The 55,320-nt window shown below is 47.5% G+C and carries 61 protein-coding genes (1 of these 61 running past the window's edge); 30 read left to right on the forward strand and 31 right to left on the reverse strand.

Translation table 11 applies throughout. The annotated features are described in order from the left end of the window. Positions 1-976 carry the 5' portion of a transglycosylase domain-containing protein gene (locus G9F50_RS13220; RefSeq protein WP_060562103.1) on the reverse strand. 1,166 nt of this gene lie to the left of the window's left edge, so 976 of the gene's 2,142 nt are visible here — the first part of the coding sequence; it begins with the start codon at positions 974-976; the stop codon falls past the left edge of the window. A gap of 122 nt (positions 977-1,098) precedes the next feature. Here G9F50_RS13220 and hmoB point away from each other — a divergent pair, with 122 nt between their 5' ends. The 3 genes from hmoB to G9F50_RS13235 all read left to right on the forward strand — a co-directional run bounded on the left by hmoB (position 1,099) and on the right by G9F50_RS13235 (position 4,358). Next, positions 1,099-1,599, forward strand: coding sequence for a heme-degrading oxygenase HmoB (hmoB, locus tag G9F50_RS13225; protein ID WP_060562102.1), 501 nt, complete (start codon positions 1,099-1,101; stop codon positions 1,597-1,599). Between the two features lie 117 nt (positions 1,600-1,716). Continuing rightward, on the forward strand, positions 1,717-3,102 hold the full coding sequence (locus tag G9F50_RS13230; RefSeq protein ID WP_060562101.1) for a hypothetical protein: 1,386 nt from the start codon (positions 1,717-1,719) through the stop codon (positions 3,100-3,102). A gap of 68 nt (positions 3,103-3,170) precedes the next feature. Then, entirely contained in the window at positions 3,171-4,358 is a 1,188-nt protein-coding gene (locus G9F50_RS13235) for a M20 family metallopeptidase (RefSeq protein ID WP_025284507.1), read from the forward strand. A gap of 22 nt (positions 4,359-4,380) precedes the next feature. Here the strand turns inward: G9F50_RS13235 and G9F50_RS13240 are convergent, their stop codons facing one another. Genes G9F50_RS13240 through ecsA form a run of 3 tightly spaced genes read right to left on the reverse strand, consistent with a single transcriptional unit; the run spans position 4,381 to position 7,090 of the window. Next, entirely contained in the window at positions 4,381-5,085 is a 705-nt protein-coding gene (locus G9F50_RS13240; protein ID WP_014417334.1) for an EcsC family protein, read from the reverse strand. 42 nt (positions 5,086-5,127) lie between these two features. After that, positions 5,128-6,354, reverse strand: coding sequence for an ABC transporter permease (locus G9F50_RS13245; RefSeq protein WP_043021343.1), 1,227 nt, complete (start codon positions 6,352-6,354; stop codon positions 5,128-5,130). After that, on the reverse strand, positions 6,347-7,090 hold the full coding sequence (ecsA, locus tag G9F50_RS13250; protein ID WP_003155231.1) for an ABC transporter ATP-binding protein EcsA: 744 nt from the start codon (positions 7,088-7,090) through the stop codon (positions 6,347-6,349). The genes G9F50_RS13245 and ecsA overlap by 8 nt, the downstream gene beginning before the upstream one ends. Before the next feature lie 491 nt (positions 7,091-7,581). Here ecsA and G9F50_RS13255 point away from each other — a divergent pair, with 491 nt between their 5' ends. The 3 genes from G9F50_RS13255 to G9F50_RS13265 all read left to right on the forward strand — a co-directional run bounded on the left by G9F50_RS13255 (position 7,582) and on the right by G9F50_RS13265 (position 9,874). After that, positions 7,582-8,019, forward strand: a complete 438-nt coding sequence (locus G9F50_RS13255; RefSeq protein ID WP_057080120.1) for an HIT family protein — start codon at positions 7,582-7,584, stop codon at positions 8,017-8,019. Positions 8,020-8,155: 136 nt separating this feature from the next. Beyond that, complete coding sequence (gene serC, locus G9F50_RS13260; protein WP_060562100.1) at positions 8,156-9,235, forward strand: 3-phosphoserine/phosphohydroxythreonine transaminase; 1,080 nt, start codon at positions 8,156-8,158, stop codon at positions 9,233-9,235. A 120-nt stretch (positions 9,236-9,355) separates the two neighbouring features. Further along, positions 9,356-9,874 (forward strand): tryptophan transporter, encoded by a 519-nt coding sequence (locus G9F50_RS13265; RefSeq protein WP_060562099.1) that lies wholly within the window; start codon positions 9,356-9,358, stop codon positions 9,872-9,874. A 57-nt stretch (positions 9,875-9,931) separates the two neighbouring features. On the opposite strand, the gene yhzF is transcribed toward G9F50_RS13265, so the two are convergent. Further along, positions 9,932-10,123 (reverse strand): membrane protein YhzF, encoded by a 192-nt coding sequence (yhzF, locus tag G9F50_RS13270; RefSeq protein ID WP_007409223.1) that lies wholly within the window; start codon positions 10,121-10,123, stop codon positions 9,932-9,934. A gap of 117 nt (positions 10,124-10,240) precedes the next feature. Here yhzF and G9F50_RS13275 point away from each other — a divergent pair, with 117 nt between their 5' ends. Both G9F50_RS13275 and G9F50_RS13280 read left to right on the forward strand, forming a co-directional pair. Continuing rightward, complete coding sequence (locus G9F50_RS13275) at positions 10,241-10,597, forward strand: YtxH domain-containing protein (protein WP_007409224.1); 357 nt, start codon at positions 10,241-10,243, stop codon at positions 10,595-10,597. 180 nt (positions 10,598-10,777) lie between these two features. Next, positions 10,778-11,389 carry an HTH-type transcriptional regulator Hpr gene (locus G9F50_RS13280; protein WP_003155240.1) on the forward strand — a complete coding sequence of 204 codons (612 nt, stop codon included), beginning with the start codon at positions 10,778-10,780 and terminating at the stop codon, positions 11,387-11,389. Here the strand turns inward: G9F50_RS13280 and G9F50_RS13285 are convergent. Further along, positions 11,386-11,727, reverse strand: a complete 342-nt coding sequence (locus tag G9F50_RS13285; protein WP_003155243.1) for a YhaI family protein — start codon at positions 11,725-11,727, stop codon at positions 11,386-11,388. The genes G9F50_RS13280 and G9F50_RS13285 overlap by 4 nt on opposite strands. Before the next feature lie 210 nt (positions 11,728-11,937). On the opposite strand from G9F50_RS13285, the gene G9F50_RS13290 reads away from it, so the two are divergent. Both G9F50_RS13290 and G9F50_RS13295 read left to right on the forward strand, forming a co-directional pair. Continuing rightward, on the forward strand, positions 11,938-12,468 hold the full coding sequence (locus G9F50_RS13290; RefSeq protein WP_007409225.1) for a DUF3267 domain-containing protein: 531 nt from the start codon (positions 11,938-11,940) through the stop codon (positions 12,466-12,468). A 60-nt stretch (positions 12,469-12,528) separates the two neighbouring features. Then, the gene (locus G9F50_RS13295; RefSeq protein WP_003155245.1) at positions 12,529-12,747 is read left to right on the forward strand and encodes a hypothetical protein; all 219 of its coding nucleotides are present in this window, start codon (positions 12,529-12,531) and stop codon (positions 12,745-12,747) included. Positions 12,748-12,803: 56 nt separating this feature from the next. Here G9F50_RS13295 and yhzE2 read toward each other — a convergent pair whose 3' ends face one another. Further along, complete coding sequence (gene yhzE2 / locus G9F50_RS13300) at positions 12,804-12,890, reverse strand: sporulation protein YhzE2 (protein ID WP_003155248.1); 87 nt, start codon at positions 12,888-12,890, stop codon at positions 12,804-12,806. 124 nt (positions 12,891-13,014) lie between these two features. Then, positions 13,015-13,101, reverse strand: a complete 87-nt coding sequence (gene yhzE1 / locus G9F50_RS13305; protein ID WP_017417375.1) for a sporulation protein YhzE1 — start codon at positions 13,099-13,101, stop codon at positions 13,015-13,017. A gap of 158 nt (positions 13,102-13,259) precedes the next feature. On the opposite strand from yhzE1, the gene G9F50_RS13310 reads away from it, so the two are divergent. Further along, entirely contained in the window at positions 13,260-14,111 is an 852-nt protein-coding gene (locus tag G9F50_RS13310) for a peptidylprolyl isomerase (protein WP_060562098.1), read from the forward strand. 38 nt (positions 14,112-14,149) lie between these two features. On the opposite strand, the gene G9F50_RS13315 is transcribed toward G9F50_RS13310, so the two are convergent. The 6 genes from G9F50_RS13315 to G9F50_RS13340 form a co-directional block, all read right to left on the reverse strand. Then, on the reverse strand, positions 14,150-14,377 hold the full coding sequence (locus G9F50_RS13315) for a sporulation YhaL family protein (RefSeq protein WP_007409227.1): 228 nt from the start codon (positions 14,375-14,377) through the stop codon (positions 14,150-14,152). 115 nt (positions 14,378-14,492) lie between these two features. Further along, entirely contained in the window at positions 14,493-15,437 is a 945-nt protein-coding gene (yhaM, locus tag G9F50_RS13320) for a 3'-5' exoribonuclease YhaM (protein WP_012117206.1), read from the reverse strand. A gap of 73 nt (positions 15,438-15,510) precedes the next feature. After that, a complete protein-coding gene (locus G9F50_RS13325; RefSeq protein WP_060562097.1) occupies positions 15,511-18,393 on the reverse strand; it encodes an ATP-binding protein in 2,883 nt (960 codons plus the stop codon). After that, positions 18,390-19,613 carry a metallophosphoesterase family protein gene (locus tag G9F50_RS13330; RefSeq protein WP_060562096.1) on the reverse strand — a complete coding sequence of 408 codons (1,224 nt, stop codon included), beginning with the start codon at positions 19,611-19,613 and terminating at the stop codon, positions 18,390-18,392. The genes G9F50_RS13325 and G9F50_RS13330 overlap by 4 nt, the downstream gene beginning before the upstream one ends. A gap of 110 nt (positions 19,614-19,723) precedes the next feature. After that, entirely contained in the window at positions 19,724-20,983 is a 1,260-nt protein-coding gene (locus G9F50_RS13335; protein ID WP_060562095.1) for an ABC transporter permease, read from the reverse strand. After that, the gene (locus tag G9F50_RS13340) at positions 20,976-21,872 is read right to left on the reverse strand and encodes an ABC transporter ATP-binding protein (RefSeq protein ID WP_007409231.1); all 897 of its coding nucleotides are present in this window, start codon (positions 21,870-21,872) and stop codon (positions 20,976-20,978) included. The genes G9F50_RS13335 and G9F50_RS13340 overlap by 8 nt, the downstream gene beginning before the upstream one ends. Positions 21,873-21,977: 105 nt before the next feature. Between G9F50_RS13340 and G9F50_RS13345 the strand changes: the two genes are divergently transcribed. Next, the gene (locus G9F50_RS13345; protein WP_003155259.1) at positions 21,978-22,163 is read left to right on the forward strand and encodes a YhzD family protein; all 186 of its coding nucleotides are present in this window, start codon (positions 21,978-21,980) and stop codon (positions 22,161-22,163) included. Positions 22,164-22,187: 24 nt separating this feature from the next. On the opposite strand, the gene G9F50_RS13350 is transcribed toward G9F50_RS13345, so the two are convergent. After that, the gene (locus tag G9F50_RS13350) at positions 22,188-22,955 is read right to left on the reverse strand and encodes an enoyl-CoA hydratase (RefSeq protein WP_007409232.1); all 768 of its coding nucleotides are present in this window, start codon (positions 22,953-22,955) and stop codon (positions 22,188-22,190) included. A gap of 184 nt (positions 22,956-23,139) precedes the next feature. Between G9F50_RS13350 and G9F50_RS13355 the strand changes: the two genes are divergently transcribed. Genes G9F50_RS13355 through G9F50_RS13365 form a run of 3 tightly spaced genes read left to right on the forward strand, consistent with a single transcriptional unit; the run spans position 23,140 to position 25,240 of the window. Beyond that, the gene (locus G9F50_RS13355) at positions 23,140-23,493 is read left to right on the forward strand and encodes a hypothetical protein (RefSeq protein ID WP_060562094.1); all 354 of its coding nucleotides are present in this window, start codon (positions 23,140-23,142) and stop codon (positions 23,491-23,493) included. A gap of 27 nt (positions 23,494-23,520) precedes the next feature. Continuing rightward, positions 23,521-24,018, forward strand: a complete 498-nt coding sequence (locus tag G9F50_RS13360) for a cation:proton antiporter regulatory subunit (protein WP_012117200.1) — start codon at positions 23,521-23,523, stop codon at positions 24,016-24,018. A gap of 7 nt (positions 24,019-24,025) precedes the next feature. Then, the gene (locus tag G9F50_RS13365; protein WP_060562093.1) at positions 24,026-25,240 is read left to right on the forward strand and encodes a cation:proton antiporter; all 1,215 of its coding nucleotides are present in this window, start codon (positions 24,026-24,028) and stop codon (positions 25,238-25,240) included. Between the two features lie 25 nt (positions 25,241-25,265). On the opposite strand, the gene G9F50_RS13370 is transcribed toward G9F50_RS13365, so the two are convergent. From G9F50_RS13370 to G9F50_RS13380, 3 genes are all read right to left on the reverse strand, one after another. After that, positions 25,266-26,555, reverse strand: coding sequence for a lysine N(6)-hydroxylase/L-ornithine N(5)-oxygenase family protein (locus G9F50_RS13370; RefSeq protein WP_060562092.1), 1,290 nt, complete (start codon positions 26,553-26,555; stop codon positions 25,266-25,268). Between the two features lie 101 nt (positions 26,556-26,656). Next, complete coding sequence (locus G9F50_RS13375) at positions 26,657-28,159, reverse strand: coproporphyrinogen III oxidase (RefSeq protein ID WP_007409236.1); 1,503 nt, start codon at positions 28,157-28,159, stop codon at positions 26,657-26,659. 112 nt (positions 28,160-28,271) lie between these two features. Continuing rightward, positions 28,272-29,138, reverse strand: coding sequence for a Cof-type HAD-IIB family hydrolase (locus G9F50_RS13380; protein WP_012117197.1), 867 nt, complete (start codon positions 29,136-29,138; stop codon positions 28,272-28,274). A 382-nt stretch (positions 29,139-29,520) separates the two neighbouring features. Between G9F50_RS13380 and G9F50_RS13385 the strand changes: the two genes are divergently transcribed. Next, on the forward strand, positions 29,521-30,660 hold the full coding sequence (locus tag G9F50_RS13385; RefSeq protein ID WP_079891085.1) for a DNA alkylation repair protein: 1,140 nt from the start codon (positions 29,521-29,523) through the stop codon (positions 30,658-30,660). Positions 30,661-30,698: 38 nt separating this feature from the next. Here the strand turns inward: G9F50_RS13385 and G9F50_RS13390 are convergent, their stop codons facing one another. Both G9F50_RS13390 and G9F50_RS13395 read right to left on the reverse strand, forming a co-directional pair. Beyond that, a complete protein-coding gene (locus tag G9F50_RS13390; RefSeq protein ID WP_007409239.1) occupies positions 30,699-31,049 on the reverse strand; it encodes a YlbF/YmcA family competence regulator in 351 nt (116 codons plus the stop codon). Positions 31,050-31,134: 85 nt separating this feature from the next. Continuing rightward, complete coding sequence (locus tag G9F50_RS13395) at positions 31,135-32,268, reverse strand: DUF445 domain-containing protein (RefSeq protein ID WP_060562091.1); 1,134 nt, start codon at positions 32,266-32,268, stop codon at positions 31,135-31,137. 237 nt (positions 32,269-32,505) lie between these two features. Between G9F50_RS13395 and G9F50_RS13400 the strand changes: the two genes are divergently transcribed. The 6 genes from G9F50_RS13400 to G9F50_RS13420 all read left to right on the forward strand — a co-directional run bounded on the left by G9F50_RS13400 (position 32,506) and on the right by G9F50_RS13420 (position 36,549). Next, positions 32,506-33,597 carry a YheC/YheD family endospore coat-associated protein gene (locus tag G9F50_RS13400; RefSeq protein WP_012117192.1) on the forward strand — a complete coding sequence of 364 codons (1,092 nt, stop codon included), beginning with the start codon at positions 32,506-32,508 and terminating at the stop codon, positions 33,595-33,597. Then, positions 33,587-34,945, forward strand: a complete 1,359-nt coding sequence (locus G9F50_RS13405; protein WP_015239497.1) for a YheC/YheD family endospore coat-associated protein — start codon at positions 33,587-33,589, stop codon at positions 34,943-34,945. Before G9F50_RS13400 ends, G9F50_RS13405 begins: the two co-directional genes overlap by 11 nt. An 82-nt stretch (positions 34,946-35,027) precedes the next feature. Continuing rightward, complete coding sequence (locus tag G9F50_RS13410) at positions 35,028-35,243, forward strand: YheE family protein (RefSeq protein WP_012117190.1); 216 nt, start codon at positions 35,028-35,030, stop codon at positions 35,241-35,243. Positions 35,244-35,467: 224 nt separating this feature from the next. Further along, complete coding sequence (locus G9F50_RS13415) at positions 35,468-35,674, forward strand: alpha/beta-type small acid-soluble spore protein (protein WP_003155280.1); 207 nt, start codon at positions 35,468-35,470, stop codon at positions 35,672-35,674. Between the two features lie 100 nt (positions 35,675-35,774). Beyond that, entirely contained in the window at positions 35,775-35,900 is a 126-nt protein-coding gene (locus G9F50_RS20590; RefSeq protein ID WP_003155283.1) for a hypothetical protein, read from the forward strand. 28 nt (positions 35,901-35,928) lie between these two features. Then, positions 35,929-36,549 carry an NAD(P)-dependent oxidoreductase gene (locus G9F50_RS13420; RefSeq protein ID WP_060562090.1) on the forward strand — a complete coding sequence of 207 codons (621 nt, stop codon included), beginning with the start codon at positions 35,929-35,931 and terminating at the stop codon, positions 36,547-36,549. Between the two features lie 40 nt (positions 36,550-36,589). Here the strand turns inward: G9F50_RS13420 and bmrD are convergent, their stop codons facing one another. Then, positions 36,590-38,611, reverse strand: a complete 2,022-nt coding sequence (gene bmrD / locus G9F50_RS13425) for a multidrug resistance ABC transporter ATP-binding protein/permease BmrD (protein WP_060562089.1) — start codon at positions 38,609-38,611, stop codon at positions 36,590-36,592. After that, the gene (gene bmrC, locus G9F50_RS13430) at positions 38,608-40,365 is read right to left on the reverse strand and encodes a multidrug ABC transporter ATP-binding protein BmrC (protein ID WP_060562088.1); all 1,758 of its coding nucleotides are present in this window, start codon (positions 40,363-40,365) and stop codon (positions 38,608-38,610) included. Before bmrC ends, bmrD begins: the two co-directional genes overlap by 4 nt. Before the next feature lie 421 nt (positions 40,366-40,786). On the opposite strand from bmrC, the gene G9F50_RS13435 reads away from it, so the two are divergent. Beyond that, positions 40,787-41,287, forward strand: a complete 501-nt coding sequence (locus tag G9F50_RS13435; RefSeq protein WP_007409250.1) for a universal stress protein — start codon at positions 40,787-40,789, stop codon at positions 41,285-41,287. 38 nt (positions 41,288-41,325) lie between these two features. On the opposite strand, the gene G9F50_RS13440 is transcribed toward G9F50_RS13435, so the two are convergent. Beyond that, entirely contained in the window at positions 41,326-41,877 is a 552-nt protein-coding gene (locus G9F50_RS13440; RefSeq protein WP_007409251.1) for a hypothetical protein, read from the reverse strand. Positions 41,878-41,985: 108 nt separating this feature from the next. On the opposite strand from G9F50_RS13440, the gene G9F50_RS13445 reads away from it, so the two are divergent. Next, on the forward strand, positions 41,986-42,570 hold the full coding sequence (locus tag G9F50_RS13445) for a TetR/AcrR family transcriptional regulator (RefSeq protein ID WP_012117186.1): 585 nt from the start codon (positions 41,986-41,988) through the stop codon (positions 42,568-42,570). A gap of 41 nt (positions 42,571-42,611) precedes the next feature. Here the strand turns inward: G9F50_RS13445 and dat are convergent, their stop codons facing one another. After that, complete coding sequence (gene dat, locus G9F50_RS13450; protein WP_165406552.1) at positions 42,612-43,463, reverse strand: D-amino-acid transaminase; 852 nt, start codon at positions 43,461-43,463, stop codon at positions 42,612-42,614. Between the two features lie 256 nt (positions 43,464-43,719). On the opposite strand from dat, the gene G9F50_RS13455 reads away from it, so the two are divergent. Beyond that, the gene (locus G9F50_RS13455) at positions 43,720-44,568 is read left to right on the forward strand and encodes a polysaccharide deacetylase family protein (RefSeq protein ID WP_060562087.1); all 849 of its coding nucleotides are present in this window, start codon (positions 43,720-43,722) and stop codon (positions 44,566-44,568) included. A 33-nt stretch (positions 44,569-44,601) separates the two neighbouring features. On the opposite strand, the gene G9F50_RS13460 is transcribed toward G9F50_RS13455, so the two are convergent. From G9F50_RS13460 to G9F50_RS13470, 3 genes are all read right to left on the reverse strand, one after another. Next, the gene (locus G9F50_RS13460; protein WP_301294548.1) at positions 44,602-45,333 is read right to left on the reverse strand and encodes an NAD-dependent protein deacylase; all 732 of its coding nucleotides are present in this window, start codon (positions 45,331-45,333) and stop codon (positions 44,602-44,604) included. Between the two features lie 63 nt (positions 45,334-45,396). Next, positions 45,397-46,512 (reverse strand): mechanosensitive ion channel family protein, encoded by a 1,116-nt coding sequence (locus tag G9F50_RS13465; RefSeq protein ID WP_007409256.1) that lies wholly within the window; start codon positions 46,510-46,512, stop codon positions 45,397-45,399. Positions 46,513-46,675: 163 nt separating this feature from the next. After that, positions 46,676-46,780: a YhdX family protein gene (locus G9F50_RS13470; protein WP_003155299.1), complete on the reverse strand. Its 105-nt coding sequence runs from the start codon at positions 46,778-46,780 to the stop codon at positions 46,676-46,678. 169 nt (positions 46,781-46,949) lie between these two features. On the opposite strand from G9F50_RS13470, the gene G9F50_RS13475 reads away from it, so the two are divergent. From G9F50_RS13475 to crcB, 3 genes are read left to right on the forward strand one after another with little or no spacing between them, the layout of a single operon-like run. Continuing rightward, positions 46,950-47,666, forward strand: a complete 717-nt coding sequence (locus G9F50_RS13475) for a glycerophosphodiester phosphodiesterase (RefSeq protein WP_063095820.1) — start codon at positions 46,950-46,952, stop codon at positions 47,664-47,666. Between the two features lies 1 nt (position 47,667). Continuing rightward, positions 47,668-48,063 (forward strand): fluoride efflux transporter FluC, encoded by a 396-nt coding sequence (locus tag G9F50_RS13480; RefSeq protein WP_060562086.1) that lies wholly within the window; start codon positions 47,668-47,670, stop codon positions 48,061-48,063. Then, entirely contained in the window at positions 48,060-48,419 is a 360-nt protein-coding gene (crcB, locus tag G9F50_RS13485; RefSeq protein ID WP_012117180.1) for a fluoride efflux transporter CrcB, read from the forward strand. The genes G9F50_RS13480 and crcB overlap by 4 nt, the downstream gene beginning before the upstream one ends. Positions 48,420-48,432: 13 nt before the next feature. On the opposite strand, the gene G9F50_RS13490 is transcribed toward crcB, so the two are convergent. The 3 genes from G9F50_RS13490 to G9F50_RS13500 all read right to left on the reverse strand — a co-directional run bounded on the left by G9F50_RS13490 (position 48,433) and on the right by G9F50_RS13500 (position 52,513). After that, positions 48,433-49,821: a hemolysin family protein gene (locus tag G9F50_RS13490; RefSeq protein ID WP_165406551.1), complete on the reverse strand. Its 1,389-nt coding sequence runs from the start codon at positions 49,819-49,821 to the stop codon at positions 48,433-48,435. A gap of 230 nt (positions 49,822-50,051) precedes the next feature. Then, positions 50,052-51,296 (reverse strand): beta-ketoacyl synthase N-terminal-like domain-containing protein, encoded by a 1,245-nt coding sequence (locus G9F50_RS13495; protein WP_165406550.1) that lies wholly within the window; start codon positions 51,294-51,296, stop codon positions 50,052-50,054. Between the two features lie 32 nt (positions 51,297-51,328). Beyond that, complete coding sequence (locus G9F50_RS13500; RefSeq protein ID WP_063095845.1) at positions 51,329-52,513, reverse strand: pyridoxal phosphate-dependent aminotransferase; 1,185 nt, start codon at positions 52,511-52,513, stop codon at positions 51,329-51,331. Between the two features lie 179 nt (positions 52,514-52,692). Here G9F50_RS13500 and cueR point away from each other — a divergent pair, with 179 nt between their 5' ends. After that, on the forward strand, positions 52,693-53,118 hold the full coding sequence (cueR, locus tag G9F50_RS13505; RefSeq protein ID WP_007409263.1) for a Cu(I)-responsive transcriptional regulator: 426 nt from the start codon (positions 52,693-52,695) through the stop codon (positions 53,116-53,118). A 61-nt stretch (positions 53,119-53,179) separates the two neighbouring features. Next, a complete protein-coding gene (locus G9F50_RS13510) occupies positions 53,180-54,514 on the forward strand; it encodes a hemolysin family protein (protein WP_007409264.1) in 1,335 nt (444 codons plus the stop codon). 45 nt (positions 54,515-54,559) lie between these two features. Here G9F50_RS13510 and G9F50_RS13515 read toward each other — a convergent pair whose 3' ends face one another. Further along, positions 54,560-55,159: a lysophospholipid acyltransferase family protein gene (locus G9F50_RS13515; protein WP_060562084.1), complete on the reverse strand. Its 600-nt coding sequence runs from the start codon at positions 55,157-55,159 to the stop codon at positions 54,560-54,562. Between the last annotated feature and the right edge of the window lie 161 nt (positions 55,160-55,320).

The following is a 55,320-nucleotide window of genomic DNA, read 5'->3' on the forward strand; positions in this document are numbered from 1 at the left end:
TAAAGACGGCGCTTCCCTCTGCCGCCTGATCCGTCCCCGGGAAATAGCCGCTTTCCTTCATGAGGGTGTATGCCGTTTTCTGCAGCTTGGAATCAAGTGACGTCCGGATCGTATAACCGCCTTGAAGCAGCTGTTCACCTGACATCGAATAACGGTCTTCCGCCTCCTTGATGACAAGATCAATATAACTGTCAAACCAAGGCGTTTCTGATGTTTTCTTGACATGAAGCCCCAATGTCCGGCCCTGGGCTCTGACGGCTTCCTTGGCGCTGATATAGCCTTGGTCGTTCATCATTGCAAGAATCGTATCGCGGCGTTCTTTATTTTTATCCGGATGCTGAATCGGCGAATAAAGAGATGGCGCCTTCGGAATCGCTGCCAGAACGGCTCCTTCCGCAACGGTTAAATCTTTTACTTCTTTATTAAAGTAGTAGTGGGACGCGGCTTGAATGCCGTAAACGCCATGGCCGAAATAAAGCTGGTTCAGGTACATTTCAAGCAGCTTGTCCTTGCTGTAATCACGCTCAAGATTGATGGCGATAATGACTTCCTTCGTCTTGCGCAAAAATGTTTTATCATGAGTCAGAAAAATGTTTTTCGCCAGCTGCTGGGTGATCGTGCTGCCGCCCTCCACCTTGCCGCCTGCTAAAACATCCCGGAACACCGCCCGGCCGACAGACTTCACATCAATGCCGTGATGTTCGTAAAACCGTTTATCTTCAACGGCGATAAAGGCATCTCTCACATCTTCCGGAACCTGCTGAATGGATACCGGCTCGCGATTTTCCGTATAGAGGCTCGCGATTTCATCACCGTTTTGATCGACGATTTTTGAAGATGCGTGCAGTATTAATTTCTTTTCATCGATGACATAATGGCCGAGAAATATAATGATAATGTATCCGATTAACGCGAGAAAAGCGGTTGCCGCCGCAATTACAGCCGGAATAAAGAATCTTTTTTTCTTTTTCAGCATAAGTCACCTCGCCTTTCTTAACTTGTAGTATGGGAAATATTGTTTCGAATTATGTCAGAATGAGTCGCCAATAGAAACTTATACCACTCTTTTGATATACTAGCAAGCAGGAGGTGGCTGATATGAAGGTTTATATTACATACGGGACAGCCGATTTTTTAAAGACGATTGCAAAGAAACACCCGAGTGAGAATATGGTGCTGATGCAAGGGGAGGATAATGCGGTTTTAATTCATGAAACAAATGGAGAAACCGTTTTTCAGGCGCCCCATTCCTATGAAAGCATCGACAGCGTCGGGGAAATCAAAAAGCCGGGCTACGCCGTCCTCAACAACATCGCCGTTACCCAGGAAGGCCGTCCGCTGTTTGAAAACCGGTTTAAAAACCGCGCCGGAAAGGTGGAAAATGAACCCGGTTTTCAAGCCATCCGCGTATTAAGACCGCTCGAAGGCGATACGTATGTCATTTTGACCCTGTGGGAAGAGGAAAAAGCCTTTCAGGATTGGCAGCAGTCAAACTCTTATCAGGAAGCTCATAAAAAACGCGGAACATCTGCAGGCATCGACACGACGTCTATTTTCTCCCGCCCGTCTTATGTAACCGCTTATTACGCAATAGACTGAAAACCGCCGGAGATTCTCCGGCTTTTTTGATGTCCCGATTTTACGCATCCTTCTTTGCACCTTCCGCCCGCCTATGAATAACCTGTAGCAATCCTATTTATAAACGGAGTGGTTCAATTGGGGATCGGCGTCTACTCGGTACATCTGCTTTATGTTGCTTTTATCGCGGCCATTATCGTTTTTATGCTTCTCAGAAAAGATACAACCTTTATTTCACTCGCCGGCATTTTTGTGATTGCGCTATGGACTACGCATTCATTCTCCGCTTCGGTCAGCAGTCTGTTTCACAGCTTCACGTATGCCGCCGGAGAATTGCTGCCGACGATTTTTATTATTTGTTTTATCGTGGCGATGAGCGGCCTTTTGACCAAAACCGGTATTAATGAAGCGATGATTTCTCCGTTTGCAAAGGTGATGAAAGGGCCGGCTGTCGCGTATTGGGTTATCGGCTGTCTGATGTTTGCCATCTCTCTTTTTTTCTGGCCGTCACCAGGGGTGGCGCTGATCGGCGCTGTGCTGCTTCCCGCAGCGATCCGGGCGGGCCTTTCTCCGATCGCCGCGGCAATGGCGATGAACCTGTTCGGCCACGGATTCGCTTTATCGGGGGATTACGTCATTCAGGCGGCCCCGAAATTAACGGCCGATGCCGCGGGCATTCCCGTGAGCGATGTCATGCAGGCAAGTATTCCGCTCGTTTTGATCATGGGGTTCACGACGACAATCACCGCCTTCTTCCTCATCATGCGGGATCGAAAAAAAACGAAGGCCCCCCTCTCCTTGGACAGCTCCGGTTCTTTGGACACAAGTATGTATCTGCCGAAAAAACTCAGGGTGGTCCTGGCGGTTTTCATTCCGCTTGTTTTTCTCGCCGATATTATCTGTATGATCGTATACCGCCTGCAAGGAAACGATGCGACGGCACTCGTCGGAGGAACCGCGATCGGCATTCTCCTGATCATTCATTTCATTGTATATAAAGAGCGGCATTTAGAAAAGATCACCGAGTATTTTATCGGCGGTTTTCAATTCGGCTTTAAAGTATTCGGCCCCGTCATTCCGATCGCGGCCTTCTTTTATCTCGGTGACGCGGGGTTTAAAAGTATTTTGAACACCCCGCTGCCGAAAGGATCTGCGGGGATCGTCAATGATCTCGGATTGGCCCTGTCCCATTCTTTTCCGATGTCCGGAGAATTCGCCGGCATCGCCCTGGCCGCAGTCGGTGCGATTACCGGGCTCGACGGGTCAGGGTTTTCCGGTATATCTCTTGCAGGCTCGATGGCAAAGCTGTTTTCCGCCGCGCTTCATACGGACCCGGCCGTTTTAACGGCGCTGGGCCAGATTTCAGCGATCTGGGTCGGGGGCGGAACATTGGTCCCTTGGGCACTGATCCCCGCTGCGGCTATTTGTAAAGTTGACCCGTTTGAGCTTGCCAGGAAAAACTTTATCCCGGTTGCGGCCGGGCTAGTCGTCACAACGATCGCCGCCATCATCATTCTCCCGTAGCAAAAGGATTGAAATCTTCTGACATTTTCTATACAATCATGGGAAAAGCAGACGAGGGGGCATCGCTTTTGACGTTAACGACACTTCAAAAAAGCTTAAACGCTCAGCTTGACGGGCTGTATGAGGAAATGGTTGAAATCAGGCGTCACCTTCACATGAATCCCGAGCCATCGTTTAAGGAGAAAAAAACACCGGCGTTCATCGCCTCATTTTATGAAAAGCTCGGCGTTCCCATCCGGACGAATGTCGGGGGCAACGGTGTCACAGCCTATATTGAAGGGAGTGAACCGGGACCGGTCGTGGCACTCAGAGCTGATTTTGACGCTTTGCCGATACAGGATGAAAAAGATGTGCCCTATGCTTCACAAATTCCCGGCGTCATGCACGCCTGCGGGCACGACGGCCATACGGCGGCTTTGCTAGCGGTCGGAAAAGTGCTGTACCGCAACCGGGAAAAACTGAAAGGGTCATTTGTGATGATCCATCAGCACGCCGAGGAATTATCTCCCGGCGGAGCAAAAGCAATGATTGAGGATGGCTGCCTCGAGCATGTCGATGCCATTTTCGGCACTCACCTTTGGGCGACTGAACCCGTCGGGACGGTCTTATGCCGCCCGGGCGCAGTGATGGCCGCCGCTGACGGCTTTACGATTAAAGTCATCGGGAAAGGCGGCCACGGCGCGATTCCTCACGATACGAAGGACGCCGTTTTAATCGGCTCACAAATCGTCACGGCTCTTCAGCATATCGTCAGCCGGCGGGTAAATCCGGTGCAGCCGGCCGTCATCTCAGCCGGCTCGTTCACCGCTGAAAATCCGTTTAATGCGATTGCCGATCAGGCAGTCATATCAGGCACCGTCCGCTCGTTTGACGAAAGTGTGCGCAGCCTGCTCGAAGCAGAAATAGAAGCCGTCGTAAAAGGAATCTGTTCCATGCACTCCGCTTCCTATGAATATCGTTTCAAGCGCGGTTATCCCGCCGTCGTTAATCATCCTGAGGAAGCGGCGCACGCGGCGGCAGCCGCAGCGGAAACAGACGGCGTCACGAAGGTCATTGAAGGAGAGCCGCAGATGGCCGGAGAGGATTTTTCCTATTATCTGCAGCATACAAAAGGCGCATTTTTCTTTACGGGCGCCGCTTTAGAAAATGCGGAAACCATTTATCCCCATCACCACCCGAAATTTGATTTTAATGAAAAAGCGATGCTGACGGCCGCCAAGGTGCTTATCGGCGCCGCGGTAAGCTACCCCCGATAGGGCATAAAAAACAGCCGGTACATTACGTACCGGCTGCTGTGATTCTTAAATGAAAAACGTGCCTTGCCGTCTCACCGAGCTGTGACAGCAGTTTATAATTGGCCGCTCCGCCCACGGCGGCTCCGACGACCGGCAAAAGCTGAAACAATTTCACTACGTCCAGATAATCGCGGTATTCCTGCTGAAAAACTCTCCAATCGACATCATGCTTTTTCGAATCCCATTGTTCAATCATTGAGTATATGCGTTTCCGCTGTTCACCGCTTGAGAAAGCCAGCTGAAAAATAAACAGCAAAAACAATCGCTCATCCCTGTCTTTCACATCATAGCCGTAAATGGAGGCAAGATCGAACAGACATTTCATTTTAATGGATAACAGCAAAGGGAAATCAGCCATCCCTAAAAAAATTCCGCCGGCCCCCGTACCGATACCTTCGGCTGCCGCGACCTTTTGGTACGATGCGACGGTTTGTCTGGCGAGGGCATCTTTTTCAGCAAGCGTCATACCGTTTGTATCCCGCTTGCTTTTCACCAGATTTGAACCCGCCATTGTTGCTTCGGTCATTTTTTTAATGCTTTCTGTGATGACGGCATGAATTTTATCGGGAATCCGCTCATTTATTTTCGCCTGCATTCCTTTAGAAAAACGTTCAAGCATAGAATCTTTGCGCAAAAAACGCGCTTTCCATTGCAGTGCTTCCTGTATCAGCTGCTGATCGTCGGTCATCTGTGTCTCCTTCTTTCATTGAGGTTTCAAAAACCCGATTGATTACAGCTTGCCGTACTTTTTCAATCTTCCGCCCATATACGAAGGCATGATCACAAAAATCAGAACGGCTGAAGCAACGGCCGCATACAGCGCCCCGCTGACTCCCGCGGCATAGGCTGACGCTGCGCAGAACAGCAGCGCCTGCACGGTTAATGCCGATTTCATCAGCGAAAAGAAACTTTGCAGCTTCGCTTTCTGATTGACCGGGTAAAGCTCCTGCAGAGAAAGATGATGAAAATGCCCGAACAGCGGCAGAAGCTGTATTCCCGTAATAAAGACGGTAAATACGGTTAACGCCGCCGTTATCCACGGATTGGCGGAAACGAGCATAATAATCAGGATAAAAATAATCGTGAGCCTGACCTGAATCCCGAGATAATCATTTGAACGCAGAAAGGCCCGCGCATACATATAGGAGAACGTTTTCCGCTGTTCAAACGGAATCATTCTGAGCAAAAAGTCGAGATACGCCCGGCGTTTTGCCTGTTTTTTCAGGTGAGGCACATCGGTAAACAGATTGGCGATTCTGTAAAAACGCTGTTTCCTTCTTAATTCATATTCAATATGAGCTTCCCATTTTAATGATTTATGTTTTGCGGCCGATGTGAAATACACATAAAGGCCGGCCATCACAACATAGACGGCGGCAGCGTACACATAAAACGACTGTAAGACGAAGTATAAAAGCAGCATATTGCAGATAAAGCGTATGACCGCATCCATCATTTTCATGCTTCTGTCATTCATAAACGTCATCCGCCACTCCATGGCCTGATTCCACGCTTTTACCGCCAGCATCTGAATAAATACGGCGGCATACGACGCAAGCGACGCCCCCGGACTTACAGCGAAAAACAGAGGCATGCATACAAGCGACAGAGCAAGAAGCGGAAACAGCTGTGACAGATAGCTGTACTTAAATGAATGCTTAAAGTATGTCCCCATTTTCGGTTCAAGCGGCAGCAGAAACACGAGGTCCGCTTCCTTTAGCAGCGTCCGGACGTATGAACCGGTCAGCACAAATGAAAAGAGCACCGCCATCACCCAAAATGACGGAAAATGAACGGGAATGTCTTTGACCCACTTGCTGTACCAGCTTGCCGCGCCGGCAATAAAAAAGATCAGCACAATGACGAGATGATCATTGAGCATATATTTCATATACATTCTGGTTTCCTTTATATGCTCTTCAAGCCGGGACTGCCAAATCGTAGACATATTATTCATGGCCGGCGTCTTCCTTCGTCAGTTCAATATACAAGTCATCAAGAGCTGCGTCTTTCATGCCGAACTGCTCTCTCAGTTCTTCCAGTGTGCCGCTTGCCCGCACTTCGCCGTTATGTAAAATAATGAAAGCGTCACAGTAGCGCTCTGCCGTAGCCAGGATATGCGTTGACATCAGCACGCTTGATCCGGCTTTTTTCGCGGCGTCCATCCGCTCCAGCAATGCATTGATCGCAAGCGGGTCAAGGCCGAGAAACGGCTCGTCAATGATATAAAGCGAAGGCTCCGCGAGAAACGCGCACATGATCATGACTTTCTGCTTCATCCCTTTGGAAAAGTGAGCGGGAAACCATTTCAGCCTTTTTTCCATTCTGAATTCTTTCAGAAGCGGAGGAAGCCTTTTTTCAAGCGTTTCTTTGGAAAGGCCGTACGCCATGGCCGTCAGCTCCAGATGCTCTTTGAGCGTCAGTTCTTCATACAGCACCGGCGTTTCGGGGATGTACGTAAATTGCGAGCGGTAGCTTTCCTTATCCTCCGAAAACGTCTTGCCGTTCAGCTCGATCGAGCCTTTATGCGGGTCCATTAATCCGATAATATGCCGGATCGTCGTGCTTTTGCCCGCGCCGTTTAATCCGATGAGTCCGACAATCTGGTTCGGCTCAAGGGTGAATGAAACATTTTTTAAGACCGGGTTTCTCGTATAACCGCCGGTTAAGTCTTTTACCGATAGCAGAGACATAATTTCTCCCCTTCTGATTCGTTTTTCTTCATAGTACCAAAAATAAAGTCTGATTTGAAACGATTCCCTTTTTTTCTCACGTGAAAATCGTGCATAGTTATCGTTTTGGCGGACATCATAATGTATGTAGAAGGAAACAGCTTTAATCAACTGAAAATGAGGTGTTTATAAAAGACGTCTTAGAACAGTTGGATGAAAATCAACATGTCCTGTGCTTACAATTTCTTCACACACTGCTTTGATGATGTTCTTCATTCATGATGAAATAATCAAATGAGGTGTTTGTCCCAGGAATGATTAAGCAGACCCATAAGTCTTCATTTTAAAAACAAATGAGGTGCTTACAAAAGGCATATTCAATTTTCTGTGATAAAGCTTCGTACTTCTGCATCAGGGTGAACGCGCAGCCGTTCATCCTGTTTTTTGTTTTGGCCGTTTTTGTGGTACGATGAGAATATACATATATTTCTTTTCAGGGAGGAAACCCATCTATGCACAAAGCGGACGATTGTATTTTCTGCAAAATCATTGCCGGTGACATTCCGTCTTCAAAAGTATACGAAAATGAACATGTTGTGGCGTTTCTTGATATCAGCCAGGTCACAAAAGGCCATACGCTCGTGATCCCGAAAACACATATCGAAAACGTGTACGAGTTTACGCCTGAGCTTTCTAAAGAATATTTTGAAGCGGTGCCGAAAATCGCACGCGCCATCCGCGATGAATTCGAGCCGATCGGGCTGAATATTCTCAATAACAACGGTGAAAAAGCGGGCCAATCGGTGTTCCATTTTCACATGCATATCATTCCGCGTTACGGAAAAGGCGACGGTTTCGGGGCTGTCTGGAAGACCCACGCCGAAGACTATGCGCCTGACGATCTTCAGGAGATCGCTTCAACCGTCAGAAAACGGCTTGCCTCATCTTAAAGATGAGGTTTTTTTGCGTCCGGTAACACAAAAAACATAAAATTATATTTTTTCATATCAAAAAAATCAAAAAATTGTGATAGGATAATTGTATTATTTCTTACACTAAAGCGGAAAACAGGGAGAGATCGTAAACATGGAACGTACAACGAATTTCAATGCAGGACCCGCAGCCCTTCCACTGGATGTGCTGCAAAAAGCACAGAAAGAATTTGTCAACTTCAATGACACCGGCATGTCCGTCATGGAGCTGTCCCACCGGAGCAAAGAATATGATGCGGTGCATCAAAAAGCAAAAAGCCTTCTGAAAGAACTGATGGATATTCCCGACGATTATGATATTTTATTTCTTCAAGGCGGCGCAAGCCTTCAATTCTCCATGCTGCCGATGAACTTTTTAACGCCGCAGCAAACGGCGCACTTCATCGTAACGGGCGCATGGTCTGAAAAAGCGCTCGCCGAGGCGAAACTGTTCGGAAACACATCCGTTACGGCAACAAGCGCAGATTCAAACCATAACCACATACCGGAAGCGGACCTCACAGGAATCAAAGACGGCGCCTACCTGCATCTTACGTCCAACAACACGATTTTCGGAACGCAGTGGAAAGAGTTCCCGAATTCACCGATCCCGCTCGTAGCCGACATGTCAAGCGACATCCTGAGCAGAAAAATTGATGTCAAAACGTTTGATGTCATCTATGGCGGAGCCCAGAAAAACCTCGGTCCGTCCGGCGTCACGGTCGTCATCATGAAAAAATCATGGCTTGAAAACGAAAACGCCAACGTCCCTAAAATTTTGAAATACTCCACTCATACAAAAGCCGATTCACTGTATAATACGCCGCCTACATTTGCGATTTATATGCTGAGCCTCGTCCTTGAATGGCTGGCTGAAAACGGAGGTGTCGAAGCGGCTGAACGGCGCAATCAGGAAAAGGCCGACGTCCTGTACGGCACAATCGACGCAAGCGGCGGGTTTTACGCGGGGCATGCTGCAAAAGACAGCCGTTCTCACATGAACGTCACATTCACCCTCCGCGACAGCAGTCTGACGAAAAAATTCGTTGAAGAAGCGAAAGCGGCTAAAATGACCGGACTCGGAGGCCACCGCTCAGTCGGAGGATGCAGGGCGTCTATCTACAACGCCGTCAGCCTGGCTGATTGTGAAAAACTGGCTCAGTTTATGAGAAAGTTCCAGCAGGAAAACGAATAAATTTCTTCTAACATAACGGTTCCTTTGATATACTGTTTGCATATCAATTTTTCCGGCCATCGCAATAAATGACGAGCATATTATTGGATGGCGAAAAAGCTTAGCAGAGGAGAGCTTAGTATGAAAACAAAAGAATTAGTCATTATGGCCCTGTTTGCGGCAATCGGAGCGGTGCTTCATTCCATTATGCCGCCGGTATTATTCGGAATGAAACCCGATATGATGCTTGTGATGATGTTTATGGGTATTCTGTTATTCCCCCGTGTGCAGAACGTGCTGATGATCGGGATTGTAACGGGAATCATTTCCGCACTCACGACATCTTTTCCGGGCGGACAGCTTCCGAATATCATTGAAAAACCGGTAACGGCGTTTCTGTTTCTCTCGCTGGCGCTTTTGGTGAAAAAGAGCGTGAAAACAGCGGCCGCCGCCGTCATTACGATAGCCGGCACCTTCATCTCCGGTTTACTCTTTTTGGCGCTGGCCCTTCTGATTGTCGGCCTGCCGGGCGGATTCACCGCATTGGTGCTCGCGGTCGTCCTTCCGGCGGCTGCGCTGAATACGATCGCCATTATCATTATGCATCCGATTGTGCAGACGATCTTAAAACGGTCCAATATGATTGAAACGGTGAAATAACCGCATACCGAAACCTCTTCCGGCCGGAAGAGGTTTTTTAATGTGTTTCAGCATGTTTTATACGAGAAGTTTTGTGAAAAAGATAAGGAACAATGCGAGGGCGGTTCCTGCTGAGCAGACAATGGCCTTTTGGCGGACGACCCGCTTCGGCGGATAAGAAGCGGCCTGGCCGAGCAGTTTCAGGTAATAAACGGCGCCCGCCGCAAAGACAAGAGCCATACAAGATAAAACAATCATAAAGACAGACAACCTTCTCCCTCCTTTTCCCTTAAAAAATATGCTAAAATAAAGCAAGCTATGTATAGAAGTTTATTCTTCTGAACAAAAATGATAAAAGTTATGAGAAAAAAAACGGGGTGATTTCAAATGGCTGACGGACGTTCCCTTTTAACAGGCCTTTTCGTAGGCGGATTGATCGGAGGCGCAGCGGTGTTACTCTCGGCTCCTTCATCCGGAAAAGAGCTGCGGGGCAAAATCAAAGCGAATTGCAATTCAATTGAGGACACAATCAAACGGTTAAAAAAAGACGGAATGGCGCTTAAGGACCAGCTTGTCCAAACAGCGAAAGAAAGCGCAGAAGTCATTAAAGACGTAGGCGGAGAGCTTCAGACCAGCATTAAAAGGTGGCAGGAGGAAATCAAACCGCACCAGCAGGATCTCCAAAAGGAAATCGCTGATATTGAAGAGAAAATCAGACAGCTGGAGAAAACCTTACAAAACTAATATCCTATACAACCAAAAAAAAGTGCGGACATATTGCGTTCCGCACTTTTTTTTGCGGTTTAAAGCCTTTCCCAGCAACGGATCAAGAATTTATTATAAAATTCTTAAATTTTCATCTTTATTAATCTTTATTTTATTGGCATAATAGAGGAAAAGAAAATGTGAAGCAGGTGATCTGTATTGAATCGTGTTGAACCGCCTTACGATCTAAAAGAAGCTTTAATCTATACCCAAAAAATGGCGCAGCTGTCCAAAGCGCTCTGGAAATCTATCGAGAAAGACTGGCAGAATTGGCTGAAGCCGTACGACCTTAATATTAATGAGCATCATATATTATGGATTGCCTATCAGCTTAAAGGAGCTTCTATTTCAGAAATCGCCAAATTCGGCGTTATGCACGTATCAACTGCATTTAACTTTTCAAAAAAGCTTGAAGAACGGGGATATCTGAAATTTTCCAAGCGGCTGAATGATAAACGGAACACGTACATTCAGTTAACAGAAGAAGGGGAAAATGTATTTGAAAGCCTGCTTGAGGAGTTTGATCCGTCGAGAAACGCTGTGTTTAAAGGCTCACAGCCGATCTACCACTTATTCGGGAAGTTTCCTGAGGTTGAAGAATTAACCTGTGTCATCCGCCACATTTACGGCGAAGATTTTATGGAGATATTCGAGAAATCATTGACAAACATAAACAATGATTTTGATAGTGAAGACGGAAGGCTGAAGAAAAAAACGGACGAATCGGCTGTCCATGAAACGGCTGAAGAGCTGGAACCGATCAACAGTTAATCAAAGTGCTTCATAATCTCAATAAATTCTTCCATCAGCGCTGTATAAAGCCCCTGCTCATAAAGAGCAAAAATCGTTTCATGAACATCTAATTTTTCGTTCAGCTGTCCCGCAAAAAGCGCAAGGAGCTTGTCAAACGTCACAAAGCCTTGCGCTTTTTGCGACTCCAGCTCGTCCTCCAATTCGCGGCAGATCCGCCCGACCTCTTCTCCTTCTTCTTCGGTCAGCCCTTTTTCAATCATCATCGCATAAAAAGGGTACTTATCCATATCCACCGTTTTCACCAGCAATTGTATGTAATATTCTAAACGCCCGATACGCTGATCCATTGAATCCATCCGTTTCACTTCTTTCTATCTTTAATCTTATTTTAGCTGATAATGAATGGAGAAGAAAGGTTAAACCGTACATTTCCATGTTTCACCGAGCTCTTCTGTTCTTCTCTTTCCAGGTTTATTTTTTTCTTTAAAAAAGGATTGATTTTTTCTCCTGAAGAGAGTAAATTATTTTGAGATTGTATTCCATCTTTGTACGGAAGGATGACTCTGATGAATTGCTGGAAAACCATTAATCTGATCAAAGATTATGGTGCGGTTCGTTTATTATTGACTGCTGTAGGTTTTATGATCCTGTTTTTTATATGCAACTTCTTGGCATTCGGGCTGCTGCGTCCGAATATCAGTTTAAGTGACGGGCACGTGTTTGCTTTTTGTGTTCTGCTCGTTGTTACTTTATTTGTACATAAAGTCATACATGTCCTGCCGATGATCTGTAAAAAAAGAAAAAAGGAAATGAAAATGTACTTCTTGCGGATGCCGACATGGAAAGGCATACCGAAAACGACGATGCTGATTTCAACGATCAGCCCGTTTTTATTCATTACGCCGTTATTGTTTTATGCCGGACTGGCATTTCCGAGACACGCTCATTACTTTTATATGATTTCGAGCATCCATGCGGGGTATTGCCTGCCTGATCTTCTGTTTGCCCTGCATCTGGTCAAAGCGCCAAAATCATGTCTGATTGACCAGGAATCCGACGGTTTTGATATTTTAGTAAAAAAAGTGCCGGAGTCTTGATATCCCGCTGATTTTTCAGGTTACATTCTATCTTTTTTAATAAATATTTGGTAATGTAATATGGGAGCAGTTCAGAGAGAGGGGGAATCTCCCATCATTTTATTCTATTTTATCGTGGCTGCCCTGTTTATTCTTTATTTCATAAACAGGCTCACAAATACATTATGCCTTGTCAGAGAGATTCCTGAAGACCGGCAGGATAAGGTATTCCGTTTTATTAATGTATCTATTTTAATTTTACTGATCTCTTCATTCGTCGAGATCTCCTTTACTGTGTAAACAGGCAAAAAAATATGGCTGACGGAGGTCTGACCCCCGACAGCCATATTTTTTTCTTAATAAAGCCAAGAAGCGCCGATGATGATCAATAAGATGAACAGAACAACCAATAATGCAAAACCGCCTGCAAATACTTCACCCATCTCCAAAAGCACCTCCTACAAAACGTTTTATTTTTCCAATTACATCATATGCAATTTACTTCTGAAACGATTAGGCGCCCGGGTAAGAAAACGGACCGCTTTTAGAAAAAGCGATCCGTTTCGCTTAACAAATGTAAGCTGCACCTACGATGATAAGCAATATGAACAGTACTACGAGCAGTGCGAAACCGTTTGAATATCCTCCGCCCATGGTTCATTACCTCCTTTTCATGATCAATATATTTGTATGTATCAGGAAAAAGTTTGACTAGACGAATGCCCTTTATTTAAAATCTTTTTACAGAAAGCCACAATATGTTATGATACGCATATGCAATTTAATTTGGATGATTAGGAGTGTTTAAAGGAATGAAGAAAATCGCGATAGCAGCTATTACGGCAACGAGCGTCCTGGCTCTCAGCGCTTGCAGCAGCGGCGACAACGACGTGATTGCCAAGACGGATGCCGGAAATGTAACAAAAGGCGAGCTCTACACGAATATGAAAAAAACCGCGGGCGCAAGTGTGCTGACACAGCTCGTACAAGAAAAAGTATTAGCAAAAAAATACAAAGTATCGGATAAAGAAATCGATAACAAGCTGAAAGAGTACAAAACGCAGCTCGGCGATCAGTACAGCGCCCTTAAACAGCAGTACGGCGAAGATTACCTGAAAGATCAGGTGAAGTACGAACTGCTTGCACAAAAAGCGGCGAAAGACAACATCAAAGTGACTGACGCTGATACGAAAGAATATTACGACGGCTTAAAAGGTAAAATCCGTGCGAGCCACATCCTTGTCGCTGACAAAAAGACAGCTGACGAAGTGGAGAAAAAGCTGAAAAAAGGCGAGAAGTTTGAAACGCTTGCGAAAGAATATTCAACTGACAACTCAAAAGACAGCGGCGGCGACCTTGGCTGGTTCGATAAAAAGTCAATGGATGAAACATTCAGCAAAGCTGCATTCGGTCTGAAAGTCGGACAAATCAGCGATCCGGTCAAAACAAAATTCGGTTATCATATCATCAAAAAGACAGAAGAACGCGGCAAATATGATGACATGAAAAAAGAACTGAAAGAAGAAGTTCTTAAACAGAAATTAAACGACAACTCAGCTGTACAGGCGGCAATTCAAAAAGTCATGAAAAAAGCTGACGTAAAAGTGGAAGACAAAGACTTAAAAGACACGTTTAACACTTCAACTTCTTCTGAATCTAAATAAAAAAACTGTGCGGGCTCTCGGCGAGCCGCACAGTTTTTTTATGCGATGGAATGATTGGAGTTTTCTTCCGCATCCGCGTTTTCACTTGCGGGCGCCGCCATACGGCGCTCGCGTTCCTGTTCCATCCGTTCAATATACACCCTTCCTTCTTTTTCAATAAACGACTGGTCAAGCTTTTCCTCTTCTTTAGCTGTTGTGAAAAGCTTATAAGCGCTGAAAATAATTCCGATAATGCAAAGGTATACCCACCAAGGAAAAAATAGCACGTCGGTTTCCTCCCTTTTTCACCCAGAGTCTTTATTCTAAGCTATGCTTGATAAAGACAAGTTATGAGAGCTGAACGTAAAAAAGACCGATCATAGAGAATCGGTCTTTTTTATCTTATTGATGGAAAGTCGGTTTGTAGAAAGAACGGTTTTCAAGCGCAAATACACGCTCTGTGTATTCGCCCGGCTTCACCCGTTCCAGCGCTCTGTCCATCATGATCATTTTTGCATCCAGATTGTCAATGTAGTGCAGAATTTCCGCTTCTTTCACCATCGGCGGTTTCGGGCTTCCCCATTCCGCTTTTCCGTGATGGCTTAAAATCAAATGCTTCAGAATCAGCACTTCTTCAGCGTCAATCTGAAGCTCTTCGGCTGCTTTTGAAAGCTCTGTCACCATGATCGAAATGTGCCCGAGCAGATTCCCTTCCACGGTGTACGTTGTGGAGACGGGGCCTGAAAGCTCTTTTACTTTGCCGAGATCATGCAGAATGACTCCGGCATACAGTAAATCCCGGTCAAGAGACGGATACAGATCGGCAATCGCTTTTGCCAGGTTGAGCATGGACACTACATGATACGCGAGCCCGGAGACGAACTCATGGTGGTTTTTAGCCGCAGCCGGGTAATCCATAAACTCAGCCGCATATTTTTTGACCAGATGTCTTGTGATCCGCTGGATGTTTGGATTTTTCATTTCAAAAATGTATTGAGTGACGGTTTCCATCATTTCGTTTTTCGGAATCGGCGCCGTTTCCAGAAAATCATCAATACTGACATTTTCGTTCTCGCCGGCCGGCCGGATGTTTCTCAGCTTAAGCTGGTTTCGCCCGCGATAGTGATGGACATCTCCGATTACCTTCACGATCGTCTGCGCCGCGTATGTTGTTTCATCAGTCGGCTTGGCATCCCACAGCTTCGCTTCGATATCTCCCGATTGGTCCTGCAGCATTAACGTCAGGAATGGTTTTCCGTTGCTTGCGATTCCCTTAGTCGAAGATTTAATCAGAAAGTATTGATCGACCTGCTCGCCGACCTCGTGCAGCATAATACCTTTTGCCATTCTATTAAAAGCTCCCTCCATATCTTACATAATACCAGTATAGCACATACCTCTTTTTTGAAAATAAACTCTTTTATGACAGGAGCCGCATGACTTGTCCGCTGTGAAAAGACCGGCTGACATGCTCATGGCAGGTGAAATAAAGTATCTGCCGCCCGCCTTCTGAAAGCTGATTCAGCACATCAAACAGCCGCTGCAGCCGCTGCCTGTCAAAATGGACAAAACTGTCATCAAGTAAAAACGGCAGTGATACCGCAGATTCCCTCTCTGACGCAAGGGCAAAACGAATCGCCGCATAAAGCTGCTCGCATGCCGCCTGTGACAGTTCGCCTGCAGAAAACACCGTTCCGTCTTTCCGCATAACCATAATGGAATCATCAGCCTCGGAAAAATACAATTTGTGATAGCGTCCGTCCGTAAGCGGTCCGTATAATGCACCGGCGGTTTCTAACAGACGGGGAAGCGTCACTTTTTTATGCCGCTCCATTTTTTCCCTGATAATGTGTCTGACCGTCTGTAATGCGGCCCACTCTTTAGCGGTTTTTTTCACGCGCTCCTTCTGCATTTCTGTCTGCTGTTTTAAATCGGATACAAGCCCCGAGGACTCCAGCTGCTCTTGCTTCACCGTTAATAAAGCGGTTTGCTCACGGAGCTGGGCGCTTTTTTCCTCAAGCGTTTTTTTCTCTGTTTCCTTCTGAACGACTGTATGTTCAAGTTCGGACACTGTGCGGCTCATGTACGGCTCCAGCTGTTTTCCGCCTATGCCGGACAAGTGCGTTTTGATTTCGCGCAGCTGCCGCTCTGTTTCCCGGCGGCTTTCAGTCAGCCTGGCGAGTTCACAAAAGTGTTCGCGGTTTTTTGCGCCTGCCGCCATGAAAAGCTGTTTGACCTGCTGTTCGTAGTAATGAACTTCTTCATTTAATTCACGCATTTGCTCTTGTGCATGCAGCAGATCCGTTTCGAGCGCCTGTTTTCGTTTTGCTTCCTCACGGGCCCGTTCCGCCTGCGCCAGCAAAACGTGCAGTCTTTCTTTTACGGACAGCTCCCTTCCGTCTGAAGGACTCAGCTTTTTGACCCGGTCCTCAAATGCTCTTTGCAGCTTTTGCAGCCTGCCCGCTTCAATGGTCAGCTCATGCTTGTTAAGGATTTCTTTTTTGACATCTTTCATCACATGATATGCGTCAAGAAGATGGGAAGGACTTCCTGAAAACCCCAGTTCCTTCATAAAAAGTTCCGCCTGTTTTTCAGACGGCGCCATTTCGGCCTCCCATTCTTCATATTGGCGGATGACTCTTTCATATGCCGCTTCTTTCTGTTCAAGCACGGCTTGATCCGCAATCAGCTGCTGCCGGTGCCGGCCGTCACGCCAAAGCTCTTCCTGCAGAAGATCAGCCGCTTCTTTAGAGATCGCCGGCTTCTTTTTCTTGTGTCCGGGCCCTCCTCTTTCTGACGGCAGCGGTTTTTGCATGCCGGACAGCATATACAGCAGCAGAGCGCCGGTAAAAAGGGCGGCGGGCAGCCATTCCTTTAACATAGCGAAAATCGCAATGAACAGAATGCCCGCACCGAGAAAGAGCTTTTTTTGTTTGGCGCGCTGTTTTTCCAGATGCTGTACATGTTCCTGCCATTCGTTTCCTTCTGTATCAGCCGTTTGCTTATATGATTGTAAAGCGGCTTCTTTTTCTTTCCTGACAGCGGGGTCCAAAATGTTTTCCGCCGTCACGGCATGTTTTCGTTCGGCTTCTTCCAGCTCCAGCCGCGCTTGTTCGAAAATCGCATCAAGCTGTGTCTTTCTTTCTCTTGCCTGTCCGGCGCTCTGCACGGCTTCCTGCAGTCGCCATTCATATTCATAATCGGTGTTCAGTGAAAGAATGCCGTCCTCCTCATGTCTTCCGAGCTGCTGCAATCCTGACGAAACGCGGGCAGATGTCTGCCGGATCTGTGATTGGATGGCGGCAAGCTGTTCGCCGCGCGATTCGTACATATGCTGCTCGCCGGAAAGCTCCTGCAGCTGCCGCTCTTTTTGCAGCAAGTCCTCATTTGGAGCGAGCAGATCAGCCTGCCGCCTGAGTTCAGCCGCTTTTGCCCGAAGCCCCTCAAGACGGGCCGCTTTCGGATGGAGATGCGATTCGTATTTTTCAAGCTGATGCATTCCGTTCTTCGGGAATTGCTTCAATGCTTCCGGATAAGAAGAAAGTTCGCTTTCCAAGGCTGTTTTTTTGTCTGCGAGCGGCTTTGCTTCTATCGCCGATTTTACTGTTTTGATTTCTTCAGTTATGTCTTTCAATCGTACTTCGGCATCCTGCAAACGGCCGCCGGCGCTTTTTTTCTCTTCCAGAAGGCTGTGATAGCCCGCTTCCGCAGCTTCCGCCTGTTTCAGCTGGGCGCTGAGCCGCTTTAATGTATCCAATTCCTGATTTAAGCGGGGGTTCCGCCCGTTCGGCTTATACATCCTGTCAAGTTCTTTTGCCAGTCGCCCGTCAAGCTTTGCCGCCGCTTCCGACCCGAATAAGCTCGAATACAGGAGAAACTCGCCGATTTTGTCCCGGTTAAAAGCTTGAATCTCCTGCAGTCCGAATACATCGAACGAATAGATCGCTTCGTACAGCGCCCGGTCTGTATCGGAGAGAAGCTGTTTGAGCCATTCTCCGTCCTTGATTTCGCCTGAAGCCGTATACACTCTGACTTTTTCGGCAGCGCCTTTTGTCCGTTCGATTTTGACAGCGCCGTGATCGCCATGCTTCAATTCCACAGCGCCTCCGTAAACCCCGCCGTTTTTCGGTTCGTATTTTTTTGATTTCGGAAAACCGAACAGCACGCTTTTGATAAAGGACATCAATGTCGTTTTGCCCGCTTCATTTAACCCGTAGATCACTTGCACGGGAGAATCTGACAGTTGAAAACTTCGGTCGGAAAATTTTCCGTATTGGTAAATATGCATCGCCGTTATTTTCATCGCTGAAGCTCCTTCATCTGGCGTCTTAAAACGGCTTGAGCCTGCCGCTTAATATCCAGTATCTCTTCATCTGTAAATGAAGCCATCTGACGCCGGTATACGGGATGACGCTCAAGGGCTTCAAACACACCGCTCATGTCCGCGCATTGTTCTATGTCCTGAAGGAGCCCTTTAAAAAACGGATCGGGCGGCACGGTGTCTGTTTCATCCGTCCGATCCTCAAGCGCAAGCGGCCAGACGAAACATTCCTCTTCTGCCTCTTCCTCCTGTAAAGCGGAAAGAAGCTCCTCCGCGATGCCTGCGGGCGCCTCCATCCAAAAGCGGGGCGCCGCGCCGCGAAGCACCAGCCTGACACATGCCGGGCGGCCCGCCGCGCGCAAGCCGGAGAATGTATCCGATGCGGCTTTCAGAAGTGAAGTCATATGTTCAGCTCCGGAGATATCCAGATCAATTTCCTCCCATAACACATCATGCGCTTCTTTGAATTCCCAAGACATCTCACCGTTTGCCGCCCGGACGAGATAATATCCCTTAGGCCCGGTTTCTTTTAAATGCCGGGCTTGAATATTCCCCGGGTAAATGGCGGCGGGATGCTGGGCGGACAGAACCTGCCGTTTATGAATGTGTCCGAGCGCCCAGTAATCCATGCCGCTTTTTTCAAGGTCTTCTTTCGTAAACGGGCAGTACGGGTCATGCCCTTCCGCTCCTGATAACATGCCGTGGAGCATGCCGATATGATAAGGCGCGCCGGTCATTTTCCGGTAACGGGCCGCCTGATTGACCGTTACGCTTCTTTCCTGATAGCTGCATCCGTATATGCTTGCCGCAAGCTCTCCGTTTTTAAAGAAAGATTTTTCCTCCGGTGTATCCGAGGTGAAGATATGTACATTTTCCGGCCATTCAATCGGCGACCACTTACCGCCCAAATGATCATGGTTGCCGAATATGACGAACACTTGGATATCCGCTTCCTGTAATCTCGTAAACTGTTTTCTCAAAAACAGCTGGGCTTTTAAACTTCTGTTGGCTTCGTCAAACAGATCCCCCGAAAGCAGCACGAAATCTGCCTGCTCCCGGAGTGCCCCGTCCGTCAGTCGGCGGACGCTGTGAAATGTGCTTTCTTTAATACGCGCATATACCGGTTCAGGCAGATTCGAAATGCCGTAAAACGGGCTGTCCAGATGCAGGTCAGCGGCATGAATAAACGTCAGATCAGCCATCTCGCCCTCCCCTTTCTGCAAATTGAATTACCCTTATTTTAGCACCGTTTTTATACGAATGCACGTTCTGTAAAATAAAAAAACAGCCCGGCTGTTCCGGGCTGTTTCACTTATTTTTTGGAGATGCGCAGCGCTTGTTTGATCGCTTTGAATCCGCTGGCGTTTCCGTAAATCAAAACGCCGCCTTTGTAAATTTTCGCGCCGACCGCCGCAAAGATCACGATAGTGAGCATTGTCAGGGCGATTCCGGCCGCAGCCTGCCAAAACGGGATATCGAGCATCCCGACGCGTAAAAACATAATCATCGGCGTGAAAAACGGAATGTAAGATGTAACGGTAATAAAACCGGCGTCAGGATTGCCGATGCCGAACATGGCGATCATAAAACCTGCCACGACTAAAAAAACCATCGGCTGAATCGTCTGCTGTACGTCCTCTATCCGGCTGACAACACTGCCGAGAAACGCGGCCAGCGTCGCGTAAAGAAAATAGCCGAGCAAATAGAAAATGACGGCATAAACTATCGTCGAGACGGGAACATCCTTAAAATTGAGAAATGCACTGATCGGCGACGACGCATCATTTTGAGGGTTCAGCTTCAGTGAGAGATAACCAGCCGCAATCAGCACCGCAAACTGTGTGATCCCCACGAGCGCGATACCGAACAGTTTGGCAAACATCTGCTGAATCGGCGGCATGCTTGAAATTAAAATTTCCATGACGCGGGACGATTTTTCCGTCGCCACTTCCATCGCAATCATGCTTGCGTACATGATAACTGAGAAGTAGATGACAAACAGCATGATGTAGACAAGCCCCATTACCTGACCGAGCTCTTCCTCAGATTTCGCCCCTTTTTCCAGCGCGTCTTTGCTGACTTCCGGCGGAGTGTAGAGGCTGCTGACTTTTTCTGCCGAAATGCCGAGCTTGGCGGTTTCGACAGCGGTTTTTGTCTGGGTTAAAGCCTGCTTGAGCAGTTTATACGCTGATTCATCAGAAATGGTCAGCGCTTTGTATGCTCCTGTTATCGTTCCTTTTTGATCTTGTCTGATGATAAACAGTCCGTCCCATTCACCGTCTTTGACACGCTTTACGGCATCTTTTTCGGACTCCTTCGTCTCCATTGCCTGCAGATCATTGTCTGTATCCGCCGCTTTAAGCTGTTTTGCAAACGCCGGGTACAGCCCGCCCGTTTCATCAATCACCGCGATTTGCTGCTTGCCGTCATCCGATTGAAACACGGATATAATCGATTGCAGATTGGTCACCGCTAATACTAATAAAACGGTAATGGCGGTCGAAATAATGAATGACTTTGTCGCGATTTTGTTTTTATATGTATGAAACAGCATAATCCAAAATTTATTCATATACGGCCCCCACCTTTTCTATAAAAATATCATGCAGTGACGGCTCTTCCAATTCGAACTTCCGTATAAAACCTTTCCCTTGCAGCGCCCGGAAAATATCCTGAGAAACCGGTTCATTCGCGACCTGCAGTCTGATTCCGTCATTTGTTTCCTTCCATTTCACGACGCCTTCATGCGTTTTTAAAAAGCTGAGGTCATCATCTGAATGAACGGTGACATTTTTTTTGCCGAAAGACCGCTTAATGTCTTTCAGATTGCCTTGAACGACGGGTTTTCCCTTCTGGAGAATGCACAAATTCTCGCAAAGTTCTTCCACATGCTCCATTCGGTGGCTTGAAAAAACGATGGAAACGCCGCTGTTTTTCAAAGAAATAACCGCTTCTTTCAGCAGCTCGACATTCACCGGATCAAGACCGCTGAAAGGTTCATCGAGAATCAGCAGTTCAGGCTTATGCAGGACGGCCGAAATGAACTGGATTTTCTGCTGGTTTCCTTTCGACAGCTCTTCGACTTTCTTATTCTTGTAATCTGTAATGCCGAACCGCTCGAGCCATGTCATGAGCTCTTTTTCCGCCTCTTTTTTGCCCATTCCTTTTAATCTCGCCAGATAGACAAGCTGGTCACTCACCTTCACTTTCGGATACAGCCCCCGCTCTTCCGGGAGATAGCCGATTTTTTCACTGATGGAATAATTGACCGGCTGCCCTTTCCAGGTGATATGCCCGTCAGTCAGGCTTAAAAGACCTAAAATCATCCGAAAGGTCGTCGTTTTTCCCGCGCCGTTTGCGCCGAGCAGCCCGAACATTTCCCTTTCAGGTATTTGCAGGTTCAAATTGTCAACAGCGGTAAAGCTGCCGAATGTTTTCGTTACGTTTTCAATTGTAAGCACGAATCCAACTCCTTCCTTGACCCATTATATACTAATAATGGGTAAAAATTAATGGAGGATTTTAAATTCTTTATCAGAATATCATTCTATAAAGGGGGTGACATGATGGGACAATATGTATTGACCGCATTCCATGCGTCGGGAGAAACGCTGCTGGATGAACGGATCGAAGCAGATAATGAGGCGGAGGCGAAGGCCGCCGGAGAGGCTTTGTTAAAGGAAAAAAAGCTTGAGAACAGTACTCACCGCTTGGTAAATGAAGCCGGAAAGCTGATTTTATTCCACAGATAACAGAAGCTTTCCGGCTTCTGTATTTTACCGGTTAAATTGCGGCGTCCGTTTTTCTAAAAAGGCGCGGATGCCCTCTTTATGATCATCCGTTTTTCTCATATTTTCCTGGGCCTTTCGTTCAAGAGACAAAACATCTTTTAACCGGCTGATATGGAGGCTCTGATAAATAGCCTTCGTTTCAATCATCGCTGACAGCGGCGCATGCAGCAATCGGTCGATATACGGTTGTGCCCCCTCCGCAGGGCCGCCGCTGAACAGCCCGTCGGCAAGCTTGAGCCGCACCGCTTTTTCAGCAGGCAATTTTTCACCGCTCCAAATCAGTTTTTTCGCTTCGATCTCACCGACGCGTCTCATTAATAAATAATGGCCTCCTCCATCGGGGACCAATCCGATGCCGATGAAATTCATCGCGAGGCGGGCGTTTTCTTCGGCGAGCACCACATCGGCGCACAGCGCGAAACTCAGCCCGAGCCCCGCCGCGGCTCCGTGGATGGCGGCAATCACAATTTTTTTCATATCATAGAGCGTCAGCGTAATGGATTCGATCATTTTCATGAGCCGTTCATATTCTCCCGAATCATGATCCGATGTCATCATCTGAATATCACCGCCCGCGGAAAATCCCCGGCCTTCCCCCCGTAAAAGCACGATAAGCGCTTCGCTGTCGGCTGCCATCACGCATGCGTTTTCCAATTCCCGGAGCATTTGTTCATTCAGCGCGTTGTAACTGTCAGGCCGGTTCAGCACAATCTCCGCAATCTTTCCCTTTTCTTCATAGCGAATATACTGCATGTTTACATCCTCCTTGAATCCGCTTACATATTTTGTTCAAATGATATATTCCTTCCGCCGAAGCGAAATCCCTTTATTTTTCAAGGTCAATAGATACCGAAAAATGCATATCATTTGAAACTGAACATACATTTTTATATAGTGAAATTGATATACAAAACAAAAGGGGGGAAAAACGCCGATAATGAAATATGTGATACTCAGCTTGTTACTGAGCTTTTTTATGGTGCTGTTCCCCCCTTCGGATGTCGCTCTTCCTTCCCAATTGGTGACAGAAACAGACAGCCATGTACAAATTTCGGTTTACCCGCAGGAAACGGATTCGGCAAAGACGCCGGTTCAAACCAAAACCGCTCCGCAAGGCCTGTCAAAAGGATACGGTGCGTTATCCCGGATGATCTCCCTGTTATCTGTCAAACCTCTTGATCAATTCATTGATTCCACAATGGAAAGGACATGCGCCATTCCGATACAATACCAGTCAAATTACCTCCGGCATCAGACCATTTCTCATTGCCAATCTGTATTTACGATGTAAAAACAGTATATTCCGGAGGGATTTTTTATGAATATTAAAGAAAACGATCTGCCCGGTATCGGGAAAAAATTCGAAATCGAAACGAGAAATCATGAAAAAATGACGATTATCATTCATGATGACGGCAGGCGGGAAATTTACAGATTTGATGACCGCGACCCTGATGAGCTTCTGGCAAGCATTTCACTTGATGATGCGGAAGCAAGACAGATTGCCGCGATTATCGGCGGGATGGTGTACAAACCGCAGGCGCTTGAATCGATTGAAATGGCGTTCAACGATCTGATTATCGAATGGTTTAAAGTTGAAAAAGGGGCAAAAGCGGCAGGGCGGACGCTCGGCGAACTGGATGTGCGGCAGAACTATGACGTGACGGTCATCGCCATCATTAAGCATAACCAGAAAAAGCTTTTAAACCCGGGCGCTGATTCGCTACTTGAAGCAAACGATACACTCGTCCTCTCAGGTGAAAGAAAGCATCTGAAAAAGCTGATCCAAGACTTCCTCTCCAGAGACGGAGTGTGATCTGTTTATGGACCATCTCGTATTTGAAGTCGGTACGGCGTTAGTTCTTGTAGCCATTGCGAGTGTCATCGCCAATAAAATTAAATTCTCGATCATCCCCTTCCTGATCATTTTAGGAATGCTTGTCGGGCCGCACGCGCCCCAAGCGGGCATCATTGACCTGACGTTTATCGAAAGCCGGGAAGTGATTGAATTTTTCGGACGGATGGGCGTCCTGTTCCTCCTCTTTTACCTCGGACTTGAATTCTCGGTCGGAAAATTAGTCAAATCCGGACGTTCAATCGCCGCCGGCGGAACGATTTATATTCTGATTAATTTCAGTTTAGGGCTGATATACGGCTTTATCACAGGCTTTTCCTTTTTGGAAGTGCTTGTATTGGCGGGCGTCATCACGATATCATCAAGCGCCATTGTCGCAAAGGTGCTTGTTGACTTAAAGCGCACGGCCAATCCGGAAACGGAGCTGATTCTCGGCATCATTATGTTTGAGGATATCTTTCTGGCGGTTTACTTATCGGTCGTTTCCGGGCTTGTTCTGGGAGACGCGACGTCTGTCGGAGGCGCGCTGATGTCAATCGTGATCGCTTTCGGATATATGCTGCTGTTTTTCATTGCCGCTCGAAAATTGCCGCCTCTGCTGAACAAGCTGCTTGATATCCGTTCAAACGAGGTATTTGTCATCGTCATTTTCGCCGCGCTCTTTTTCATTGCCGGCTTTTCCGAAACGATTCATGTCGCTGAAGCGATCGGCGCGCTCTTGCTCGGACTCGTATTTTCGGAGACGGCCCATTCTGACAGGATTGAGCATCTTGTCGTGCCGTTCCGTGACTTTTTCGGGGCCATGTTTTTCTTCAGCTTCGGTCTCAGCATTGATCCGTTTTCACTCGGAGATGCGGTATGGCTTGCCCTTGGCGCCGTTCTGCTGACGATTGCCGGAAACTTTATCGCCGGCATGATCGCCGGGCGCCGGGCGGAGCTTTCTCATAAAGCATCGTCTAATATCGGGCTGACCATTGTGTCACGCGGCGAATTCTCCATTATCGTCGCAAATCTCGGCATCGCCGGCGGCCTGTCCGCTTCACTTAAACCTTTCGCCGCCTTATATGTTTTGATACTGGCCATCTTCGGCCCTTTGCTCACGAAAGAATCGAAGCGGATATATCTCCTGTTGAACAGCGTGTTCAAATGGAAGACGCCTGAAAAGAAGCCGCAGAAATCATAAAAAAAGCTGACCTCTTTATAAGGGGTCAGTTTTTTTGAGCGGGAAGAAATTGCTGAAAAGCCGTTTTTTTATCAATGGAGAAATGCTCTTTTCCCAGAATGGTATTGATGATTTTTTGGTTTCTGTAAACAGAGAGCTTCAAATTCGTAGCGCCCGTTCCGTGAGCATGATCAAGATTCGTTAATGTGAAAAAATGATGCCGCCTGTCGTCCTTAAAGACAAGACGGGAATCGGCCGTCACTTTAAAGCGTTTCTCATCCTCCCATTCGATATCGGGGGCAATTGCCGTAAACCATTCCGGAATATGAGGTTTAAAACCGGTCGCCAATATCACTTTTTCTGAATCGGCCGTAAAGGTTTCATCCATCTGCCATTGATGAAAGCTCAGTACGCAGCGCCCGTTTTGCTTTTCAATTTTTTCAAGCTCCGCCATCGGCTGAATATACACGTCAGGCGAACCTCCGCTGATCGATCTGTGATACAGGGCATCGTAAATGGCGGCAAGTGTGTCAGAATCAATGCCGTGGCGCAGTCCGTCCAGCTCAGGGAGCGTTTTCAGCCGTTCTTTAAAAGGCAGGCGGTTAAAATATTCCACATAATCAGGTGTAAACATTTCCTGCCCGAGCTTGGCGGTTTCCAATTCTCGGAATCCGGCGGAGCGTGTCACCCATTGCAGCCGGCTGCGGCGGTATTGTTCATCGTGCAATAAGTCAGAAAAGATCTCCGCGGCGCTCTGTCCGGAGCCGACCACTGTAATTGATTCGGCGCCGGCGAGCTCGTCTTTCCGAAACAAATATTCCGTGCTGACCATCGTGTCCTGACGCGCTTCGGCAGCAATCTCTGCGGGAATAAGCGGTTCAGACCCCGTCCCCATGACGAAATGCCTCGTTTGATAGACACTGATGCTTCCGTCCTCAATGTTCTTGACGCTGACGTCATAATGTCCGCCGGCATTTTTCACATCGATTACCTCTGAGCCGAAACGGCATGATTTGATTTCTGAAGCCGCCCAGCTCAAATAGTCGTTAAATTCCCGTCTCGGAATATCAAATTCATTAAACGTATAAAACCGGTACAGCCGGTCATGTTCATGGAGAAAGTTTAAAAACGTGTAGCGGCTTTTCGGATCGGCGAGCGTGACCAAGTCCGCCAGAAACGCCACCTGTAAATCGGTCCCTTTAATTAATAGACCGGGATGCCACGCAAATTCTTTCTTTTTATCGAAAAAAAGAGCATCTGTTCCGGGTATATCCTCTAACAATGCGGCAAGCCCTAAATTAAACGGCCCGATTCCCGCTCCTATAACATCATACATATTATGCACCTCTTACGAATAACAGTCTGATGGTCTTTTCCCGTTTTTACAGACGGTTAAACATAAAAAAACGGCACGCTGATTCCGTGCCGTTTTTGATATTATAATGCGGATTTGACGAACATCTCATCTAAGTATTTGATTTTCTCTTCTGTATAATGCTCGAATCGGTCATTATATGATTTCGGATCTTTCGGATTGGCGAAGTGCGTGATTTTTCCGGTTTCCGGATGAATGAATTTGCTTGCCGCGCCGCAGCCGATACCGATAATCGTCTGCACTTCTTCCATAATCATAATGTTGTAGATGCTTTCCTGACCAGGGAAGGAGTAGCCGACATTTTCAAGGTTTCCGAGAATGTTTTTCTGCCGGTACAAGTAGTACGGCGTATAGCCGTGCTCTTTTGTCCAGCGGACGGCGTCATCCATCATGCGGGACACTTCCTGTCTGTCGGCAACTTTATACTTATGCTTGTTTCTCGTCATTTCTGACGCCCGTTTAAAAGAAAGCGTATGAACGGTCAAAGATTCAGGCATCAGCTTTTCCGTTTCCTCAAGACTGTGCCTGAACTCAGCCGTCCCTTCTCCCGGCAGGCCGATGATCAGGTCCATGTTGATGTTGTTCATGCCGTGTTTGCGGGAAAGATGGTATTTTTCGATGGTTTCTTCAACTGTATGGTGTCTGCCGATGGCCTTAAGCGTTTCGTTTTCATAAGATTGCGGGTTGATGCTGATTCTGTCAATCTTATACTTATTTAAAACGGCAAGCTTTTCCTCCGTAATCGTGTCGGGACGGCCCGCTTCAACGGTAATCTCCCTGATATTCGCGACATCCGGGAAAGAGCGGACCATTTCTTCATATAAAAGATCCATTTCCTCAGCGGTAATGCTTGTCGGCGTGCCGCCGCCGAAATAAATGGTCGTCACTTTGATATCATGCCGCTTCAGCCATTCTCCGATTTTCTGCATTTCATAGTGAAGCCCCCATAAAAAGGAGCCGACTCTTCCCGCCTGTCCTTGAATGGCATAAGCCGGAAACGTGCAGTAGGCGCATTTTGTCGGGCAGAACGGGATGCCGATATATATGCTGACTTCATCTTTGACCCGGTACAGATCGGGAACCGCAGCGAGCTGACGGTCGACAATCTCCTGCATCAGATTGATTTTTTCATCATGGATCAGATAATCTTTTTTCAGATCGGCGTGCGCCTCTTCTTTTGTCAGGCCGCTCTGCAGCTTTTTATGAAGAAGTTTAGTAGGCCTGATGCCGGTTAAGATTCCCCATTTTTGTGTCATGCCCGTATGCGATTGAAGAAGATTTAAGTAGACATATGACAGCGTATTTTTCACCTGTTTAAATACTTCTTTTTCGCTCCATCCGGCAAGAAGCGGTTTCGTATGATGTTCCTTTTCGCCGGTTCCTTTGATTTCTCCGGATACCGACACGCTGTCTGCATCTTGAGAAATGGCAAGTGAGATGACGAGATCAGAGGGTTCCTCCGTTTCGCCGTACGCAAGAACACACTCTTCAAAAAATAAATTCGCGATGTTTTGCAGCGGACGATGCAGCCTGTCATCCGTGATGCCGTCTATTTTTATTTGCAATGTGATCACCTTATTTTTCAGATTCAAAACTTTCTTTAGTGTACAGAAAGAACAGGCTAAAATCAATCCGCGAAAAAGCCGCAGACCGGCGTTTCGCGTCTGCGGCTCTTGATTACGGCCGTTTCATATGGAACTTATCGAGAAAGCCTTTGCGGTGCTGCATGCGGAAATATTCCTTAATCATATAGGCGACTCCCTGTTCATCATTTGACCTTGTCACCCAGTCCGCTTTTCTTTTTAATTCATTTGAGGCATTCCCCATCGCGACGCCGAGACCGGCCAGCTCGATCATCGGCAGATCATCTTCCTGATGGCCGATAGCCACAACCTCTTCCATTGAAAGCCCGAGTTCAGCGGCGACCATCGAAAGTCCGCTTTCTTTTGAAACCCCTTTAGGCACGATGTTCAGTTTTTCTCCGTTGACGCGGATCACATCGACGGCCGGGAATGCTTTCATTATCGTATCCGTTATATCAGCCTGCAGGCCATCTTCGGCATGCACTTCAATGACGGGCGCTGAAACCGGCTCATCAAGGAGCAGGTCACTTAATGATTCGACAAACTGCACCGGATAAAAAATCGGGTCAGACGGATGAATCATCGTTTTCCCGACCAGATTGGAGTTCACTTTCTTCTTGTTTCCGATCGAATATTTTTCGTGAAGAAGCCGGATATTGCATGGATAGCTTTCCAGCACCTGAACAATATTAAACGTGTGATCTTCTGATATTTTCTTTTCAAAAAACGGCTCATCTATTTTTTCAGAAATGTATGCGCCGCTGTGGGTAATCAATTTCGCATTCAGCTTTAATATTTTCGCCACTTTTTGAGCAGAGCGAAAATGGCGGTTTGTGACCAGTGTGACGTAAATTCCTTTTTTCTTGACGTATTCGATGGCATCCTTTGTCGTCTGATGAAGTTTGCCGTTGGAGCGAAGAAGCGCTCCGTCTATATTTAACGCCAGCATTTGTTTTGACACAGAGAAGTCCCCCTCCTTGATGACTGTACTTGTCATTAGGATATGACCCTGTCTCTTTGTTTAGAACAACCTTTTCTCCGCAGCAAAAAAGCCTGCCTCAAGCAGACTTTGAACTGTCGTTTTGTTGGGATACGATCGATTTGCTGCCTTCTCCCCAATGTGTATTTCTATTACGAAATATATCAGGAACCCCTTATTTGACCGTTGATGCGCTCGTTTCACTTACTCTCTGTTGCTACCCCTTAACATACCAGGCAGTATAGGCGACCGTATCCTTAGATCATCTGTAAGTGTAGGCGCTTTCAGAGTTATTATCTCAATTATATTGTTAAAAAACAAGGGTTTTTTTAACTAAAAAAATCAGAGGAAATATCTATGCTGAATGTATGATAAAGTTGTAAGGGAACATACATTCTCATATAATAAAAGAAAAAAAGCGGTGACTGTCATGTCTCTATTAAAAGATATTTATAACGAAGAATTTGCAGAAGCACTTCTGAACAGAATCAAATCGGCGTATCCGGCTTTTGAGCGGGACAAGTGCCGGGCGCTGACGTTTCAGGAAGATTGGCCCGGACTGACGTTAAAACAGCGGATGCGCCGGATCACAGACTCTTTATATGAAACACTGCCGAAGGATTACATACGGGCACTTGACGTCTTATATGAGACAGCTCCCCACTTCTCAGGGCTCGCAGGGATTATTTTTCCCGATTATGTCCAACAGTACGGAACGGATCACTGGGACGAATCAATGAAGGCGCTTCAGTATTTCACTCGTTTTTCCACTTCCGAATTTGCGGTCCGCCCGTATATCAGGCTTGACCGGGAGCAGATGTTCAAAGAGTTCCTTTCCTGGACGGAGCATCCGGACGAACATGTCAGAAGGCTTGCCAGCGAAGGCTCAAGACCGCGCCTGCCATGGGGAATCTCCATTCCGGCTCTTCTTGAAGATCCTTCTCCGATTCTCCCTGTTCTGGACCGCTTGATGCAGGATGACTCGTTATATGTCAGAAAAAGCGTGGCGAATAACCTGAATGACATCTCCAAAACACATCCGGATCTTCTGGCACAGATCGCAGCCGAGCGGTTCGGAAGCTGTCCGCACACGGACTGGATTTTGAAGCACGCCTGCAGGACACTGTTAAAAAGAGGAGACAAACAGGCGCTTGCGGTTTTCGGGTTTGAAGACGCCTCCCGGATTTCATTGGAACGTTTCACACTGAATTCGGAAACGGCCGCCATCGGAACAAGCATACATTTTTCTTTTCAGATCCGCTCATCCGCCCGGCAAAAAGTCAGGGTTGAATACGCGATTGATTTTGTAAAGAAAAGGGGGCACCGCAGCCGCAAGGTGTTTAAGATGTCGGAGTCCGCCATGGATAACGGAGACGTAAAAACCTTCAGCAAACATCATTCCCTTAAAGATTTAACCACCCGCAAGCATTATCGGGGAATTCACACTCTGTCTGTCATCATTAACGGTACGGTAAAAGGTTCGCTTGATTTTTCTGTTGAATAAAAAAACCCCTCCATTTCATAGATGGAGGGGTGTGGAGCTTATTGCGGGCTGCCGTAAAGCTCTTCAAGAGGTTTCATAATGATTTTGTTTAACTCGCCGATCAGCATGCTCATGCGCTGTTCCGCTTCCATCAGCTGTGAAATCAATTCATGCTGCTGTACGAGAGCAACCGTTTTTTGTGCCTGCTCTACCTCTTCCTGAGTGATTTCTTCACCTGACATCTGTTTCTGCTGCAGCTGCAGCTGTACATTGCGGAAGTTATCAAACATGCGTTTTGCGGATTCATCTGCGTTTACTTGATCATAAAGCCCTCTCAGACGGCTGTATTCATCACTGTTTCGCAAAGCTTTTTCAAGATCATATGCTGCATCATAAAAATGAACTGCCATAGTAACCGCTCCTTTCTTCCTTTCGGACATACCACTCCACTATAACAGACTGCGGAGCGACTTTCATCATCGGCGTATGTTTTCCTTAGAAAAGAATGACAAACAAAGCCTGAATTGCTCCGATTATCCCGCCGAGCAGACCGCCTAAATACGTTATCATCTTAAATTCTCTCTTGGAAATCGACAGCACCATTTCCTCCAGCCGTTCAACGGGAAACTGATCAACCTGCTCTTTGACCACTTCCTCAAGACGCAGCCGTTTCAGCACATTCTCCAAATGAGCGGCAATACTGCCGAGTGCCGCATCAAGCAGCTTCGGCGCGTACGTTCCCGTAATCTCCCCTTCATAACGGGAGATGATGTCACCGAGCCGGCATTCGAAAAAGGGCGCGGTTTGAAGTGCGGCCAAAGCCCGCTTTTTCATGCTGAACAGCAGATCTTTCGCATTCCACTTTTCATCGGCCTCATAAAGTGTATAAGATTTGAGCTTGCCCCATTCTTGAGAAAGCAGATCAGCCAGAAGCTTTTTCGTTTCCTCATTGCGCAAAAACTTTAACAGCTCAGGCAGCACACGGTCTGCCAAGCTTGAATTGCCGAGGAACATCTGCACCATGCTGCCGAGCATCCCCCGGGAATTCAAAAAGTCGTCAATCATATTTCCGAGCCTGTCTTTCCCTTCTTCGCTCTCAAAATAATCAATGCTCCGCTTCAGAATATAATCTGCGGCCATCGGGACTTTTTCATCCAGCTTTTCCTGAAGCTCATCAGGAAGCCAGTCTTTTATGGCGCGGTGCTCATATTTCCGGTACAGTTCCGAAAGCTTTTCATCGGTAAAACGGTCAATCCAGGCATCCGTCTTTTCCTGCGGATTCCGGATGCCCGCGGCGGCCAAAGCTTCGTGCACCGTCATCTCGGAAGCGGCCATTTTTTGCGTGAATTGTTCGGCGAAAAGAAGCGCCTGGTTTTTAACGGTATCTGATAAAAGCCGCTTTTTTATTCCTTCCGGGGTTAAAAGGTGGTTCGTCACCATGAGCCCCATTTGTTTTGCCAATTCATCCCGCCTTTTCGGGATCAGCCCCGGCGTAAACGGAACCCGTTTTCCGAACAGGTAATACGGCCGGTACGGACGAAATAACATCTGAATGGCAAGATGATTCGTCACCGCGCCGATCGCGGCTCCGATCACAATCATAAATAGAAACGTTCCTGCTATGCCCATTCCTTTTCTTCTGCCTCCATCTTATGTTCTATTTTCTTGATGATATATCTATTCGTATTATAGAGGCTGGCGGGCATGCGGGCAAATGAAGAACCTGAATTGTTGTTTGTGAGGAATAAGGCAAGATGCTGTTTCGTACTCTTTACAGTAGATCATCTTTTATGATGCGCTTAGCATATTTATTGGATGGAAGGGCCGTTCCATCAGCGGCTTTTTGAATAAAGGGGGAGTAATAATATGACAACACTCGGTTTTATGTCTGTATCCCGCCGGCACGAAGAAGATTACGCCGGGGAATTGGCTGAAAGAGCGCCTCAATATAATGTGCGCTTAGCCCGCTTTACACCGTTTGATATTTTTCCGGATTCTTTGCGCGTGAAAGCGCTCGTCTATCACCCGCAAAGCGGAAAGTGGAACGAAACGGAAATCGATATTCCCGAATATATTTACGACCGCTGTTTTTACGGAAAATCCGCTGAAGCGCAAAAAGCCAAACCGATCGTCGAATGGCTGAAAAAATATCGGAAAACGGAATTTATCGGCCGGGGGCTTCCTGATAAATGGACGGTCACGGATGCGCTCCAAAAGCATCATCTGATCAGTCCCTATATTCCTGAAACGGCCGAAGTCAGCCGCTATGAACAGGTGCAATCATACTTAGCCAAGGAAAAAGCATGTATACTTAAGCCCGCTTTCGGCGCGGGAGGCAGAGGCATCATCCTGCTTGAAACAGGCAAAAAATCAATTACGGCCACTTACTATATCGGAAAAAACAAACAAACAAAATCATTTTCCAATCACGTGTCTTTTAAGTCTTGGTGCAAAAAAGTGCTGCAGCACCGCTATTTGCTTCAATCCTACTTAAATATCCAGGATAAAGAGCGGCATCCGTGCGACATCCGCATTTTCATGCGCAAAACTGAGTCAGGCGTTTGGGAAACGGTCGGAAAAGCGGTCAGAAGGGGTTATCAGAACGGTCTTTTATCTCATTTACCCGGAGGATCCGAACCGATTAAGTTTGACACATGGTTTGAGGAAATTCCGAGAAAGCAGCAGGCCGTTTTATTGGATGATGTCTTTTCGATCACCCAATCCGTCCCTTATTTCCTTGATGAACGGTTCGGGCCGCTGTTTGAGCTGGGGCTCGATATTTGTTATGCCAAAGACGGACGCATCTGGCTTTTGGATGTCAACTCAAAGCCGGGACGGAAAGCTATTTTAAGCGTGGCTCCGGAGGCGAAAGAGGATTTGTATACGAGTCCGCTGAGACGCTTCCGCGAACTTCAGTCACAGGAAAGCCGGAAAGGAGTATTACCGCGTGAATCATAAAGGGATGATTGTCGGCATCGATAAAAAAAGCAAAAATACGCTGTTTCTCCCCTCCTCCATGAAACGGGAAGGGCTTTTATCCGCTGCCTTCGGGACCAAGGTTGTCAAATGCCGTGTAGCCTTTTCTCAATCACTTGAAAAAAGCGCGCTCCTTTCTGAAGATTTGTTTGAGGAGCTGTTGATACCGCATAAAAGCCGGGCTGACTTTCTCATACACGGCCAGACGGTGCACATCGGACCGCTGATCGGCGTTTTCACAGCCGGGTTCACATCATCGCCGTCCCGCCCGTTAAGAGACCGTACAGCCTTCTTTTCCAAGATGCTCTCTCTTCATGAACAGGCGAACGGATATTGTTTCGTTTTCGGGGCCCATCAGATCAACTGGGAAGAAGGCACCGTCCAAGCGCTGATTTATAAAGAAAACAGCTGGAAACGGACGGCCGTCCCGCTTCCGAATGTCGTATATGACAGGCTCCCGAGCCGAAAAACGGAAGAAGTTCCGCTTTTACAGCAGACAAAACAAAGGCTGATGAATGACTATCAGATTCCGTGGTTTAATCCGCAATTCTTTAATAAATGGGACATTCATAAGCTTCTGGAAAAAAACAGTCTCACCGCTTCACTTCTGCCAAAATCTGTCCTGCACCCGAATGCAGAAGCGTTAGAAACGTTATGCAGCACGTTTGACACCGTCTATATCAAACCTGCAGACGGCGCACTCGGCACGGGGATTTACAAGGTGGAAAAAACAGATGCCGGCTTATCTGTCAAACACACGAATGAGGAAAAAACGGTGGTGACGGCAGAGTATTCAGATGCGGCATCCTTCATGACATCATTTAAAGAAAACAATGACCCGTCCGCATTTTTAATTCAGCAAGGCATTGACCTGATCCGGCTGGATGGGCGCCCCGTCGATTTCAGGGTGCACACGAATAAAAACGCCGAGGGGAAATGGACAGTGACGGCCATTGCGGCAAAAATTTCCGGTGAAAACAGCATCACGACGCATCTCGCAACCGGCGGAGAAGTCAGGACGTTAGCTGAATTATACGGCGATCCGAGAGAGAGAGTCGGCATGATGCGGAAACTTTCAAAAGCCGCCTTGGCGGTCAGCCGCGTGTTAAATGAGCACATTGAAGGTTTTATCGGCGAAATCGGTTTTGACCTCGGCGTCGATCATTCAGGGAAAGTTTGGATGTTTGAAGCCAATTCCCGCCCCGGGCGCAGCATTTTTTCCCATCCGAAGCTGAGATCGGTCGATTACCTGACAAAACGGAGAAATTTTGAATACGCGTCGTATTTATCAGAACGGTCCATCACCGCCCCGGAAAAACTTTGGCGGTGAGGCTGTCTTTTTTTAGGTTTACCCGGGACAGGCATTGAACGATGAGCTACAATGAACAAGATCAACATTTCCCATAAGGAGCGTGAACGTCATGATTTCGCACTTCAGCTGGAAACCGTTATTCAAAAAAGAGAAACTGCCCGGATGGCGGATTTCATTTTACTGGCAGGGTACGCATTACGAAGGGATTTACCATAAGTCCGGTGACATTGAATGGGGACACACACATCCGGGAAAAGAAGAGCCGGCTCTCGTAAAAGAGCTGCACGAATTAATGCTTTATCACATATATGACTGAAAGCTAAAAGCTCAGCCGCATCAGGCTGGGCTTTTCTTTTTCCTTCCGCTATTTACCACCCGGTTTTCCGAATGAGATGCCGTTTGATTCACCATAATACGTAGTACAAAGCGGCAAACAGCATTGGGTGAAGCCGAGCTGGCAATGGTTTTCATTCCGAAAATCATCGGCTGGTGCAATTCCAGCAAACCCAACCATACTACTTAATAAAGGAGATCATACAAATGGCAAACAACAACTCTTCAAACCAACTATTAGTACCCGGCGCTGCTCAAGCAATCGACCAAATGAAATACGAAATTGCTTCTGAGTTCGGCGTAAACCTTGGCGGAGAAACAACTTCTCGTGCAAACGGTTCTGTCGGAGGAGAAATCACGAAACGTTTAGTATCTTTCGCACAGCAGAACATGGGCGGCCAAGGCGTACAATAACTCAATAAATGGCTTACAGAAGGCGCGGGATACCGCGTCTTCTTTTATGCCGTCACCCTTTTTTCCTATTCCACATACCCTAGGAAAAAGGAGGGAAAACATGTCATTCATTGCCTCAGTCAATTGGGAGCTGTTTCAGTTCGTAAGTGTTTCTTTGGTCAATGAATATGTTGCCCACCATTTCCCGTTTATTCACAGGCATTCTTTTCCCCGCTGCTTTGAATGATATAATGAGCGGCGAGGAGGTTTTTTACATGAACATCGCTTTACTCGGAGCAACGGGAAGAGTCGGACAGGCTTTTATAAAAGAAGCGCAGAAACATGGACACATGGAGATATTCGCTCTTGTCAGATCAGCCGGAACAGTCCTTCCCATTCCTGAAAAACAGATCATAACAGGGAATGCGAGGCGGCGGGAAAATGTAAGCCGATTGATTTCCAAAGCGGACACAGTCGTGAGCTGTCTCGGCACGGACGGTGACGATACCCTTTCAGCCGCTATGACCCATATAATAGACGGCATGAAACGGCATCATGTTCAGCGTCTGATTACGATCGGCACCGCGGGTATCCTTCAATCACGGCTTATGCCTGATCAATACCGTTTTGAATCGGCAGAATCAAAACGAAAATCAACAAGAGCCGCAAAGGAACACGCCCGCGTATACGAGATGCTGCTGGCAGAGGATCTTGACTGGACGATCATCTGCCCTACCTACCTTCCTGACGGAGACGCTGCCGGAGTTTACCGGTTCGAACAGGATCGCCTTCCTGAAGACGGCGCCGAAATCACAGTCGGAGACACGGCGCATTTTCTGTACCGCGAGCTGATCAGCCCGCAGTTTGTCAGAAAACGGGTAGGACTGGCTTACTGAATGAAAAAAGGGCGAATCTCTTTAGATTCACCCTTTCCGATTACACCGCGGACTTCGCCGATCCTTTCTGCAATTCATACATTTGATGGTACTGCCCCTTTTGCGCCATTAATTCGTCATGGCTTCCCTTTTCAATGATGCGGCCCTTTTCCAGCACGAGAATCTGGTCTGCGTGTCTGATCGTGGAAAGCCGATGGGCGATAATAAATGTCGTGCGCCCTTCTTGAACGACTTGCAGCGCTTTTTGAATGACTGCTTCTGTTTCGGTGTCAATGTGCGCCGTCGCCTCATCCAAAATTAAAATGGCCGGATCGAATACAAGCGCTCTTGCAAAAGAAATCAGCTGACGCTGGCCTGAGGATAGTGTGCCGCCTTTTTCAGTGACGGGCTCTCTGATGCCCTTCGGCAAAGATTGCAGAAGACTTGCGGCGCCGACTTGGCGAAGCGCTTCTTCCGCCTGCTCCAAAGAAATACGCTGATCATCGAGGGTCACATTGGAGCCGATCGTGCCCGAGAAAAGATACGGGTCTTGCAGCACAATGCCCATATGCGACCTCAGCTCCTGTCTTGACATGCCGTATATGCTTTTTCCGTCCAGCAGGATATCGCCTTTTTCGGTATCATAAAAACGGAACAGAAGATTCAGGATGGAGCTTTTGCCGGAACCCGTATGGCCGACGAGGGCGACCGTCTCGCCTTTTTCAGCTGTAAAGCTGATGTGTTTCAGCACCTCTTCTCCCTTACGATACCCGAAAGAAACATCGCGGAATTCCACAGTCCCTTCCGCCTTTCTGTCTGCGGGAGCGCCTGTTTCTTCCGTTTCCTCCTCCTGTAAAAGCTCAAATACCCTGCCGGCGGAAACACGAGCCAATTCAAGCTTCGAAAATTGGTTGACAATTCCCGTAACCGGCTGGAACAAACGGTTTAAATAATCAACAAACGCATATAAAACGCCGATCGAAACAATTCCGGCCGCACTCAGACTCGCGCCTCCGAAATACCAGATCAGCCCGACAAACGCCAGATTGCGCAACACATTGACAAGACTGTGGGACATGAGGGAATTTAAAGACAGCATTTTGTTCTTATAGCGGAAATGAGCTTCATTCAATTCTTCAAATTCCTTCATCGTTTCCTTCTCACGGCGGAACGCCTGAATAATCGGCATCCCTTGAATGGACTCATTCATTTTCGCATTGATGTCACTGTTAATGGAACGGATTTTTTGGTTGAAGACGGATGCGTATTTGCGGTACACAACCGACCAGATCATTAAAATCGGAATAATCAGAAGGCAAACGGCGGCCAGCCTGACGTCAAGCATAAACAGCGCCGTAAAAATGCCGAGCATATAAACGCCGCTTGTGATAAATGTCGACAGCACCGTTACATATAAATCCCTCACCGCTTCTGTGTCATTCGTAATACGGGCCACGACTTTTCCGGCAGGCAGATTATCAAAGTAGCGGATCGGCATTTTCTGAATGTGTGAAAATACATCCTGCCTCATGCGCTGTATGATCCGGTTCGCTCCCATCTGCAGCAGATAATGCTGACCGTAATGAAAACATACGGAAAACATGAGCAGTCCGGCGTAAATGGCGGTCAACGTCAGCAATCCTTTTATTTCCGGACGGTAAAATTCAAAAATCTCCTGTCTTGATAACGTAATGGCGGGATATGACCTGCTTTCTTTACCGTTTGATATTGTCAGCCGGCCGTCTGACACCGAACGGTTTCCGTCAAAACTGACGGGACGGTCAACAAAATAGTAGCCCGCACCGACTTGATAAATGTGCGCCTCTCCGGTTTTATCCGCCTCCGGTTTGAGCCGGTCCTCCCTGACATAATCATGCCCCCGGAACCTGACGGCGCCCGGATCGTCCGCAGAGGCTTTAACCCATGTTTTTTCAATGCCGAGAATGTGGTCGTCAATCATTTTTTTTCCGATAAACGGGCCGGTCAGCTCAGTGCCGACCGCAATAATGAGCAGGACGACCGCCCATATCAGCAGCTTCTTATATTGAAGCGCGTAATTCCATAATCTTCTCCCGGTCTTCATGCGCCCGTCCCCCCTTCTTCAAGAGAGGACAGCTGCTGCCTCTCATATTGTTTTCGATACCAGCCGTTCTGCGTCAATAGCTCCCGGTGCGTGCCTCTTTCAGACACCCGGCCTTCATCCATGACGAGAATGAGATCTGCGTGTTCAACTGCCGAGAGCCGGTGGGTGGTGATAATCGTTGTTTTATGCCGCCGTTTTTTACGGATGCTGTCAATGATGGCGGCTTCCGTTTTCGCGTCTACGGCAGAAAGCGAATCATCTAATATGAGAATGTCAGGATCGGTCAAAAGCGCTCTCGCAATTGAAATGCGCTGCTTTTGTCCGCCCGAGAGCGCTACGCCCTTCTCGCCGACAAGCGTCTCAAGCCCGTCGGAAAGCATGCCGATATCGTTTTCAAAATGCGCATCTTTCAGCGCGCCGCCGATTTCCTCTTCGTTTGCATCCTGCCGTCCGTAAAGCAGATTCTCCTTTACAGTCTTAGAAAATAAAATATGATCCTGCGGCACATAGCCGATCCACCCGCGGAGCTCCTCAAGCGGGATCTCCTGAATCGGAACGCCTGTAAACGTGATTGCTCCCGCCCCGGGCGGATATTCACGCAGCAGCTGCTTAATGATCGTCGTCTTTCCGCTTCCCGTCTTCCCGACAATGCCGAGTGTCTGCCCTTTTTCTACGGAAAAAGATACATCGGAAACCGCCGGTCCGGCTCCGCTCGGATACGTGAAAGTCACTTGTTCAAAAACAAGACGTCCGGGCTCCTTGATGCCGGCGGGGCGCTTGGGCCCGATCACGTCAGGCTCATAGGAAAGCGTCTCATTGACACGATCCAAGGAGGCATTGCCGCGCTGCATGATATTGATTAATTCTCCGATCGCAAACATCGGCCAGATCATCATTCCAAGGTACACGTTAAACGATACCAGCTCTCCCAGCGTCAGCCGGTTTTGAAAAACGAGATAAGCGCCGTAGCCGAGACCGATGAGATAGCTGAGGCCGACGAGAAGTTTCACAGTCGGTTCAAAAAGTGAATCGATAAACGCCACCTTCATATTTTTCTCATATACATCCGCCGTCATATCACCGAACCGGCTGACATCATTTTTTTCCTGTACGAAAGCCCGGATGACCCGGACGCCGGATACCGACTCCAGCACCTTGTCATTTAATGATCCGAAAGCATCCTGCGCTTCCGTAAACCGCTCATGGATCTTTTTTCCGTACAGGCTGACCGCAGCCGCCATTATCGGCAGCGGAATAATCGCGGCAAATGTCAGCTTCCAGCTGATGAGGAGCCCCATTGTCAAAAATATCGTCAGCATATACATCGTCGAATCAACGAGCGTTAAGACCCCGAAGCCCGTCGTCATACTGACGGCCTGCAGGTCATTTGTCCCCCGCGCCATTAAATCGCCCGTTCTGTATTTCTCGTAAAACGGCGGTGACATTTGAAGAAGCCTCCCCATCAGTTTTGACCGGAGAATTTTCTCCATGACATTCGCCCCGCCGAAAAGCTGATACATCCAAAAATAAGACAGTAAATAGACGGCTGCCGTTAATGCGAGAAAAACACATATGTAAAACAGCATCCCGCTTTTCGTAAACACGCCCGCCTTCATATCGTCTATTGCGTTACCGAGAAGTTTAGGCGGAAACATCTCAATGACATTCACAATCAATAACAGAACAATCGCTGTCGTATAGCGCAGCCAATAGGCTTTAAAAAACCACGCGAGCTTTTTTAATACAGTAAACAAATACCGTCATCCCCTTTCATCAATCAGCCGCCCTCAAGCTTTTCCGGATTGTTTTTCATTGTTTTCGCTAATGCCGCCACATGCATCACACCTGTCTTTCTTTCATTTTTTTGTATAAAAAAAGACATGAAGCCTCAGCTCCATGCCTCTTATTATTATAAATAAGGTACAGACCCGCCGTTTATGCGCGACTGCCCCGTTTTTAAGCAAATGTTCAGAAAACGGAAGCTGTATGGGAGTCACGCCGGTATTCAGCTGAAGATGAGTTGACAAGCTTTAGTTTTGACATGATCCATACCTCCTTTTTCCCTATATTGTTCCTTCATCATATAAACAAATCCTTTTTTTGTCAATGCAGGTTTTACATTTCTGCCGCACGGGTATTGTAAAACAAACCTTTTTTACTGAAAGGATGAGGCTGATGTTTCACGCAGACCGGTTGATAGCAGCTTTTGACGGAAGTGATGATAGTAAAAAAGCGCTCCAAAAAGCCATAGACCTTTCAAAAACGTTTCACGCGGATTTAACGGTCGTACATTCCCACAATGCAAAAGATACCCGGACGATTGTTGATCCCCCGAGGCCGGGAGCCGGGGCAACGTATATCGGCGGCGGGATTGCAAGCGTTCCTGACCCGCTCCAGGCGGAAAGAATCTCCCCTGATCCGATGATTTATGAAGACCGTACGGAAGAAATCGTTGCGGAAGCGAGAATGCTGATGAACGACAGCCAGATTGACGGGGATATCGACATTTTAGAAGGTGATCCCGCTGATGCCATTATCGAGCATGCCGACCGTATATCGGCGGATTTGATCGTCATGGGGAGCCGGGACCAGAACAGGCTGAAAAAACTTTTATTCGGAAGCGTCAGTGAAAAACTGTCATCGAAATCCGATATTCCCGTGCTGATCGTAAAATAATTCTTTCTGTAAAGCAGCTTAATCAAAAGCTGCTTTTTTTACAGCTCCCGGCTGTTTCTTCTTTTTTTCGGCATCACAAAAAAACTCGCCATGATCAAAAAATCGATGCACAATACGACAGACCAGCCCTTTAACAGCTTGCTGAGCGCTTCGGTGCGGGAAGCGTCCTGAATGAGAAATACCGTTCCGGCTAAAAGAACGCCGCCGATGACAAATGCTAATACATGTCTTCCCCATCCTTTTGCATAATGTTTGGCATAATCCAGCCCGTACCGCTTGACCGGTTTTGCCCCTTCCTTGACCACATAATAGCGGAACCGCTCATCCGCCCATTGAATCATGCTTTTCCCGAAGGCGACAGACACTCCGATATAAATGGCCGCCACCGCATGCGCCATAGTCGCCGCCGCCCCTCTGTATAAATCAGCTGCGGCCGCCAGAAACAGTACGGCATCCAATAAAGGAATGAGAGCGAAAAAAAACATTCCGAGCTTTTGCCGCCTGAATATATAGCGCGCCGCCAATCCGAAGATGACAGCCGCCCAAAAAGCAGCCTCACAAATGACAATCAACCAAGCAATCGCGTTCAATCCGGTTCCCCCTTATCGTTTTCTAAAATGCATTGTATCACTGCTTTTTATTTAATACAACTGTATTACAAAATTGCAAGAAAAAATATTTCCTGTTACACTGGAACCATGCCTAAAATAATCGATCATGAAAAAAGAAGAAAACAAATAGCCGAAGCCACTTGGCGGACGATTTTGGAGCGGGGAATGGAAGGAGCGACAGTGAGAAACATCGCCCAGGAAGCGGGTCTTTCTTTAGGCGCGCTGAGGCACTATTTCACCACCCAGGATGAGCTTTTAGGGTATGCGATGACACTCGTAAAAGAAAAAGCGGCCGCCAGAATTAACGAAGTTGCCATGAAAGATCTGCCGCCGAAAGAAAAAGCGGTGCGTCTGATGCTTGAAATCATCCCGACAGATGAAGAAACGATGGCTGAAATGGAGGTATGGTTCGCTTTCACAGCTTATGCCAGACATAAGGGAGAAGAGTTTCAACCCCAGCAGGACGGGATCTTGGCATATATCCGCGGTCTGATTGACTGGCTGGATGAAAATAAGCTTCTGAAACCGAATCTTGATAAAGAGATCGAAGCGGAGAAAATGTACGCCATCGCTGACGGATTGGCGCTGCATGCCATGCTTGAACCTGAGCGTCTTTCAAAAGAGAAGATCTCCCGTGTGCTCGTGCAGCATATCGAATCTCTTTTTATCTGACTGAAGCAAAAAGGCCGGATGTGTTCCGGCCTTTTTTCAGCTTATGACTGAACGCCGAGCTCCTGCTGAATGTGCGACTGAAAAGCCTCTTGAATCGTTTTGGCTACAGGTCCCGGCGCTCCGCTTCCGACCGGTTTCCCGTCAAGGGTTACGATCGGGATTAATTCAGCCGTCGTTGACGAGATGAAAATTTCATCCGCATCCCTGAGTTCGTCTTCGGTAAGAGCCTGCTCCCGCACCTCAATCCCGTTTTCTTTCATCAGCTCTAACAGTTTCATCCGCGTAATGCCGTTTAAAATCAGCTCATTTGCAGGATGCGTCCGGACAGTGCCGTTTATGACGGCGTATACATTGGAAGAGGTTCCTTCCGTGACCGCTCCGTCCCTTATCAGCACCGCTTCATAAGCGCCTGCTTCATAGGCTTTTTGTTTAATCATCACATTATACAGTAAATTCAGACTCTTAATGTCACACCTCAGCCAGCGTTTGTCTTCCGCCGTTATGGCCTGCGCTCCGGCTTTTTGTTCATTTTCCGGTTTTTTCACTGAAAAGGTGTATGCAGTCGTCTGCGGTTCCAATCCTTCGTCATACTGGTGCTTGCGCGGCGCCTTCCCTCTCGTCGTCTGTATATAGACCCCGCCGTCAATGAGTTTGTTTTCCTGTACAAGCTTTTGCAGATCCCATTCTATGTCCTCTGCGGAGAACGGCAGGGTGATGCCGATTTCTGCGGCGCTTCTGAAAAGACGGACGATATGCTCACGCAGACCGAATAAGGCACCGTTATACACTCTGATGACCTCATACACACCGTCACCGAATTGATATCCGCGGTCCTCAATATCAACTGCCGCTTCTTCACGATCAACCAACTGGCCGTTTACTAATGTCTTCATGTAAACCCTCCTCATCGTTATCTGCCGTGATGTGCATTCTCAGCTGTTATTGTCAACTATTCTATCATACTGAACGAGCCGGCTGCGGAGTTTATTTTTTTCTTAAAATCTTATTATTCGACATCTTTTCTATGTCTTTTCCAGTTTTGTTCCTGTATACTTGATTCGACATACATATGCTGTTAACTTATGGCACTTCGCAAGCCTCCGCTGTTATCGGCATTATGCAGAAACTTATGCTACTGGAGAGATTGTTATGCGCAACACAAAAGAAGGTGCTTCCCCTTCTCTGTTTTCATTGGCTTTTAAACTTACGAGTTTAGCAGTTTTGTGCGGACTGCTTCTGGTAATCGTCATAATGGGATATTCCGCTTCCGCCGCAAAAAACAAACAGGTCACCGTGACCGCAAACGGGCAGCTTCGGGATGAAGCAGAAAGCCTGCGGCTGAAAAATGATTCTCCCGACGTCTTAATGAAACATTTGCAGAGAGAGCGTGACCCAGGGAAAAAAACGGTATATTTAACCTTCGACGACGGGCCGTCTCCATATACTGAACAGCTGTTGAATGTATTGAAGGCAAATGGCGCAAAGGCCACTTTTTTTATGCTTGAACCGCGGATGAAAGCCTATCAGCATTCCGTGAAAAGAGCGAAGCAGGAAGGAATCGCGCTCGGCCTGCACGGCGTGACGCACGATAATCACCTGTTTTATCAAACACCGGCATCACCGCTGAACGAAATGCAGCAGGGACGCGATACACTCGAGGCAATCACCGGAGTAAAAACGGATCTTGTCCGCACGCCTTACGGCAGTAAACCGTCATTGACGGATGCCCAGATTAAGAATCTCGAAAAAGGCGGATTCGTGTACTGGGACTGGACGATAGACAGTGAAGACTGGAAGTACAAAAACGCACGGTACGTGCCGGAAGTATTGAATCAGCTCGCATATTTGGAAAGCGTTCATACGAGCAGGCCGCATGTCATTTTAATGCACGATCTGCCTGCGACGGTGCACGCTTTGCCGAGCCTGATCCAAAAACTGAAAGCCCAGGGCTACTCCTTTGATGTTCTGACGGATCAAATGATTCCCGTCCATGAATAAGAAAAGCCGGATCTGTATATGATCCGGCTTTTTTTATGTCGCGGCGCTGATCCGTTTTGCAAATTCACCGATCTTCTCATGGATGACAAGATCAAATAAATGGTCGCAATATGTCGGCTCAAGGTTAATGATCACCTGCTTCAAACCGGGAATCCGTCCCGCATCCTCAGGGACAAACCTTGCCGGCGCCACTTCAAGCGAAGTGCCGATCACAAGAAGAAGATCAGCTTTATCAAGCTTTTCATAAAGGGTTTCAAAATGCTGAACGAGATCGCCGAACAGCACGACATCCGTTTTTAATACGGTGCCGCATACCGCATGATCACCGATTTCCGCCGTACATTCCGGCACTTCGTCCTTCAGCAGATGAGAAAGCCCGTAGCGCGCTCCGCAGCGGGGGCATGCGGCGGTCTGAATTGAACCGTGAAGCTCATAGACACTGCTGCTTCCCGCTTTCTTATGCAGCCCGTCAATATTCTGTGTGAAAATGTCTACCTGCTTTCCCCGCTTTTCAAGATCCGCCAAATACGTATGGCCGGCATTCGGCTCATAGCTTCCGCTCATTTTCATCTGAAAGAGCTGTTTGAATTTAGGCCAGAATTCACGCGGACGGCGTTCAAAGTATTCCCTGCTCATCGCTTCCATTCTGGATGTGTCTTCGGTCCATATACCGCCCGCCGAACGAAAATCAGGAATGCCGGATTCCGTGCTCATTCCCGCTCCCGTCAGCACCACGATACGTTCCGCCTGATTGATCAATGTCATAAACGCTTCCACTCTTCCACCGCCTTTTCTTTTTATCATATCATGAAAAAAGAACGGCGCCTGTTATGCCCGTTCTTTTTCTCCGGAATGATCCTTCACGTGAACCGGATCATCGTGGCTTTTCTGTTTTACGAATACATTCTGGCCCGGATAGGCGAATTCCACGCCTTCCTCAGCAAAAATATCAATAATCCGGCGGTTGATATCCTGCCGCACGTCCAAGCTTTCCGCCCAGACGATGGTCTTTGTGTAAAAGTTGAAAAACAAATTATAATAGCTGTCCGCAAACACGTCAAAGTTAACCATAATCGTATCATCATGCACGCCTTCATGTTCACGAAGCATTTCTCTGAGCCTTGTGATGCACCGCTCTAAACGATCAATCGGCGTCGCATAAGAAACACGAACGGAAAACGTGACCTGGCGCTTCGTCATCCTCGTCCAGTTTGTGATGGCTTCCATGGACAGCGTTGAATTGGGCACGGTAACAAGCGCCCCCTGCGCCGTGCGGAACCTTGTGCTTCGGAATGTGATATCTTCAACGCCCCCCGTTACAGATGACGTCTCGACCCAGTCGCCGATCGTAAACGGCTTTTCCGTAATGATGATAATGCCGCCGAAAAAATTGCTGATCGTATCTTTAGCCGCAAGCGCGAAGGCCAATCCGCCAAGTCCGAGTCCGGCCACGAACCCGTTTACATCATAATTGAATTCCTGCGCGATCACACTGACGCTGAGCGCGAGAATGACAAAGCGCAGCACCTTGGATAAAAACGGCGCCAAAATGTCATCCATATCAAGCTCAAAGCGCTGATTGACTTTATGAAATAAAAACGAAGATGCCGATGTCAGATTGCAAAGCCCCCAGGCGATCAGCGCAACGATCAGAGAGCGGTACAATTTTTTGACAATGTCCATCTGCCCGTCTAAAAACGGCGAATACTCAATCGCCAAAAATAGACCCAGCGCCACGAAAAACCATCTGGCCGGCTTGTCAAACGCTACGGCAATCTGTTTGAATATGTCGGTTTTCGGCTTGTTCGCCAATTTGTAAATGAGCTGAAAAAAGTATTTGACAAACAGTTTTCTCAAAACGAGAAAAGCCGCTAAAATTCCGATGCTGATACTGATCTGCAAAATATGGTCAAGCGTAAAAAAGCTCTGAAATTGTGTCATCATGGCATATGCTCCTTTGTCTTGTCGAAAATCTATTATACTAAAACATTCGGACATCAGCTTCTTTTAATGTCTTTAGGCAGCCTGAAAAACCCCGGCATCAGAGCACAGCCGGGGTTTTTCACACATTCGTTCATCTTTCAGCCAGATACAACAGGGTCAGGCACTATTTCTTCTTTGATTGTGTCTGTTTCAGGAGAGTCGCTTTTTGGATTTCAGCATCGGTTTCGGCCTTAATTCTTTCTTCCACTTTCAATCTCCCTTTTCCCATGATCTCGCCTCCTTTTTGCCATTATAAATCATCACTGCGGATTGTAAACCGAAAAAAGCACTATCTTTATTCCAAAAAAATACTGTTTCGCACATTCACCAGTTTGAATCGCTGTGCATATACGAATCTGATATAATAACAGAAATGCCCATGAGGGGAGCTGACAAGCTTGTATACCATCGCTCATCGCGGCGCATCCGGTTACGCGCCCGAAAATACATTTGCGGCATTTGATATCGCTGCCGAAATGAACGCTGATTTCATTGAGCTTGACGTCCAGCTCACAAAAGACGGCCAGATTGTCGTCATCCATGATGACAAAGTCGACCGGACGACGGACGGCTCCGGTTTTGTAAAAGATTTTACGCTGAAGAAGCTGCAGTCTCTGGACGCCGGCAGCTGGTATGGGGCTGAGTTTAAAGGGGAGCGGATTCCCCTGCTCGAAGAGGTTCTGAAGCGTTATCATTCTGAAATCGGATTTTTAATTGAACTGAAGGGGCACGTTTCTCAAGTCGGTCTTGAAAAAGCAGTCGGCCAGCTGTTAAGCAGGTTTTCCTTTTCCATCCGCCCTATCGTTCAATCATTCAGCCTCAAGTCAATTCAGACCTTTCACGATATGTATCCGTCCGTTCCGACTGCAATAATTGCAAGACCCAGCTTCGGGATGTTTTCCAAAAGCCAGCTGGCCGCCTACAAATCAGCCGTAAATTATGTCAATATTAAATATACCCGCCTGAATCGGTTCTTGATTTCCACCGCTCACAGACACGGCCTGAAAGTGTTTGCCTGGACGGTCAGAAATCAAAAGACGGCCCAAAAGCTGCAAATGATGGCAGTTGACGGCATTGTAACTGATTTTCCGGATTTTATTTCTAAGGATGGCTGATATGAAACAATACATCGCAATTTTTATCGGAGGCGCGCTTGGCGCATTGCTCCGCTTTGAAATGAGCGCGCACATTCACAGCGGTTCTTTCCCGGCGGCCACTTTCCTCGAAAATGCGGCGGGAAGCCTTTTACTCGGTCTTATTACGGGTTATTTCATCATTCGGGCTAAACGCCCTCTTTTGACCGCCTTTTTAGGAACCGGTTTTTGCGGAGGTTTCACGACGATGTCAACCTTCGCAAAAGAAACCATTTTTCTGCTGCAATCGTCTCCCGCAGCGGCTTTTTGTTATTTTGCCGCGACATTAGTCTCTGGCATTACCCTTGCATGTGCCGGCATTTTCTGGGGACGGCGGATTGCCCTTCACGCAGCGGGAAGGGGGCATGATACGCCATGACGATTGTCCTGATGCTTATCGCAGCGGGTATCGGAGCAGTATTACGGTCTCTGCTGGGTAAAACAATTTCAGAAAGAACAAAAGGTTTTCCGATGCCGCTTGGAATGGCTGCGGTCAACCTGCTCGGCTCCTTCGGCCTCGGCATGTTCACCGGCCTGGGCCTGGATAATCCTTCCGCCGGCATCATCATCGCGACGGGCTTTTTCGGTGCGTTTACGACCTTTTCCACGTTCAGTATTGAAGCCGTGCAGCTGATGATGAACAACCGCATAAAGGAAAGCCTGCTCTACATCGCTGTTTCAGCAGCCGGAAGCCTTTTGGCGTTCTGGTGCGGCTTTGTTATGATATCCATTTAAAAAAACCTTGAGCTTATTTTTCGCTCAAGGTTGCGTTATGAAGCATGACCGTTTCAGGCACGGGCAGCTGGCGGTTTATTGTTCCCTGACCGCCCGGGCGGCCCTGTTCTTCTTTGAGTTCAAGCTGTTTAATAAACCGGCCGTCCATTTCTAATATGAGGGCAGTGTATCCCCCGATTTGTATCGACTCACCCGAACGGATGTCAATATTCCGTTTCAGCACAAGACCGCCGATCGTGTCGACTTCCTCTTCAATCCCTGCGCCGAGAAGATGATTCACCTGATCAATCCGAACCTTTCCGTCCAGCACATAATGGCGTTCGGACAGCTTTTGAATCTGCGGCTGTTCGTCCTCATCAAATTCGTCTCTGATATCGCCGACGATTTCTTCAAGGATGTCTTCGGTCGTCACAAGACCGGACGTTCCGCCGTATTCATCAGACAATATCGCCAAATGAATCCGTTCTCTCTGCATTTTTATCAGCAGGTCGTGTATCGGGATCGTCTCGATGACTTCAATCACCGGGCGGACGTAAGACGTGATGGATACTTCCGCTTTTTCATCTTCTGTCATAAACAGCAGATCTGAAAAGAGATGCTTCGTATTGATCATGCCGATGACACTGTCTTTGTCCCCGTCCGTTACGGGCCAGCGCGTATATTTGTCTTTCAGCATCATATCAAGCATTTCCGGCACGTCCATATCAGTGGAAACAGCCGCGATTTCTTTTCTCGGGATCATGATTTCCTTGGCGATCCGATTATCAAAATCAAAAATTTTATTCACAAATGTATATTCAGACGGATTGATTTCTCCGTTTTTTAAACTTTCTGACAGCAGGATCCGCAGCTCTTCTTCAGAGTGGGAGCCTTCATGCTCAGATGCCGGCTTTAATCCGGCCAAACCGGTCAGAATTCTCGCGGAGCCGTTCAGCACCCAAATAAACGGGAACATGAACACGTAAAATAACCGAAGCGGTCCGGCAATCCATAACGTCAGCTTTTCCGCTTTTTGAATCGCAACCGTTTTAGGCGCAAGCTCACCGACGACGACATGCAGAAACGTAATCAGCCCGTACGCCGCAGCAAAAGCAATCACATGCTCAGCAGAATCCGGCAGCCCCATGCCCTGAAACACAGGATGAAGCATCCGCTCAAATGCAGGCTCTCCCAGTACGCCGAGCCCGATGGATGTGAGTGTAATGCCGAGCTGCGAGGCGGATAAATACTCATCAAGATCCGTAATGATACGCTTTGCGAGCACCGCCCGTCTGTTCCCTTCTGAAATGAGCTGATCGATTCTGGATCTTCTCACTCTGACGATCGCAAATTCACTCGCCACGAAAAATGCCGTTAACGCAATGAGCACACCGATTAAAATCAAACTGTCAATATCGTCCATTTCACCTTATCCCGAATTGAAGGATAAGGACGTCACCTCCTGATTTCATCGTTTTTTCTTAAGCGAGAGGAACGAAATGGGTGATTGACTACACAGAGGGCCCCATCCTGCCACCTCCTAAGTCAAAGCATGATTGTCATTTGTATAGTTTATTGTATCACAACTCCATTCTTTCATCATTTTCAGATTTTTTATCATATAAAAAACAGCCTTCAAAAAGAAGGCTGCCGTTATCTGCTTCGGAAATGATTTTCTAAACAAAGCGCCGTATTAATCCCCCCGAATCCCATGCTTAAGCTTAACGCATGGTGTACGGTATGGGCGCTCGGCCCGTCGGTCACCCACTGAAATGAATCGTCAATCGGCTCCGTTAAGTTTCGGATCGGATGAAGCTTGTTTTCCCGCATTTGCAAGAGAGCAGCAATGATTTCCACCGTTCCGGCCGCACTCAGACCGTGTCCGGTAATCGATTTTGTCGCATTAATCCGCGCGTGCGACAGGCCGCTTTCAGAAAGCGCCCGGCATTCAGTCTTATCACCGATCGGCGAACCGGTGCCGTGCGGGTTGATGTAATCGATCTCTTTTGCTGAAAGACAGGCCCGCTCCAGCGCCTGGCGGATCACCGTCATTTCGCCCTCTGCTGAAGGATTCGGGTTGCGGTTCGCATCGGAAGCCATCCCCCAGCCCTTTAAGCCGGCCCACGAACGCGCGCCCCTCTGTTCGGCAGATTCAGCGCGTTCCAGCACAATCGCCCCGCACGCCTCTCCGAATATAAACCCGTCCGTATGCCGGTCAAACGGGCGGCAGGCGGCTTCAGGCCGTTCAGCGTATGTATCAGTGCCCATCGCCCCCAAAGAACGGAGAGCATGACACTCCATGTACGACAGATCGGCCAGCGCCCCGATCACGATGCACCGGTCAAACAGGCCGCCTTTGATTCCTTGAGCAGCCTGGATAACCGCCGCCTGGCCGCTGGCCGACGCGCCGCCGACCGTAAAGGCCGGCCCTTTTATCCCGAATTGCTCCGTACAAAGCCCCGACAAATCACTATCCATAAAAGAAAGCCCGTATGTCGGATTTACAAATTGCGGCGTTTCACCGTTTTTCTCAAAGGCCTGCAGCAATTCGCGCTGCGTCATATTCGAGCCGCCGATGATCAGACCGGTGCGGCTGTGATCAGCGCCGTCTAATTGAGCGTCATGCCACGCTTCATATAAAGCGATAAGCGCCGTCTTTCCTGATAATGCGGCCCTTCGGTACAAGCGCTTCGACAGCGCGTCCGGCTGCGTTAATTCGCTAAGCTCCGCGCCGATAAACGAACTGCCTTTCTGCCGGCCGGGCCGTTTCATCACATCAAAGGCGTGCCGCCCCTCCATGAGCGCATTGAGAAACGCCTCCTTGCCTTGTCCGACCGCGGTTAAGACTCCGACTCCTGTAATGCTGATGTCTGACGTGCCATTATTACTCCTCGACATTTGTCCGTTCTCCCATCTTTATGTATTGGAAGCTATGAAGAAAAATCTTGATACAGTGCTTTGAAAATATCGCGCGACTGTCTGATCTGTTCTGAAGGCACGCTGAAAGATAATCGGAAATAGCCGCTTTTTCCAAATCCGCTGCCGGGTACGATCAATAGTTTGTATTTCTGTGCGGCATGCATGCAGAACGACACCTCGTCTTCAATCGGTGATTTCGGAAAGACGAAAAAGCCTCCTTTCGGCATTTCAAATTCGAAGCCGGCTTCTGTGAGGATGTCCACCATAAGGTCTCTCCGCTTTCTGTAAGGTTCAGCGTCAATCGAAAGATCATCCATTTTCGCCACGGCGCGCTGCATCATGACCGGAGCGTTCACAAAGCCGAGCGTCCGGTTGCAGAAAACGAACGCATCCGTCAGAAGATCGCCCTCAGGCATTTGGGCGTCTGCCGCGATATACCCGAGCCTTTCCCCCGCAATGCCGAGATCTTTACTGAACGAACTGACTAAAATCACGCGGTGATACGCCTGAAACGGATTCGCCTGCTCTTCTCCGTAGATCAGCTGGCTGTACGGTTCATCAAATAAAATAAATATGCTTTGGCCGTTCCGCTCTTCGGCTTCTTTTAATAAGGCGCCTAATTCGTTAAGGTTTTTCTGGCTGAGCACAGTCCCCGTCGGATTATGCGGCGTATTAACGATCAGTCCTTTCGTACGGGGGGTGATCGCACCTTTAACCGCTTCAATATCAATCTCAAATGAGTCAGTCAGCGGGCAGATGACGGGTCTGCCGCGGTAATTTTCAACATACGCTTTATATTCCGCAAAATAAGGCGAAAGAAGGATGACTTCTTCCTCCGGGTTTAAAATGCTCTTCAGCGCGACATTCAGCGCCCCGCCGGCTCCGACCGTCATGACTGTATGCCTGGCGGAAATTTCTGTCTGAAACCGCTCTGACAAAAAGCGCGCAACCTTTTCTCTCGCCTCCGGAAGCCCCTGGTTTTGTATGTATCCGTGCCGCCCTGTTTCAGCCGCTTCGCAAAGCGCCTTTTTAAATGTTTCAGGCGGCTCCGCAACCGGATTTCCTATTGAAAAGTCAAACACCTTATCGGCGCCGAACTCTTTTTTCAGCCGAGCGCCTTCATCAAATAGTTTGCGTATCCATGAACCTTTCTCCAGATTCTGTGTCACTTCCCGTGATAAACCGGCCACTGTCATCTGTCCCTTCTGTCTTTTTCTTCCGTTTCTATTTACAATGATTATGAAAGATTTACATGGCGCAGTCAACGCTTTTTCAGACAGCCCGCCGCGCCGTTTCAGGAGAAAGACGGAAAACAATAAACTTGTGCAAACTCCCCTTCATATATTAAACTATTCTCATAACTATAACGTGATGGTTGGGGAGGGATTTAGATGGGGCTGAGACTTATCGCATCAGTGAATTAGCAGAGCTTGCCGGTGTAACGAAACGCACGGTGGATTACTACACAAACCTCGGGCTTTTAAAGCCTGACAGGTCTTGTTCGAACTATCGTTACTACGATACACTTGCACTTAATCGGTTAAAGTTTATAGTCGCTTGTAAAAAGCAGCGATTGGCCCTGTCTGATATAAAAGATCGACTGGAGAACCAGTTTCCCTCTTCAGCCCTGCCTGACGATATTGGAAATCTGGCATCGGAAATTGATCACATGAATCAAAACATCTCCGTGATCTTGAATCGGTTTGAAAAGCTTGAACCAGAGGAGCGCGCCCAGCTGAAAAAAAGGCTGGCTCCTGAAAAGCTTGCAGTGCTTCAATCATTTATGCTGCTGTTAAGTTAAACCATTATCTTACTAACAGGAGGTGTTACCTTCATCTTCCCAAAAGGAGTGAAGGTTCTAATTGGACATTGTGAATTTGATTTTAGTCGCGGTTTTAATCGCGCTGACGGCATTTTTCGTAGCATCTGAGTTTGCGATAATCAGAATCAGAGGCTCACGGGTTGACCAGCTTATAGCAGAAGGAAATAAAGCCGCAATCGGTGTCAAAAAAGTGACCACGCATTTAGATGAGTATTTATCGGCGTGCCAGCTCGGCATAACATTGACTTCCATCGGTCTTGGTGTCTTAGGCGAATCAACGATTGAACGCTTGCTTCATCCGCTTTTCACAAAGATAAACGTACCAAGCTCATTATCGCATATTATTTCATTTATTCTCGCCTATGCGATCATTACATTCTTACACGTGGTCGTGGGAGAGTTGGCGCCGAAAACAGTCGCCATCCAGAAAGCGGAAGCCGTTTCAATGCTGTTTTCGAAACCGCTCATTTGGTTTTACCGCATCATGTTCCCGTTTATCTGGCTTCTGAACAACTCCGCCCGTCTTTTAACGAAGGCGTTCGGTCTGGAGACGGTGTCTGAAAATGAGCTTGCCCACTCTGAAGAAGAGCTGCGCATCATTTTATCGGAAAGCTATAAAAGCGGTGAAATCAACCAGTCTGAATTTAAATACGTGAACAAAATCTTTGAATTTGACGACAGACTTGCAAAAGAAATCATGATTCCGCGTACGGAAATCGTCAGTCTGCCGCATGATATCAAAATTTCTGAAATGATGGACATCATTCAGATTGAAAAATATACCCGGTACCCTGTCGAAGAGGGTGACAAAGATAATATTATCGGCGTTATTAACATTAAAGAAGTGCTGACCGCCTGCATCAGCGGCGAAGTATCAGTCGACTCGCCGATTACCGATTTTGTCAATCCGATCATCCATGTGATTGAGTCGGCACCGATTCACGATCTGCTTGTAAAAATGCAGAAGGAACGGGTTCATATGGCGATTCTGTCGGATGAATACGGCGGAACCGCGGGGCTTGTCACCGTTGAAGACATTATTGAAGAAATCGTCGGGGAAATCCGTGATGAATTTGATATCGATGAAATCAACGAAATCCGCAAACTCGGCGACGGCCATTACATGCTTGACGGCAAGGTCCTGATTGATCAAGTGAACGAACTCCTCGGCATCCATTTGGAAAATGACGAGGTCGACACCATCGGCGGCTGGTTCCTTACCCAGAAATACGACGTCGAACAATACGACTCGATTATCGAAGAAGGCTGTGAATTTATCATTAATGAAATTGACGGCCACCACGTCGCATATATCGAAGTGAAAAAACTGGCGTTTGATGAACTGCTGGAAACCGCCGAACAAAAAGAAGCATAACAAAAAAGCTTGCGCGTCTGATACAGACGGCAAGCTTTTTTTCATTTACAGTTGATCAAGTTTTTTCTCAAGCTCTTTAATTCTGGCATTCAGCTCTTCTGTCATGGCCGCAAGCCTCTCCTTCGGCGCAAGATCGGAAAAGTCCTCCAAAAAAATCGGCTCGCCGATGATAAGCCGCATTTTTCCCTTTTTAAACAGCGCTTTTCCCGTAGACGGCCCTTTATATGCGGCCGGAACGAGCGGCGCTTTTCCCATTTGGGCGATGGTCACGGCCCCTCTTTTCAGCGGGACGTCTTCTGATGTTCTCGTACCGCTCGGAAAAATCCCGACAATCTTTCCTTCCTTCAGAAGCTTAATCGGCGTTTTAATGCTGCTTGGGCCCGGATTTTCACGGTCAACCGGGAACGCGTGAATCTTCTTCAAAAAACGTCCGATCCACTTTTTCTGAAACAGCTCTTTTTTCGCCATATAATGAATCTGATGGGGCAATATCCCGACACCGAGCGTGAGGACGTCCACCCAGCCCGCATGCGTGCACGCGATAACGAATCCTTTATCAGACGGAAGATTCTCTTTATTGTATACTTTGACTCCTCCGCGCAGAGAAAGAATGAATTTGATGGCATTTGCACAAAACTTATACATAACGCACTTCCTTTGTTGTAATGATCAAAAGTGTTCTCTCTCTATTATAACAATATTTTTTATTACCTGGTACTAATAAATATATTTTTCCTCCGCCGATCTCTATCTTTTATGACGGATTTTGGGTACTATAGAGAAATGGTGTTTGATGAGGTGAAAAT

The sequence above is a fragment of the Bacillus sp. EKM206B genome (assembly GCF_011066015.1).
GTDB lineage: Bacteria > Bacillota > Bacilli > Bacillales > Bacillaceae > Bacillus > Bacillus velezensis.

Excerpts from the sequence above, each read along its gene's own strand:
- hmoB (WP_060562102.1), top strand. The coding sequence starts at position 1,099 with ATGAAGGTTTATATTACATACGGGACAGCCGATTTTTTAAAGACGATT.
- G9F50_RS13240 (WP_014417334.1), bottom strand. The coding sequence starts at position 5,085 with ATGACCGACGATCAGCAGCTGATACAGGAAGCACTGCAATGGAAAGCG.
- G9F50_RS13245 (WP_043021343.1), bottom strand. The coding sequence starts at position 6,354 with ATGAATAATATGTCTACGATTTGGCAGTCCCGGCTTGAAGAGCATATA.
- ecsA (WP_003155231.1), bottom strand. The coding sequence starts at position 7,090 with ATGTCTCTGCTATCGGTAAAAGACTTAACCGGCGGTTATACGAGAAAC.
- G9F50_RS13255 (WP_057080120.1), top strand. The coding sequence starts at position 7,582 with ATGCACAAAGCGGACGATTGTATTTTCTGCAAAATCATTGCCGGTGAC.
- serC (WP_060562100.1), top strand. The coding sequence starts at position 8,156 with ATGGAACGTACAACGAATTTCAATGCAGGACCCGCAGCCCTTCCACTG.
- G9F50_RS13265 (WP_060562099.1), top strand. The coding sequence starts at position 9,356 with ATGAAAACAAAAGAATTAGTCATTATGGCCCTGTTTGCGGCAATCGGA.
- G9F50_RS13275 (WP_007409224.1), top strand. The coding sequence starts at position 10,241 with ATGGCTGACGGACGTTCCCTTTTAACAGGCCTTTTCGTAGGCGGATTG.
- G9F50_RS13285 (WP_003155243.1), bottom strand. The coding sequence starts at position 11,727 with ATGGATTCAATGGATCAGCGTATCGGGCGTTTAGAATATTACATACAA.
- G9F50_RS13290 (WP_007409225.1), top strand. The coding sequence starts at position 11,938 with ATGAATTGCTGGAAAACCATTAATCTGATCAAAGATTATGGTGCGGTT.
- G9F50_RS13295 (WP_003155245.1), top strand. The coding sequence starts at position 12,529 with ATGGGAGCAGTTCAGAGAGAGGGGGAATCTCCCATCATTTTATTCTAT.
- yhzE2 (WP_003155248.1), bottom strand. The coding sequence starts at position 12,890 with ATGGGTGAAGTATTTGCAGGCGGTTTTGCATTATTGGTTGTTCTGTTC.
- yhzE1 (WP_017417375.1), bottom strand. The coding sequence starts at position 13,101 with ATGGGCGGAGGATATTCAAACGGTTTCGCACTGCTCGTAGTACTGTTC.
- G9F50_RS13310 (WP_060562098.1), top strand. The coding sequence starts at position 13,260 with ATGAAGAAAATCGCGATAGCAGCTATTACGGCAACGAGCGTCCTGGCT.
- yhaM (WP_012117206.1), bottom strand. The coding sequence starts at position 15,437 with ATGGCAAAAGGTATTATGCTGCACGAGGTCGGCGAGCAGGTCGATCAA.
- G9F50_RS13325 (WP_060562097.1), bottom strand. The coding sequence starts at position 18,393 with ATGAAAATAACGGCGATGCATATTTACCAATACGGAAAATTTTCCGAC.
- G9F50_RS13330 (WP_060562096.1), bottom strand. The coding sequence starts at position 19,613 with ATGGCTGATCTGACGTTTATTCATGCCGCTGACCTGCATCTGGACAGC.
- G9F50_RS13335 (WP_060562095.1), bottom strand. The coding sequence starts at position 20,983 with ATGAATAAATTTTGGATTATGCTGTTTCATACATATAAAAACAAAATC.
- G9F50_RS13345 (WP_003155259.1), top strand. The coding sequence starts at position 21,978 with ATGGGACAATATGTATTGACCGCATTCCATGCGTCGGGAGAAACGCTG.
- G9F50_RS13350 (WP_007409232.1), bottom strand. The coding sequence starts at position 22,955 with ATGCAGTATATTCGCTATGAAGAAAAGGGAAAGATTGCGGAGATTGTG.
- G9F50_RS13355 (WP_060562094.1), top strand. The coding sequence starts at position 23,140 with ATGAAATATGTGATACTCAGCTTGTTACTGAGCTTTTTTATGGTGCTG.
- G9F50_RS13360 (WP_012117200.1), top strand. The coding sequence starts at position 23,521 with ATGAATATTAAAGAAAACGATCTGCCCGGTATCGGGAAAAAATTCGAA.
- G9F50_RS13365 (WP_060562093.1), top strand. The coding sequence starts at position 24,026 with ATGGACCATCTCGTATTTGAAGTCGGTACGGCGTTAGTTCTTGTAGCC.
- G9F50_RS13370 (WP_060562092.1), bottom strand. The coding sequence starts at position 26,555 with ATGTATGATGTTATAGGAGCGGGAATCGGGCCGTTTAATTTAGGGCTT.
- G9F50_RS13385 (WP_079891085.1), top strand. The coding sequence starts at position 29,521 with ATGTATGATAAAGTTGTAAGGGAACATACATTCTCATATAATAAAAGA.
- G9F50_RS13390 (WP_007409239.1), bottom strand. The coding sequence starts at position 31,049 with ATGGCAGTTCATTTTTATGATGCAGCATATGATCTTGAAAAAGCTTTG.
- G9F50_RS13395 (WP_060562091.1), bottom strand. The coding sequence starts at position 32,268 with ATGGGCATAGCAGGAACGTTTCTATTTATGATTGTGATCGGAGCCGCG.
- G9F50_RS13400 (WP_012117192.1), top strand. The coding sequence starts at position 32,506 with ATGACAACACTCGGTTTTATGTCTGTATCCCGCCGGCACGAAGAAGAT.
- G9F50_RS13415 (WP_003155280.1), top strand. The coding sequence starts at position 35,468 with ATGGCAAACAACAACTCTTCAAACCAACTATTAGTACCCGGCGCTGCT.
- G9F50_RS20590 (WP_003155283.1), top strand. The coding sequence starts at position 35,775 with ATGTCATTCATTGCCTCAGTCAATTGGGAGCTGTTTCAGTTCGTAAGT.
- G9F50_RS13420 (WP_060562090.1), top strand. The coding sequence starts at position 35,929 with ATGAACATCGCTTTACTCGGAGCAACGGGAAGAGTCGGACAGGCTTTT.
- bmrD (WP_060562089.1), bottom strand. The coding sequence starts at position 38,611 with ATGAAGACCGGGAGAAGATTATGGAATTACGCGCTTCAATATAAGAAG.
- G9F50_RS13435 (WP_007409250.1), top strand. The coding sequence starts at position 40,787 with ATGTTTCACGCAGACCGGTTGATAGCAGCTTTTGACGGAAGTGATGAT.
- G9F50_RS13445 (WP_012117186.1), top strand. The coding sequence starts at position 41,986 with ATGCCTAAAATAATCGATCATGAAAAAAGAAGAAAACAAATAGCCGAA.
- dat (WP_165406552.1), bottom strand. The coding sequence starts at position 43,463 with ATGAAGACATTAGTAAACGGCCAGTTGGTTGATCGTGAAGAAGCGGCA.
- G9F50_RS13455 (WP_060562087.1), top strand. The coding sequence starts at position 43,720 with ATGCGCAACACAAAAGAAGGTGCTTCCCCTTCTCTGTTTTCATTGGCT.
- G9F50_RS13460 (WP_301294548.1), bottom strand. The coding sequence starts at position 45,333 with ATGACATTGATCAATCAGGCGGAACGTATCGTGGTGCTGACGGGAGCG.
- G9F50_RS13465 (WP_007409256.1), bottom strand. The coding sequence starts at position 46,512 with ATGATGACACAATTTCAGAGCTTTTTTACGCTTGACCATATTTTGCAG.
- G9F50_RS13470 (WP_003155299.1), bottom strand. The coding sequence starts at position 46,780 with ATGGGAAAAGGGAGATTGAAAGTGGAAGAAAGAATTAAGGCCGAAACC.
- G9F50_RS13480 (WP_060562086.1), top strand. The coding sequence starts at position 47,668 with ATGAAACAATACATCGCAATTTTTATCGGAGGCGCGCTTGGCGCATTG.
- crcB (WP_012117180.1), top strand. The coding sequence starts at position 48,060 with ATGACGATTGTCCTGATGCTTATCGCAGCGGGTATCGGAGCAGTATTA.
- G9F50_RS13490 (WP_165406551.1), bottom strand. The coding sequence starts at position 49,821 with ATGGACGATATTGACAGTTTGATTTTAATCGGTGTGCTCATTGCGTTA.
- G9F50_RS13495 (WP_165406550.1), bottom strand. The coding sequence starts at position 51,296 with ATGTCGAGGAGTAATAATGGCACGTCAGACATCAGCATTACAGGAGTC.
- G9F50_RS13500 (WP_063095845.1), bottom strand. The coding sequence starts at position 52,513 with ATGACAGTGGCCGGTTTATCACGGGAAGTGACACAGAATCTGGAGAAA.
- G9F50_RS13515 (WP_060562084.1), bottom strand. The coding sequence starts at position 55,159 with ATGTATAAGTTTTGTGCAAATGCCATCAAATTCATTCTTTCTCTGCGC.